The sequence below is a fragment of the Desulfatibacillum aliphaticivorans DSM 15576 genome, assembly GCF_000429905.1.
Taxonomy (GTDB): domain Bacteria; phylum Desulfobacterota; class Desulfobacteria; order Desulfobacterales; family Desulfatibacillaceae; genus Desulfatibacillum; species Desulfatibacillum aliphaticivorans.
Genome location: NZ_AUCT01000019.1, coordinates 1 through 57,671, shown reverse-complemented (window position 1 = coordinate 57,671; position 57,671 = coordinate 1). Strand labels below are relative to the sequence as shown.

Annotated in this window: 42 protein-coding genes, 1 tRNA gene and 1 pseudogene (1 of these 44 running past the window's edge); 16 read left to right on the top strand and 28 right to left on the bottom strand. The window is 55.1% G+C overall.

What is annotated here, in order from left to right:
* The 3 genes from G491_RS34090 to G491_RS31180 form a co-directional block, all read left to right on the top strand.
* Positions 1-1,342, top strand: partial view of a response regulator gene (locus G491_RS34090; RefSeq protein ID WP_084511553.1) — the end only. 1,403 nt of this gene lie to the left of the window's left edge; 1,342 of the gene's 2,745 nt are visible here — the last part of the coding sequence; its start codon lies beyond the left edge, outside the window; its stop codon occupies positions 1,340-1,342.
* A gap of 66 nt (positions 1,343-1,408) precedes the next feature.
* A complete protein-coding gene (locus G491_RS31185) occupies positions 1,409-4,258 on the top strand; it encodes a response regulator (protein ID WP_051327322.1) in 2,850 nt (949 codons plus the stop codon).
* 63 nt (positions 4,259-4,321) lie between these two features.
* The gene (locus G491_RS31180) at positions 4,322-7,636 is read left to right on the top strand and encodes a PAS domain S-box protein (RefSeq protein WP_051327321.1); all 3,315 of its coding nucleotides are present in this window, start codon (positions 4,322-4,324) and stop codon (positions 7,634-7,636) included.
* A gap of 12 nt (positions 7,637-7,648) precedes the next feature.
* On the opposite strand, the gene G491_RS0116570 is transcribed toward G491_RS31180, so the two are convergent.
* The 15 genes from G491_RS0116570 to G491_RS0116495 all read right to left on the bottom strand — a co-directional run bounded on the left by G491_RS0116570 (position 7,649) and on the right by G491_RS0116495 (position 26,299).
* Positions 7,649-8,242, bottom strand: a complete 594-nt coding sequence (locus G491_RS0116570; RefSeq protein ID WP_028315386.1) for a chemotaxis protein CheX — start codon at positions 8,240-8,242, stop codon at positions 7,649-7,651.
* A 15-nt stretch (positions 8,243-8,257) separates the two neighbouring features.
* The gene (locus tag G491_RS0116565; RefSeq protein WP_015948655.1) at positions 8,258-8,626 is read right to left on the bottom strand and encodes a response regulator; all 369 of its coding nucleotides are present in this window, start codon (positions 8,624-8,626) and stop codon (positions 8,258-8,260) included.
* Positions 8,623-9,495, bottom strand: coding sequence for an HDOD domain-containing protein (locus tag G491_RS31175; RefSeq protein ID WP_051327320.1), 873 nt, complete (start codon positions 9,493-9,495; stop codon positions 8,623-8,625). Before G491_RS31175 ends, G491_RS0116565 begins: the two co-directional genes overlap by 4 nt.
* A 13-nt stretch (positions 9,496-9,508) precedes the next feature.
* Positions 9,509-9,877, bottom strand: coding sequence for a response regulator (locus tag G491_RS0116555; RefSeq protein WP_015948657.1), 369 nt, complete (start codon positions 9,875-9,877; stop codon positions 9,509-9,511).
* A 17-nt stretch (positions 9,878-9,894) separates the two neighbouring features.
* Positions 9,895-10,383 carry a chemotaxis protein CheD gene (locus G491_RS0116550; protein ID WP_028315385.1) on the bottom strand — a complete coding sequence of 163 codons (489 nt, stop codon included), beginning with the start codon at positions 10,381-10,383 and terminating at the stop codon, positions 9,895-9,897.
* Complete coding sequence (locus G491_RS0116545) at positions 10,380-11,444, bottom strand: protein-glutamate methylesterase/protein-glutamine glutaminase (RefSeq protein WP_211239155.1); 1,065 nt, start codon at positions 11,442-11,444, stop codon at positions 10,380-10,382. Before G491_RS0116545 ends, G491_RS0116550 begins: the two co-directional genes overlap by 4 nt.
* Complete coding sequence (locus G491_RS0116540) at positions 11,441-12,325, bottom strand: CheR family methyltransferase (RefSeq protein WP_084511552.1); 885 nt, start codon at positions 12,323-12,325, stop codon at positions 11,441-11,443. Before G491_RS0116540 ends, G491_RS0116545 begins: the two co-directional genes overlap by 4 nt.
* A gap of 67 nt (positions 12,326-12,392) precedes the next feature.
* The gene (locus tag G491_RS34085) at positions 12,393-14,804 is read right to left on the bottom strand and encodes a methyl-accepting chemotaxis protein (RefSeq protein WP_051327319.1); all 2,412 of its coding nucleotides are present in this window, start codon (positions 14,802-14,804) and stop codon (positions 12,393-12,395) included.
* Positions 14,805-14,894: 90 nt separating this feature from the next.
* Positions 14,895-17,039 carry a methyl-accepting chemotaxis protein gene (locus tag G491_RS31165; RefSeq protein ID WP_051327318.1) on the bottom strand — a complete coding sequence of 715 codons (2,145 nt, stop codon included), beginning with the start codon at positions 17,037-17,039 and terminating at the stop codon, positions 14,895-14,897.
* 83 nt (positions 17,040-17,122) lie between these two features.
* Positions 17,123-18,061: an ABC transporter substrate-binding protein gene (locus G491_RS0116525; protein WP_169829455.1), complete on the bottom strand. Its 939-nt coding sequence runs from the start codon at positions 18,059-18,061 to the stop codon at positions 17,123-17,125.
* Between the two features lie 80 nt (positions 18,062-18,141).
* Positions 18,142-18,651, bottom strand: a complete 510-nt coding sequence (locus G491_RS0116520; protein ID WP_035219181.1) for a chemotaxis protein CheW — start codon at positions 18,649-18,651, stop codon at positions 18,142-18,144.
* Positions 18,652-18,677: 26 nt separating this feature from the next.
* Positions 18,678-21,014: a chemotaxis protein CheA gene (locus tag G491_RS31160; RefSeq protein ID WP_051327317.1), complete on the bottom strand. Its 2,337-nt coding sequence runs from the start codon at positions 21,012-21,014 to the stop codon at positions 18,678-18,680.
* 301 nt (positions 21,015-21,315) lie between these two features.
* Positions 21,316-24,180, bottom strand: a complete 2,865-nt coding sequence (locus G491_RS0116505) for a M16 family metallopeptidase (RefSeq protein ID WP_169829454.1) — start codon at positions 24,178-24,180, stop codon at positions 21,316-21,318.
* A 42-nt stretch (positions 24,181-24,222) separates the two neighbouring features.
* A complete protein-coding gene (locus G491_RS0116500) occupies positions 24,223-25,797 on the bottom strand; it encodes an ASKHA domain-containing protein (protein WP_051327315.1) in 1,575 nt (524 codons plus the stop codon).
* A 25-nt stretch (positions 25,798-25,822) separates the two neighbouring features.
* Positions 25,823-26,299: a tRNA (cytidine(34)-2'-O)-methyltransferase gene (locus G491_RS0116495; protein WP_015948667.1), complete on the bottom strand. Its 477-nt coding sequence runs from the start codon at positions 26,297-26,299 to the stop codon at positions 25,823-25,825.
* Between the two features lie 724 nt (positions 26,300-27,023).
* Between G491_RS0116495 and G491_RS0116490 the strand changes: the two genes are divergently transcribed.
* Positions 27,024-27,854: a GNA1162 family protein gene (locus tag G491_RS0116490; protein WP_169829453.1), complete on the top strand. Its 831-nt coding sequence runs from the start codon at positions 27,024-27,026 to the stop codon at positions 27,852-27,854.
* Positions 27,855-27,858: 4 nt separating this feature from the next.
* On the opposite strand, the gene G491_RS34080 is transcribed toward G491_RS0116490, so the two are convergent.
* The 5 genes from G491_RS34080 to G491_RS0116465 all read right to left on the bottom strand — a co-directional run bounded on the left by G491_RS34080 (position 27,859) and on the right by G491_RS0116465 (position 34,137).
* The gene (locus tag G491_RS34080; RefSeq protein WP_051327314.1) at positions 27,859-29,907 is read right to left on the bottom strand and encodes an ATP-binding protein; all 2,049 of its coding nucleotides are present in this window, start codon (positions 29,905-29,907) and stop codon (positions 27,859-27,861) included.
* Between the two features lie 139 nt (positions 29,908-30,046).
* A complete protein-coding gene (locus tag G491_RS0116480; protein ID WP_028315377.1) occupies positions 30,047-31,480 on the bottom strand; it encodes an RtcB family protein in 1,434 nt (477 codons plus the stop codon).
* Positions 31,481-31,492: 12 nt separating this feature from the next.
* The gene (locus G491_RS0116475; protein WP_028315376.1) at positions 31,493-31,918 is read right to left on the bottom strand and encodes an archease; all 426 of its coding nucleotides are present in this window, start codon (positions 31,916-31,918) and stop codon (positions 31,493-31,495) included.
* Complete coding sequence (gene mltF, locus G491_RS0116470; RefSeq protein ID WP_015948672.1) at positions 31,915-33,303, bottom strand: membrane-bound lytic murein transglycosylase MltF; 1,389 nt, start codon at positions 33,301-33,303, stop codon at positions 31,915-31,917. The genes G491_RS0116475 and mltF overlap by 4 nt, the downstream gene beginning before the upstream one ends.
* Before the next feature lie 294 nt (positions 33,304-33,597).
* Positions 33,598-34,137: a shikimate kinase gene (locus G491_RS0116465; RefSeq protein ID WP_015948673.1), complete on the bottom strand. Its 540-nt coding sequence runs from the start codon at positions 34,135-34,137 to the stop codon at positions 33,598-33,600.
* 187 nt (positions 34,138-34,324) lie between these two features.
* Here G491_RS0116465 and G491_RS0116455 point away from each other — a divergent pair, with 187 nt between their 5' ends.
* From G491_RS0116455 to G491_RS0116440, 4 genes are all read left to right on the top strand, one after another.
* The gene (locus G491_RS0116455; RefSeq protein ID WP_028315373.1) at positions 34,325-34,879 is read left to right on the top strand and encodes a glycine cleavage system transcriptional repressor; all 555 of its coding nucleotides are present in this window, start codon (positions 34,325-34,327) and stop codon (positions 34,877-34,879) included.
* A 50-nt stretch (positions 34,880-34,929) separates the two neighbouring features.
* Positions 34,930-36,303, top strand: coding sequence for a PFL family protein (locus G491_RS0116450; protein WP_028315372.1), 1,374 nt, complete (start codon positions 34,930-34,932; stop codon positions 36,301-36,303).
* A gap of 239 nt (positions 36,304-36,542) precedes the next feature.
* On the top strand, positions 36,543-36,905 hold the full coding sequence (locus G491_RS0116445) for a type II toxin-antitoxin system RelE/ParE family toxin (protein WP_028315371.1): 363 nt from the start codon (positions 36,543-36,545) through the stop codon (positions 36,903-36,905).
* A complete protein-coding gene (locus tag G491_RS0116440; RefSeq protein WP_028315370.1) occupies positions 36,883-37,989 on the top strand; it encodes a HigA family addiction module antitoxin in 1,107 nt (368 codons plus the stop codon). The genes G491_RS0116445 and G491_RS0116440 overlap by 23 nt, the downstream gene beginning before the upstream one ends.
* Before the next feature lie 76 nt (positions 37,990-38,065).
* Here the strand turns inward: G491_RS0116440 and G491_RS0116435 are convergent, their stop codons facing one another.
* The 8 genes from G491_RS0116435 to G491_RS0116395 form a co-directional block, all read right to left on the bottom strand.
* A complete protein-coding gene (locus tag G491_RS0116435; protein WP_028315369.1) occupies positions 38,066-41,680 on the bottom strand; it encodes a bifunctional proline dehydrogenase/L-glutamate gamma-semialdehyde dehydrogenase in 3,615 nt (1,204 codons plus the stop codon).
* Positions 41,681-41,696: 16 nt separating this feature from the next.
* A complete protein-coding gene (locus G491_RS0116430) occupies positions 41,697-42,410 on the bottom strand; it encodes an ABC transporter ATP-binding protein (protein WP_015948679.1) in 714 nt (237 codons plus the stop codon).
* A gap of 9 nt (positions 42,411-42,419) precedes the next feature.
* Complete coding sequence (locus G491_RS0116425) at positions 42,420-43,190, bottom strand: ABC transporter ATP-binding protein (protein ID WP_028315368.1); 771 nt, start codon at positions 43,188-43,190, stop codon at positions 42,420-42,422.
* The gene (locus G491_RS0116420; RefSeq protein WP_035219178.1) at positions 43,187-44,251 is read right to left on the bottom strand and encodes a branched-chain amino acid ABC transporter permease; all 1,065 of its coding nucleotides are present in this window, start codon (positions 44,249-44,251) and stop codon (positions 43,187-43,189) included. The genes G491_RS0116425 and G491_RS0116420 overlap by 4 nt, the downstream gene beginning before the upstream one ends.
* Positions 44,248-45,153 carry a branched-chain amino acid ABC transporter permease gene (locus G491_RS0116415; protein ID WP_015948682.1) on the bottom strand — a complete coding sequence of 302 codons (906 nt, stop codon included), beginning with the start codon at positions 45,151-45,153 and terminating at the stop codon, positions 44,248-44,250. Before G491_RS0116415 ends, G491_RS0116420 begins: the two co-directional genes overlap by 4 nt.
* A 120-nt stretch (positions 45,154-45,273) precedes the next feature.
* Complete coding sequence (locus G491_RS0116410; protein WP_015948683.1) at positions 45,274-46,392, bottom strand: branched-chain amino acid ABC transporter substrate-binding protein; 1,119 nt, start codon at positions 46,390-46,392, stop codon at positions 45,274-45,276.
* A 178-nt stretch (positions 46,393-46,570) separates the two neighbouring features.
* Positions 46,571-47,455: a DMT family transporter gene (locus G491_RS0116405; protein ID WP_028315366.1), complete on the bottom strand. Its 885-nt coding sequence runs from the start codon at positions 47,453-47,455 to the stop codon at positions 46,571-46,573.
* Positions 47,456-47,866: 411 nt separating this feature from the next.
* A tRNA-Ala gene (locus G491_RS0116395) sits at positions 47,867-47,942 on the bottom strand.
* A 311-nt stretch (positions 47,943-48,253) separates the two neighbouring features.
* Between G491_RS0116395 and G491_RS0116390 the strand changes: the two genes are divergently transcribed.
* The 8 genes and pseudogenes from G491_RS0116390 to G491_RS36125 form a co-directional block, all read left to right on the top strand.
* Positions 48,254-49,078 (top strand): hypothetical protein, encoded by an 825-nt coding sequence (locus G491_RS0116390; protein ID WP_028315365.1) that lies wholly within the window; start codon positions 48,254-48,256, stop codon positions 49,076-49,078.
* 193 nt (positions 49,079-49,271) lie between these two features.
* On the top strand, positions 49,272-51,194 hold the full coding sequence (locus tag G491_RS0116380) for an aconitate hydratase (protein ID WP_028315364.1): 1,923 nt from the start codon (positions 49,272-49,274) through the stop codon (positions 51,192-51,194).
* Between the two features lie 76 nt (positions 51,195-51,270).
* Positions 51,271-53,145 carry a SurA N-terminal domain-containing protein gene (locus G491_RS0116375; protein ID WP_028315363.1) on the top strand — a complete coding sequence of 625 codons (1,875 nt, stop codon included), beginning with the start codon at positions 51,271-51,273 and terminating at the stop codon, positions 53,143-53,145.
* 83 nt (positions 53,146-53,228) lie between these two features.
* A complete protein-coding gene (locus G491_RS0116370) occupies positions 53,229-53,465 on the top strand; it encodes a hypothetical protein (protein ID WP_015948689.1) in 237 nt (78 codons plus the stop codon).
* A 185-nt stretch (positions 53,466-53,650) separates the two neighbouring features.
* Entirely contained in the window at positions 53,651-54,769 is a 1,119-nt protein-coding gene (gene amrS, locus G491_RS0116365; RefSeq protein WP_015948690.1) for an AmmeMemoRadiSam system radical SAM enzyme, read from the top strand.
* An 89-nt stretch (positions 54,770-54,858) separates the two neighbouring features.
* Positions 54,859-56,358 carry an AmmeMemoRadiSam system protein B gene (gene amrB, locus G491_RS0116360; RefSeq protein ID WP_157468346.1) on the top strand — a complete coding sequence of 500 codons (1,500 nt, stop codon included), beginning with the start codon at positions 54,859-54,861 and terminating at the stop codon, positions 56,356-56,358.
* Between the two features lie 318 nt (positions 56,359-56,676).
* Entirely contained in the window at positions 56,677-57,072 is a 396-nt protein-coding gene (locus G491_RS0116355; protein ID WP_028315361.1) for a hypothetical protein, read from the top strand.
* Positions 57,073-57,470: 398 nt separating this feature from the next.
* Positions 57,471-57,671 (top strand): annotated as a pseudogene (locus G491_RS36125) (IS4 family transposase); the annotation flags it as partial.

Genomic DNA, 57,671 nt, shown 5'->3' with positions numbered 1-57,671 from the left:
AAAGCTCCAGGACGCCTATCAGCAGCTTGAAAAAAAGAACGTGGAGCTGCAGAACGCCCATGAACTTCTGGAAGCCAGGGCCAGGGATTTGGAAGTGGGGAGCATGTACAAATCCCAGTTTCTCGCCAATGTATCCCACGAGCTTCGAACGCCCTTGAACAGCATTATCCTATTATCCGGGATTTTATGCGAAAACCGGGAAAAGAACCTCACCGACAGCGACCTGGAATGCGCCCAGGCCATCCAATCCTCGGGCAAAGCCCTGCTCCTGCTTATCAACGAGGTTCTTGATCTTTCCAAAATAGAAGCCGGCAAAATGGCGGTGAACTCCTCCTTTTTTGAGACCAAAACCTTTGTCCAGGCCATTGAGAGGGAATTTCTGCCCCTGGCCAAGAACAAAGGCCTGGATTTTTCCGTCAGGATGGACGCGGACATTCCCCTGAGAGTCCAATCCGACAGCCAAAGACTGGAGCAGGTGCTGCGCAATTTTATCTCCAATGCATTAAAGTTCACCAAACAAGGCTCCGTGGTTTTGCGGGTAAGCCGCCCCAGGAAGGAAGACGCCCTTCCCGGTTATTCCCCGAGCAAATGCGCGGCCTTTTCCGTGATGGATTCAGGAATAGGAATTCCCCAGGAAAAAATGGAGGAAATCTTCGAAGCCTTTACCCAGGCCGACGGAACCACCAGCAGGGAGTTCGGCGGAACCGGCCTTGGGCTGACCATCTCGCGGGAAATCGCCCGTCTCATAGGCGGCGCCGTGCGCGCCGAAAGCGAACCGGGTGCGGGCAGCACCTTCACCCTGGTCATCCCGGAAGTCTATGCAGCGCCCGCGGATCCGCCCATCGTCCGGCCGTGGGAGGGAGTGGGAGCTCCCGGGGAGCCGGAGCCGTCCCCGCCCGTCAAGCAGGAGCCTCTGCAACTGCATCCTGAAAACGAGCGCTTTTTTAACGGCAGGCACATTTTGCTTGCGGACAGAGACATGCGCCATGTTTTCACCTTGCGCAAAATACTGGGCGACGTGGGGGCCAAGGTCATTGTCGCCAGAAACGCCCACGAAATCCTGGAGCGCTTGCAGGAAAATGAAAACGTCAGCCTGATTATAGCGGAGGAAGCCTTGCTATCCTCCGACAGCTACGCCCCGATCAAATCCATCCGGGATGAGGAGGCGGGCAAAGGAATTCCCTTGGTTGTTCTAAGCAAAAAGCAGGACGGCCCGGATTGCCAATCCGCCTTGGAGGCGGGCGCCAACGCCTGTCTGGCCAAACCTGTGAACCTCAATTCCTTGGCGTCCAGGGCGGATCTTTGGCCCAAAGGAGACAATTTGCATATTGAGGCCCTATAATACTCTTGTATTTCTATGAGGAGTTCAGTAAATGTGGCGATGCTCTATAGAATACCAGGATAAATAATGACAGACCAGCCCATTAAAATACTTGCTGTTGACGATGAAAAAGCCATTCAAAACAGCGTTTCAGCCTATTTGCAAGACTACGATTTTGAGGTGGTTCTTGCCGATGACGGCATTATGGGGCTTGAAAAATTCCGTACGGAATCGCCGGACCTGGTGCTCCTGGACCTGCGTATGCCCAGGATGGACGGGTTGCAGGTTTTAAAAGAAATCAAAAAAGAGTCCCCGCTCACCCCGGTCATCGTCATTTCGGGCGCCGGGGGAGTGAGCGAAGCCGTTAACGCCCTCAGAAACGGCGCCTGGGACTATTTGATCAAGCCCATCAACGATCTGGATATTCTATATCACGCCATCATCAACGCCTTGGAGAAAGCCCGGCTCACCCGCGACAACAAGGAATTTGCGGAAAAAATCCGGGAAAGCGAAGAGCGCTACAGGGCGCTGATAGAAAACGCCGGCTCAGCCATCCTGTTTTTTGACGCAAACGACAATGTCATCCTGGCCAATGAAGTGGCAGCGTCCTTATTCGGAATGGAAAAGGACAAAGTCGAGGGCATGGGAATCAGGGACTTCATGCCTTCCGAAGACGCGGCCCGGTTCACCAAGCGGTTTCATGCGATCCTGGAAAAAGGCGTTGGGGGCATTTACGAAGACTGGGTGACTTTGCCGGGCGGTCAAAAACGCTGCTTCTCCAGCAACATCCATCCCATTTCCCGCTCTGACGGCCACATAATGGGATTCCAGTGCATTCTGCTGGACATTACCCGCCAAAAGGAAGTGGAGCAAGCGCTCAGACGCGCTAAAGAGGAGACCGAAGACGCAAACAGGCAGTTGGAAATGATTATTGAGGACTCCAACCGCCTTGCCGTGCAAGCGGATCTGGCCAACATGGCGAAAAGCGAGTTTCTGGCCAACATGAGCCACGAAATCCGCACCCCCATGAACGGCGTCGTGGGTATGATCAGCCTGCTTTTGGAGACGGAGCTCACCCGGGAGCAGAAGGAGTACGCCGAAACGGTTCGCAACAGCGCCCATTCCCTCCTGGAGATCATCAACGACATCCTGGACTTTTCAAAAATCGAAGCAGGCAAGCTGGACCTGGAAGCCATTGATTTCGACCTGCGCAACACCCTGGAGGAAGCCAGCGACATTGTGGCTTTAAGGGCCCAGGAAAAAGGCCTGGAGTTCGTCTGCATCATTGACCCGGACGTCCCTTTCCGCCTTAAGGGGGATCCGGTCCGGCTTCGTCAGATCGTATTGAATCTGGCCAATAACGCCGTCAAGTTTACAGCCCAGGGAAGCATCACCATCCGGGTGGAGTTGCTCAAGCAGGCGCCGGACTTGTTGGCCTTGAAATTTTCGGTGACGGACACGGGCATAGGAGTCGCCCCCAGCCGCCAACAATCATTGTTTGACGCCTTCACCCAGGCCGAGGCCTCCACCACGCGGAATTACGGCGGCACAGGGCTTGGCCTGGCCATCTCCAAAAAACTCGCTCAAATGATGAAAGGCCGAATAGGGCTGGAAAGCGAGGAGGGCAAGGGTTCCACATTCTGGTTCACCGCCCAGTTTGGAAAACAGGCCCAGGCCAAGGAGGAAATTTCCCCCTACCTCGCCGTGCACAACAAGCGGGTGCTGGTGGTTGCGGAAAACGCCGCAACCAGGCTTCAACTGGTCAACATGCTTAAATCGTGGTCCTGCAGGCCGGAGGAAGCCCAAGGCGGAGGCGAAGCTCTTGAGAAGCTGCGCCTGGCCGCGGCGTCCCAGGATCCCTTTGCCCTTGCTATTGCGGACAACAAGCTCAAAGACATGGACGGGGAAACATTGGGGCGGCTGGCGAAAAAAGATATCAAGCTCGCCGACGCCCACTGGCTGATCATGACCTTCATGGGCAAACGCTGGGACGAATTCAGGATGAAGAGCGCCGGCTTTGAAGGATGCCTCACCAAGCCCGTCAAACAATCCGCTTTGTACAATAGCCTGGTGAGCGCCTTGAACGCCGAAGGCGGATCCCATAAAATTTCCAAGCCGCCCCGTTTTGAAATGCCGCCGCTGACGTCCCTGCAAAGGCCGGATGTCTCCATCCTGGTTGCCGAGGATAACCCGGTCAATCAAAAAGTGGCCCTGAGCATCCTAAAAAAACTGGGGTTGCGCGCAGAGGCCGTGGCCAATGGAAGGGAAGCGGTGAAAGCCCTTTGCGAGAAAAAATACACCATGGTGCTCATGGATTGCCAAATGCCTGACATGGATGGGTATGAAGCCACCAGGCGCATTCGGAGCCGCCGATCCTGCGTGCTCGACCCGAAAACGCCCGTCATAGCCATGACAGCGCACGCCATGGAGGGGGATCGTAAAAAATGCATCGAGGCTGGAATGGACGACTATTTGTCCAAACCCGTCGAGCCCGGAGCCCTCATTGAAATGATTCACAAATGGCTGCCGGAGAAAACCGAGGCGGAAAAAATCAAACCGGAAAAAACTCCCCAGGCACAGATGCCCAAAAAGCATCCGGTGTTTGATAAAAAAGGCCTATTGGATCGTTTGCTTAACGACGAAGACCTGGCTCGTGAAATAGTTCAGGCGTACATTGAAGACACCCCCGGCAAAATGCTGGAGATCAAAGGCTTTGCAGAGAAAAAGGATTTTACCGGGATAAGCAAATGCGCCCACGCCATTAAAGGGGCCGCCTCCAATGTCGGCGCCATGGCCATGATGCACACAGCAAGGGAAACTGAGATGGCGAGCGTTAATGAGGACTTTATCGCCGTGGTTGCTTTAATTGAAAAACTTGACGCTGAGTTCACAATCTTGGTGGATGAGCTTGAAAGCATCGACTGGCAAACCTCCTGATAGGGAATTTTCCCGTTGGCGGAGGTATATGCCAGGAACGGCTTTTAACTATGTTGAGGCGGGATGGATTACTTTTCGTACTTTAACAATCCAAAATCAGATTATGAAGAGAACAGAAGGCGTCTCTTCTTTATCATACCCGCCCATGTCGGCGTTTTCGTTTGCATTACCGTCGGCCTGGTTAACCTATGGAACGGCAACGCCGGGCTGGGTTCTCTGGACTTTGCCATGGCTGCCGTCATAGCCATTGGGCTGTTATTGTTGAAGCGCATGCCCTCCGGGCGGATCGTATACCGGGTCGTGATTTTTTGCACCAGCGTTTTATTTACCTATTTCATCCATCTCGGCGGCCGGCATGGCTCCTTGCTCTTCTGGATTTTTCTGTTACCCCCGCTTACTCATTTTATATTAGGAAAAAAGGAGGGCCTGTGGTTCTCCTTGGGCGTTTATTGTCTCGCCGCAGCCATAATAATTCCGCCCGCGGAGTTTACCGGTGCATTTCCTTATCCTCTCGCGATAAAAACAAGATTCCTGATAGTCTTCCTGTTTTCGCTGGTTACGGCCAATCGATACGAGGCCATCAGGGAAGAAATCCAGAATGGGCTGAACCAGGAGCGCGAAAAGCTCAAGGAGGCCAACGACACCCTCCAGTACTTGAAAACCGCCATAGACCATTCCGTTGACGGCATTGCGGTCGCCGGATCGGACAAACGAATAAAATTCGCCAATCCCGCATGGGCGTCCATGCATGGGCTCACCCAAAAAGAGGTGGAAGGCGCCCATGCGCGGATATTTCACTCCGCCGCGCAATATGAAAATGAGGTGGCGCCATTCCTAAAGCGCGTGGCCTCCAAGGGAAGCAACTACGGAGAGATGGGGCACGTTCGGAAAGACGGAACCGAATTTCCCTGCTGGATGAGCATCTCGCTGATACGCGGGGAGGGTGAAGACCCTACGGGCGTGGTGGCTGTAGCCAAAGACATTTCGGAACGAAAAGCCGCGGAGGCCGCGTTGATCGCAAGCGAAGAACGCAACCGGGCTTTGTTGGAGGCCACCCCGGACGCGGTGACTGTGTACGACAAGGACGCCAAGGTTCTTTATGTCAACCCGGCCTTTGAGCAGCTGTTCGGCTGGACCGCGGAGGAAGTGCTGGGCAAGCCTTTGGATTTCGTCCCCAGCGAAGAAAGACCCAAAACCGACGAGTTGATAGCCCGCATGCGGAAAGGCGAGTCCGTCCTGGAAGAGATCAAACGGTACACCAAGGACGGCCGGCTTCTGTACATTCGGGCAAGCGCCTCCATGTTTTGGGATAAAGACAGGCATTTTCTCGGGACTGTGGTCATCTCGCGGGATATCACGGACCGAAAAAAGGCGGAAGAGGCGCTAAGAAAGGCCAAAAAGGACGCCGAGACCGCCAATATCGCCAAAAGCCAGTTTGTGGCCAACATGAGCCACGAAATCCGCACTCCCATGAACGGAGTCATTGGCATGACTGGGCTTTTGCTGGATACGGACCTGGATGAAAGGCAGCGTGAGTTCGCCGAAACCATCCAATCCAGCGCAGCCAACCTGCTGACTGTAATAAATGACATTCTGGATTTTTCAAAGATCGAAGCAGACAAACTGGAACTGGAGTCCATTGGCTTTGACCTTCGTTTTACTCTGGAAGACGTGAGCGACCTGCTGGCTATTAAAGCCCAGGCCAAAAACCTGGAATTCGTCTGCATGGTGGACCCGGATGTGCCCTCACTCCTGGTAGGCGATCCCGGCCGCCTGCGCCAGTTGATCATCAACATATGCAATAACGCCATCAAATTCACGCGGGAGGGCGAAGTCGTCGTCAGGGTGGTCGGAGAAGAAATCAAAGAGGATAAGGCATACCTGCGTTTTACGATAACCGACACGGGAATCGGCATTCCCGAGGATAAGCAGAACGACCTTTTCGCCCCCTTCACCCAGATGGATGCGTCCACCACCCGGGAATACGGCGGAACCGGCCTGGGACTTTCCATCTGCAAAAGGCTCGTGCAGTTGATGAACGGGGAAATAGGGGTTAGCAGCCGTCCCGGAGAAGGCGCCACATTCTGGTTTTCTCTTCCTTTTCAAAGGCAGAGGCAAAGCCGGGAGCCTCTTGCAACAGCGAGCATCCAGGGCCGTAAAATCCTGATAGTAGACGACAACGCCACCAACCGGAGATTATTGAGCGTCCTTCTGGAAACCTGGGGTTGCCGGCATGAAGAAGCCCCGGACGCCCAAAACGCCCTGCTTAAAATTAAGAAAGCGGCTCTGGAAGAAAAAGAGCCTTACTCGCTCATTATCACCGACATGCAAATGCCGCTGATGGATGGAGAGGAGTTGGGCCGGCTGATCAAAAACGATCCGGACCTGGCCAGCAGCTCCCTGCTCATGATGACCTCCATAGCCAACAGGGGAGACGCCGCCCGTTTGTCGGAAATCGGCTTCTCCGCCTACCTGACAAAGCCCATAAAACAGTCCGTCCTGTTCGACTGCCTGCAAACCGTTCTGGGCGCCGATACAATCCCCCGCCCCAAAGAGCCTAAGCCCATTATAACGCGCCACGCCATTGCGGAGGCGAAAAAACGCCGCTATCGCTTGCTGCTGGTGGAAGACAACCTGGTAAACCGAAAAGTCGCCCTAAGCATCCTTGATAACCTGGGTTTCAGGACGGATGCAGTATCCAACGGCTTGGAAGCGATCTCGGCGCTGGAGAACCAACCCTATGACCTGGTGCTGATGGATTGCCAGATGCCCGAATTGGACGGATATGAGGCTACTAAACGAATTCGCAGCGCTGAGTCCCGGGTTTTAAATCAAGGAATTCCCATCATAGCCATGACCGCCCACGCCATGGCCGGAGACCGGGAAAAGTGCATTGCATGCGGCATGGACGATTATATTTCCAAACCGGTGGAGCCGGCGGCATTGAATCAGCTTGTGGAAAAATGGCTGGATAGCTCCAACCCGCCTTCGAAGCCCGCGCCCACGCCGGCGGAAGAGGCGCCCGTTAAGGCGGGAACGGATGTTTTTGACTTGGAAGGCCTTTTTTCCCGCCTGTTGGAAGACGGTGCGCTGGTTAAAGAAGTGCTGGATGCATTTTTAAAAGAACTTCCCAATCAGATTAGAACCTTGCACATCGCCCTGGAAGAGCGGAACTTGACCTTGGCCGGGCTAAAAGCCCACACATTGGCAGGCTCCTCGGCCAGCGTGGGCGCCTGCGCCATCCAGGCCGCCGCCAAGGATCTTGAGACGGCGATTATGGATTCGGACCTGAATAAAAGCCTCATATTATGTGAGCAGTTGGAAAAGGAAGGGAGGTTATTTCACGAAGCGGTGAGGGAGGCAGGAATGTTGGGATAGGGAAAAAGCCCCCTACCCCCAATCGTCATCCGAAGAATCCAGGGAGCCGGAGGCCCCCCAGGCGTCATCCGATTCGCCGGAGTCGCCCCACTCGTCGCCGCCCGAAGATTTGCCGCCGCCCCCCTCCACTTCCAAAGGGGCGCCCAGCAAATCCAAATCCCCCAGGTCGGTAATGGCCAAAAGCCGCCCCCCGTCCATGGTGGCAAATCCGTGTATCTCCGCATCTCCAAAGTCCGGCCAGCCTTCGCCGGTTTTGGGAAGCCCCAGTTCAAAGGTTTGCCCCGCGGGAACCAGCAGGCTCATACACCGGCCGATCACCGTGTTTACGATTTCATTGAGAGAGTCCTGGAGCAACTCCTGACTGCAGGGTTCTTCCAGCATTCCGTATAAGGATTCCACGATGTGGACTCCCACTTTCCTGGTGTAAGCGATGGCCATAAAGCCCGCTGCAGGAGCTTTTACATCCACCCGCGACCAAATCATATCATCTGCAGTGGTGTCCGGCGACTCATCTTCAAGACGGGAGATCTGCACGAAGGCCATGCCTTCAAAGGTGTCGCTCATAGCTCTAAAAACGGCTTTGGTCACATTCTCTGACGAGGTCATTTTTCCTCCTGCCTCTTAAGAAAGAGCTTCTAAAATAGGAACCATAATGGAAGGGCTGATTGGCTTGGAAATGACGGCATAAGCTCCGCCTTGCATAAGCTCCTGTTCTTTTGCGGGGTTTTTGGCGCTTGTGATAACCAAAATTGGCATGGCCTTGAACTTGTCCTGGCCCCTGACTTTGAGCAAAAGCTCCTCCCCGCTGACCTCTGGCATGAACAAGTCCGTTACCAGCAGGTCCGCCGGCCCTTGCTCCAGAAGCGTGAGCGCTTCTGCGCCGTTTTTCGCTTCCATAAACTGCGCGCCGTCAAACCCTGCTATTTGCAGGCACCGTATAATGAACATACGGGCTGTGCCGGAATCATCGGCCACGATTACTTTTTTCATTGCATTTCCTCCTCACTTCCAAACATGGACTCCACCACCTGCTGGTATTCCTGGCCGGCGTCCAGAATCACCTTTTCCAACTCCGCCGCGGAAATATCTACGAAATTTCTATAGTCATGGTCCAAAAGATAAAGCATGGTGTCAGCGCCGGTGCCCGTTCCGCTCATCATGGCGATGAAATCGCCCAGGTGAACCGCATAAACCAGCGTGCGATATTCCTCTTTTGCTTTGGACGGGGCATGATGATGCCGGATGACCTCCCTTAAGGGCCCGGGCAGGCTCCAATGGATTGCGATAGCCTCTCCCACCTCCGGATGGTCCGTGCCGACGGCTTTTGCTTCTCCCGCCACAAAATCGGGCATTTCTCCTTTATCGGCGATGGCGACGATCTTTCTCGCCGAATCGCCCAACGGGGCCGACATGACGGCTTTGCCGATGTCGTGAAGCAGACCCGCCGTATAGGCGACTTCGGGGTCGGCCTTTCCGTCGGAAAACCTGGCGATCTCCCTGGATGCAATGGCCGTAAACAGGCAATGCCTCCACAAGGAGCCCCGCTGGCTTTCGTATCCGTCCAGCGGGTTGTTAAAAATGCCGCTGGCGCACAAGTGCAGGGCCAATCCGACCACCATGTTTCCTCCGGTGTAGGAAACCGCCCTGGCCACGGTGCTGATTTTGGCCCTGAGGCCGAAAGCAGGGCTGTTTACCACCCGCAGGACGTTGCCCGTGAGAATGGGGTCGCTCTCCACTACGGCTGCAATTTGCGCGACGGTATGGTCCGGGTCCGCCATAATGGACATCAGCCTCACCGCGCTTTGGGATAAAGGCTTGACCTTGGCGATGCTGTCTTTGATATCAGGCGGAATAGCCATGTTTTGTCTCCGTTTATACTTCCACCCATCTTTCGATGTACTTTCTCGTCTCATCCACCTTCAAAGGCTTGGACAAGAACAAGGTGGCGCCCATTTTCAACAAATTGGCCACGGCCTTGGGGCCGACAACGGCTGAAATGATGATGATAGGCAAATTCTGAAACTCCTCACGGGCCCGGACCAATTCGATCAGTTCCCGGCCGTCCATTTCGGGCATCATGACATCCGTGATCAACATGGAGATGTCCGGGTTGGTTTCCAGAGTTTCCCAGGCATGGCGACCATTGGGACTCATAATGACGGAATGGCCCATGCCTTCCACGATTTTGTACAACACTTTCCTAGTGATCAAGTCATCTTCAGCTATCAGGATTTTCGCCATGACACATTTCCTCCAGATTATAATTCCCAACCGTCCCTGCCAGGGGAGGTTATTTTCACTTTTCCGGTGTCGACATCCACGGAAACGCTGCGGCTGATTCGACCGCCAATGTCTTCCGCCCTGGGCCCCATGCCGAATTTCCACAACGCCTTTTTAATGGCCAAAGCGTTTCGCTTGCCTATATTGAACGTGTTGTTCGGATCCATGACGTTGGCGCCGCCGACCAGTTTAATGATCATCCCTTTGCCCACATTATCCGAGCCTAACTTCTTCATTTCCTCTAAAAGAGCCGGCACCGCCGTGTCTGCAAAATGGCCCGGCTTTTTTTGGCTCCTTGCAGGATCTATGGAGCTTTCGGGCAGGACCACGTGAACCATAGCAATGCATCTTGCTTTCGGGTCCATCATGATCAGGGCGACGCATGACCCCAGGGCCAGGGTTCTTAACTCCTGCCCCTGGGTCCTGGTTGCGCCCATGTCGCCAAGTCCTAGGAATATTTTTTTCATGCCGCCAACCTGTTCACCATATTGATTACAGTCTGAGCCATATCCCCCAAAGGAACCAGTTTCTTTGCGCCGCCGCGCGCATAGGCTTCTTTTGGCATGCCAAAAACCACGGAAGTCGCCTCGTCCTGGGCCACGCACGGAGCGCCGGCGTCCGCCATGGCCTTCATGCCTGTGCATCCATCCGAGCCCATGCCGGTCAGCATGACGCCCACGGCGTTTTTGCCCACTTCCTTGGCCACGGACTGCATCATCACCTCCACCGAGGGGCAATGGCCCATGACCGGCTCGCCCGGTTTAACCTCCACCTGGTATATGCCGCCCCTGCGAACGACACGCATCTGCTTGCCGCCGGGGGCGACCAGCACCCGCCCCGCCATAATCCGGTCTCCGTTCTCCGCTTCCTTGACCATCATGGAACACAGAGAGTTAAGCCTGTCTGCAAACATTTTTGTAAAACCCGCGGGCATGTGCTGAACAATAATCACCCCGGGCATGGTGACGGGAAAACGGGTGATGACCTCCTTAATGGCTTCGGTCCCGCCCGTGGAGGCGCCAATGGCCACAACCTTGTCCGTGGATTCCTCCAGGGCCGAGCTCTGAATGGGCCCCCGGGCGCCTCTTTCCAGCCTTTTTCCCTTCCAATGGGAAACATCCACAGTCGAAGCCAGCTTTACCTTTGTGGACAATTCCAAAAGCATGGAGCTCAGGCCCGCAGCGACGTTGGAGCGCGGCTTGGAAACAAAATCCAGAGCGCCCGCCTCCAAAGCATCGAAGGTGATCTTCTTGCCGCTTTCCGTCAAGGAACTGACCATCACTACCGGGATGGGGAATTGAGGCATGAGCCTACGCAGGAATTCCACCCCGTCCATGCGCGGCATTTCCACATCCAGCGTCAACACATCGGGCCGAAGCTGAACGATTTTGTCCCTGGCCTCATAGGGGTTGGAAGCGGTTCCAACCACCTCGATGCCCGGGTCTTTAGCAAGGCCCGTGGACAGGATCTCGCGGACCAGGGCTGAGTCATCCACTATTAGCAGTCTAATCGGTCTAGTAGGCATCATCCCTCTTTTCTGCGGTACACTGCCGGCATTACGTACTCCAGCCTCCGCAAATCCCTGCCTAGGGATTCCGAGTGTCCTATGAACAGATATCCCCCAGGCGTCAAGCAGTCGCAAAATCGGCTCACCAAGGCCTTGCGCGTTGGAGAATCAAAATAAATCATGACGTTTCGGCAAAAAATGACGTCAAACGGCTTCCTGAAAGGAAATTGAGTGTTCATCAGATTAAAGCGCCTGAAAACAATTTCCTTCTTTACCTTGTCGACCACCGACCATTGTCCATCAGGCCTGCGGCTGAAGTACTTGTTTCTTATGGCCGCCGGCAATTGAGCGACTCTTTCGTCGGAGTAAAGCCCTTTAGCGGCCACGGACAGGGCGTCCGCCGAAATGTCCGTGGCTAAAAGGCCTGCATTCCATCGGGAGTATTCCCCCTCGAAAAAATCCAACATACGAATGACCAGGGTGTAGGCTTCTTCGCCCGTGGAACAGCCGGCGCACCAAACCCTAAGATCCAACTCCTTTTTGTCCTTATGGCGTTTTTCCGCTTCCGGGAGGGCTGTTTTGCTAAAGAACTCAAAATGATCTTTTTCCCTCTCAAAATACGTGTAATTGGTGCTGATCCTGTTCACGAACTCTGACAGGAGCTTGCCGCTTCCGTCTTTTTGCAGCATGTCGTAATACGCTGAAAAAGTGGGAATGCTCCTGGAGCGGAGAATCTTTTGCAGTCTGCCGACAACCAGGGACCTTTTGGCTGGCGTGAGATTGATTCCAAACCGGTCGTAAACCATCTTCCGGATGGACTCAAACTCCTTGTCAGTCAAACGCATCATACTCGTCGGCGAACGGTCCTCCGGCATGCCGGCGTCATTTATGGTTTGCTCCATCACAACAAGCTCTCCAACCTATATTCAGACTGCACGTGTGTTTGGCATTTTCAGCAGCAGCAGCTACTTAATACTTGCCGAAGTCGCTGTCATCCAGGGCGATGACTTCTTCAGGCCTGACCACCGCGCCTTTAGAGCCTCCGCCGCCTCCCCAGCCTCCGCCGGCCGGCGCAGACGCCTTGTTCGGCTTGGGCGCCTCATGAGCCTCGGGGAGCGCCTGCCGGAAGGACTGGCGGCTGGAGGAGCTTTGCACGCCCTTGAGCTTAAACCGTGCAAGCAGCGACCGCATTTCAGTTGCCTGAGCCGAAAGCGCTTCGGAAGCCGCCGAAGTCTCTTCGGCGTTGGCCGTATTCTGCTGGGTGGCGTCGTCAATCTGGGAAAGGCCCACATTGATCTGGGAGATCCCCTGCGCCTGCTCGTTGGAGGCTGCGGCGATCTCGCCCACCAGGTCCGCCACCTTGGTTACGGTTTCATTGATGCCGGAAAGGGCTTCGGCCGTTTTTTGCGCAATATCGCTGCCTGCGGCGACCCTTTGGCCGGAGCCTTCTATCAGCTCCGCAGTCTCCTGGGCGGCCTTAGCGCTTCTGGCTGCCAGAGAGCGCACTTCCTGAGCCACCACGGCGAAGCCTTTGCCGTGCTTGCCGGCCCGGGCCGCTTCCACGGCTGCGTTCAAAGCCAGGAGGTTGGTCTGGAATGCGATGTCATCGATGGTTTTGATGATCTTGGCGATCTGATCCGAGGACGCGGTAATGGCGCTCATGGCGTCAACCATTTCGTCCATCTGCTGCCCGCCCTGTGTACCGGCCTGCCTGGCGGCTTCGGCCAGTTGATTAGCCTGGGCTGCATTGTCGGCGTTGGTTTTCGTTTGAGCCGCGATTTCAGTTAAAGACGCGCTGATTTCCTCGATGGAGGAAGCCTGCTCCGTGGCGCCCTGGGCCAGGGACTGGCTGGCGCCCGACACCTGGGTGGCGCTTTCGTCCACCTGGTTGGCGGATCCGAACAAGTCGCCGATGACATCGTTCAGGTTTTCCGTCATGGATACCAGGGCAAGGCCCAAAGCATCCTCCTGGGACTCCAGCTTCAATTCCGCCCTCAAGTCGCCGGCGGCGATGGACTGGGCAAGCCCCTCCTTCTTTTTCAGCCTGCGAACCATGGTCACCATGGCGCTTTCCAGGGCTCCGATCTCGTCCCCCCGGGTGACCTCCTTCTGCGTGTCCAGCCTGCCGTTGGATACGTGTATGGCCAGCTCTTTCGCGGCGATAATCGGATTGATGATGGACTTGGTCATGAAAAAGCCGATTAGCACCATGGAGATTGCCAAGCTGACGGCGATTACCGCGACCAGGAACCAAATCAGCATGGTGATATGCTTGTTGGTTTCTTCGATTTTCGCCGCGACAGCCGCTTCAATGGAGTCGATGAAAAAGCCCGTGCCCACGATCCATCCCGTCTCAGGATGCAGTTTGACAAAGGAGAGCTTAGGCTCTTTTTTGGTGGATCCGTCCTCCGAGGTTTTGGGCCAAATGTATTCCACAAAGCCCTCTCCGTCCTTCAAGCAGACGTCCACGCCGGCCTGCATGAAGTTCTGATTGGTCCCCTTGGTGCAGTTGTAGGCCGGATCGTCCATGATCTTGCCTTCCAGTTGGGGGGACAAGGGATGCATGATCATGCGGGGCAAGGGGCGGGTGGTATCGTTGATCCAGAAGTAGCCGGCGCCGTTTTCGTACCGAAGTTTCCTGACCTCCCCGATGATTGTATCCTTAGCCTCTTCCAAGGCGTCATCCACGTAAATGCCCGTACCCAAGACCCAGTTCCATTGGGGAATCAGCTTGACGTACGACAGTTTGGGGCGTTCCTCGGTGAGGCCGGTTTTAAGAGGCTTGGGCCATTTGTAATCCACAAAACCCTCGCCGCTCTTCCTGGCGACTTCCACGGCGGCGGCGAACAGGTTTTTTCCCACACCCATGGCGCAGTTGTATTGTGGATTGTCCAGAATCGTTCCGTTCAACTGGGGGGACGTGGGATGCATGATCATTCTAGGAATAGGCAAGGTGGTGTCATTGATCCAGATATAGCCTGTGCCATCATCATACCGATAGGCTCTTACCAGGGCTTCCACACGGGACTTGGCCTCCATCTCGCTCATTTCGCCAGCCTCGATAAGGGCCAGTTGCTCATCCACAACGCTCTGGACCATTTCGATAATGTTTTGAAGGCGATGGCCATAAATTTTTTCCAGGTGGGCCGGATCCTGAGCGTTTTTGTAGCTGGAGTCCACGCTGGCATAGGCGATGTCCACATAATCCTTCAAGCGGTTTTGCGCCTTGGCCATCTCTTCGATGCGGGTTGTTTCGGCAGCTGCCTTGGCGGTCGATTTCAGTTCATAGATGATGAATGAACACAGCACGACGCCAGTAGCAAGCATTACCAACGTGAACATCAGCAATATTTTAGCTCTAATACCCATTTTTTTTACCATTGCATCTCTCCTCCACTCTACTCAGCAACATTCCAGTACTCTGGCGCTGCATACCTGAGGCGCCGCTTATTTAACCAAGTCTTTGCCCGGTTAGTATTTGCCGAATTCGCCGTCATCCAAGGCTATTAGCTGGTTAGGCTCAACGGTCCGGCTCCCGGAGTCATCCTGCCCCCAACCATCCTGAATCCGGGGCTTGTTCCCGATTGCCGGCCTGACCGTCCTCGCTCCTTCGCCTGTATATGCGGCCTTGCACGTTCCGCCGCCCTTGATTTTAAAACGGGCGAGCTGCGCCTGAACCTGAGTGGACTGGGCTGACAGGGCCTGGGCCGCGGCAGAGGTTTCCTCTGCGTTGGCGGTGTTTTGCTGGGTGGCGTCATCGATTTGTGAAAGGCCGATGTTAATCTGCGAAATCCCCTGAGCCTGCTCATTGGACGCGGCGGCGATTTCGCCCACCAGATCCGCCACCTTGGTGATGGTGTCATTGATGCCCGTCAAGGCTTCCGCTGTTTTTTCGGCGATGTCATTGCCGTCGGACACCTTGTGGGAGGAGCCTTCGATGAGGTCGGCGGTTTCCTGAGCCGCTTTGGCGCTCCTGGCGGCCAGGGACCGCACTTCCTGCGCCACGACGGCGAAGCCTTTTCCGTGCACGCCGGCTCTGGCGGCTTCCACGGCGGCGTTCAGGGCCAACAGGTTGGTCTGGAAGGCGATGTCATCAATGGTTTTAATGATCTTGGCGATCTGCTGGGAGGACTCGTTGATGGCGCTCATGGCGTCCATCATTTCGCCCATGCGGGAAGCGCCTTCATCTCCAGCCCTGCGGGCCTCCTCCGCCAGTTGATTGGCCTGAACAGCGTTGTCGGCGTTGGTCTTGGTCTGGGTGCTGATTTCGGACATGGAAGCGGAAATCTCCTCCAGGGATGACGCCTGCTCCGTCGCCCCCTGGGCCAGGGACTGGCTGCTGTCGGATATCTGGCGGGCGCCCTCATCCACCTGCTGGCCCGAGACTGTAAGTTCTCCCACCACGCTGTTAAGGCTCTCCACCATGTCGAACAAAGCCTTGCCCAGGACGTCTTTTTCGGAGGCCACCACAATATCCTGGCACAGGTCTCCGGCCGCAATGCCCTTGGCGGCCTGGGCGCGTTCCCGCATTCCCAGGACCACGGCGTTCAACGCCTCGCCCATCTGTCCCAGTTCATCGTTTCCGGTTTCTAGTTGCGCCGAAAGGTCTCCCATTTGCAGTTTTTTGGCCAGCCCCACCACCTGATGGACAGGCTTGATAACCATTCCGCCTATCAGGAACCAGGCCCCGACGCTGACAAAAGCCACCACAAAAAAACCGATGATGCCCAGCAGATTGCGGATCTTGTATGCAGAGGCCATGAATTCCTCCACATTGGAAGTGAGCGCCAGGCGCCAGCCGGCCCGGGGAATGATGCTCATGGCCGCAAACTTATCCACCCCTTTGAAGTTGTAGTAAAAACTTTTTGATTGCGAAGCCATCAAATCTTCGCCGAAAGGAAGATCATGCACATTAAGCGAAAGAATAAGGTTTGGGTCCGGGTGGACCAGCGTGGTGCCATCGGAGCCGACCAGGAATCCGTAGCCGGTTTTTCCGTACTTGATGGTATTTACGAATTTTTGGGCGATGGTATCCAGCGTCAGTGTGCACAGCAACACGCCCTGAACGTTCGTCACTTCATGGGCCGCGTTTTCCGGATACACGGGAGAAAACACATTAAAGACGGTCTTGCCGCTTTTCCCGCTGCGGTACACGCGGGAAACGCCCTGTTCGCCGTTCAGGGCCTTTTTAAAGTCCGCACTGCCGCCGAAAGACCTGGTCTTTTCACCGGCGGCCGCTCCGGACGCGATCATCGTCCCCGTTTTGTCCAACAGGATGATGGCCTCGTAATCCTTGTAGCCATCCAGCAATGCAGCCAGCAGTTCGCTCGCGGTTTTTCTCGCCGCCTTGCCCATGAAGGAATCCTGGGTGGAGGTGATGAGGGTCTTGTTGGCGCTCCAGCTTCCAATTTCCACGGCCCTGGCGTCCAGCCAGTCGGAAATCCTGTCCGCATTGGAGTTGATCTGGATTGCAAAACGGTTTTCCGAAACAGCAATGAGGGCCTCGGACACATACGAGTTGGTCACCAGAGTGGATAGCACCATTCCCAATATGATCAGCGCCGCTATGGGCAAAATGATTTTGTTGCGTAAATTCCACCTGATTTTGAATTTCATGCTCTTTCTCCTCTGTCCAAAATCCTGCGCCCCCTTTTTCCTCAGCGGGCTTTGTGCTCTGGCGACCCTGTCGTCCAAATCGCTTATTCCACCACGGTTGCCATTTCCAGAATGTTAAACGGAATTTCCACGCCCAGCTTTTCCGCTGTTTTGGCATTCACGTAAAACCTCGGGTCAGGATCGACCTGCACAGGCACATCCTTGATGGCTTTTCCCTGAACTATAACCTGATTCACCACTTCGGCCAGGATCATGCCCAGCTTGTTGTCATCGGCCACAAAGCCTCCCAGGGCGCCGGCTTTTACGGGCTTGTCGCTATAAGACAGAACCGGGGTGGATCCCGCCGCAGCCACAATGTTTGCCGCATTGTCAATGTGCAGGGCCTGACTTCCAATGATTATGGCTGACACCTTTCCTTCATATTCCTTGATGGCCGCCATGGCGTCGTCCGTGGTTGCGCACACTTTTTCGTTGTAGACGACGCCGAAAAGCGAACAAGCCTCCTGGGTTCCCTTGCGATCCACGGCCGAGGAGGGATTCCCTTGCGCCAAAAGCAGCAACACGGATTCCATATTCGGAAGTATGGCCTTAAACACTTCAAACTGGGTTTTGGTGGGAAGGTAATAGGTGACTCCGGTGATGTTGCCTTCCGGAGCGTTCATGTCCTTCATGGTTCCCAATGTTTCCGGATTGTTGCAGCCGCCGATGAATGTGGGAATCGAAGGGGGGTTCGCCCCGAGCCACTTTGCTCCGTTGGAGCGCAGGATGATCATGCCCTGCTTTTCCGTCTGCCATTGTTTGACCACTTCCGCCAAATCGTCCAGGGAGGCGAGCTCCTTTCTGTACTCCACGTTGAAGCCTTTGCCTTCAGAGCCCGCCTCGAAGCCAGAGGCCACCCTGTTCGCCATGCCGGACTTTCCCACCCAGGCCAGCCCCAGTTCGGCGGCAATTCCCAGACCGGCGAGCATAGAAACCAACACGATGCATAAAACAGCGATCAACAGCCTTTTTGCTCCATTCATTGCTTCCTCCTTCATTGCGTGCATGAAAATTGCGACCAAAGAATTCCATTGAAAATGCATTTATCGGGATTGCCGCCTTGCTAAACCGCGGAGGCCACCTGGGCCATTTCCTCCTCGTAGAGCAGTTTTTGCACGTCCAGCAGGATTTTGACCTCCTCGTCGACCTTGCCTAGCCCCGAGATGTAACGGCTGCCCGGCCTGTTGCTGACTTTGGGCGGAGGCTGAACCTGGGATTCGGGGATATCCAGCACATCGCTGACCTTATCCACAATCAGGCCGATCTGCTGATCCATCATATTCACCACCAGCACGCAGGTGCGGTCGTCGTACTCCACGGTTTCCATGCCAAAACGGGTTCTTACATCCATAATGGGGATAACCTGTCCCCTCAGATTGATAACCCCCTTGACAAAGTCCGGCATGTCCGGCACTTCGGTGATCTTCTGGAGGCCGACCACCTCAAGGACATGCATGATTTCTATGCCGTACTCCTCTTCACCTACGCGAAAGGTGAAATAACGGTCTTTTTGAGTGTCTTCCCCGTCTTCGTCGTACAGGTCCTCATCCACCATTTCGTTTTCTTTGCTCATGATTGCTTCTCCCTAAAAAATTTTGATTAAGCGGCTTCCAGTCCCTGGGCTTTTCTGATCAGTCCCGCCACGTCCAGAATCAGGCTGACTTCACCGTCGCCCAGGATGGTGCAGCCGGAAACGCCCCTCACACTGCCGATATAATTTGACAGGCCCTTGATAACCGCCTGCTGATCTCCCAGGATTTCATCCACGAACAAACAGGCCATCTCGCCCCTGTTTTCCACAATCACCAAAAGGCCGTCTTCCAGTTTATAGTTATCGGGCCGGGTGTTATGGAGTTCGTGAACCCGGTATATGGGAAGCAGTTGACCGCGCACCATGACCAGTTCCTGGCCGTCCATGGTTTTAGTGATCATCTCTTTTGTCACCTGGATATTTTCACGGACAGCCAAAAGGGGAACGGTGTATTTGGCTTTGCCCACGCGCACCAGCAGGCCTTCAATAATGGCCATGGTCAAAGGCAGGCGCAGCACAATGGTGCATCCATGGCCCGGGTTATTGCGCACATCGATGTGCCCCTTGATGCGTTCGATATTCTTCTTGACCACGTCCATGCCCACTCCGCGGCCGGAGATATCGGTCACCTGCTTGGCCGTGGAGAAGCCAGGATGAAAAATCATATTATAAACGTCCGAATCGCTCAGATCGGAGCCGTCGCCGCTTACAAGCCCGCGTTCTATGGCCTTGGACAGGATGTTTTCGCGGCTTAATCCCCTGCCGTCGTCCCGGATAAGCACCCAGACTTCGCCGCCCTCGTGACCGGCCTGAAGCAGAATTTCCCCGGTTTCGTCCTTGCCCGCGGCCTTTCTTTCGTCCGGCGGCTCCAGACCGTGGTCGATGGAATTGCGAACCAGGTGCACCAGGGGATCGGCTATGATTTCCCCGACGGTCTTGTCAATTTCCGTGTCTTCGCCGACCAGGGTGAGATTGATCTTCTTGCCGGCCTTGGCTGAAAGGTCGTGGACCAGGCGGATCATCTTTCGAAACACGCCGGCGATGGGAATCATGCGCACGGAAAGGGAAATATCCTGCAGGTCGCGAACTATCTTGCTCAGGTGCATGGCGGATTTTTCAAAATTCTCAAAATCGTGGCCCACCAAATCCGGGTTGCGAGTGACCATGGTTTCTGCAATCACCAGTTCGCCCACCAGATTGATCAAATGGTCCAGCTTCGCCAAATCCACGCGGATGTCCTGACGAACAATAGTTCTTGGGGCGGCCTTGGTTGCGGGCATTTCCTTGGGCTTGGCCGGAACGGCCTTGGGGCTCGCTGCGTCCTGGGGAGCCTCGGGCGCCTTTTCATCCCCCAGCTTGATTTCCAAACTGGGCTGGGGAGACTCCTCCGCCGGAGCAGGGACGGAGGCTGGCTCAGCAGCCTCGGGCTGGGGTTCTGCGGCGGGCTCCGGCTCGGCTTCCGATTCAGAGGCTTCGGGCAGAATTTCATCCAGGAGTTGCACGTACAACTCCAGGTTATCGATAGCGCCCTTGCCGCCGCTTGAAACGTCGGCCACGGCGTCCCGTAAAATATCCACTAATTTTAATAATATTCCGGTGTTGTCGGAGGTGGGGGCGATAATGCCTTCCTTGACGCCGCTGAGGACGTTTTCCATCCTATGGCTCATGCGTTCGGGATCGGAAAGCCCCATGAATCCGCAATTACCCTTAAAACTGTGCATGGCGCGAAAGGCTTCATGGACGGGTTCACCCGTGGTGTCGTCCTCCATGGTCAGGAGCATCGCCTCACATTGCTCCAGCAACTCGTCCGCCTCGGTGACAAACCGGTCCAGCATCTCCTGGGTTATGGGGATTTCAAATTCGTCAAAGGAAAAATCAGCCGCCGCAGGCTCGGGCGCCGGTTCAGCCGCAGGCTCGGGAGGCGGAGGCGGGGGAGGCGGCTCAAGGGGCTTGACAGGCTCGGGCTTTTTCGCTTTCGGAGCAGGAGAGGCGTCGCCGCCGCTCTGGCTGATGGCAATGCCCAACTCCTCCACCAAGCCGCTCACGGAATCTTCAAACCCTTTATCCGTCAAATTCGCATCCACGCTCGCCAGAATTTCCCGGATAAGATCCATGGCCTTGAACAGAGTGTCCATGTGCGCCCGGGTCATTTGGGTTTTGCCGGAACGAAACATATCCAGCAAGGTTTCCGCCTCATGGGTCAGCGAGGTGATGTTGTGCAACTCCAACATGCCCGCGCTGCCTTTCATGGAATGAAAAAGACGGAAGATGGAATTTATGGATTCAGTGTTTACTTGGTCAGGAACCTGTGAGGAAGCCTGAAGCTCTATGAGCTTGGGTTCCGCATCGTCCAGCAACTCCAGGCTGTCTAAAACAAATTCCCCAAGCAATGTAGCGTCTGCCATTTCGTTAACTCCTTGAATGCCCCTATTCAGAAAACCGAAAAAGCGGCCTTATATGCTTAATACGGCCTGTCCGCGCTATACGGGGGAGGAAAATTGCAATAATGGCGCCACCACTGATGAAAGTAAAAAAAGCCTTAAAATCAAGGATCTTATATAAATCAGAAAGGCGGTTTTACTTCTTCTTCGTTGAACTGAAACAAGGAAAGTCAAAAAAATGGCGAGCGTTGCAAGGGAATAATTGACGGAAAAAATGATGTGCATGAAGACGCGGCCCGAATAAGAGCGGGCCGCGTCTCTCTAATTAATTGATCTCCTGGGGAACAATCACTGCAACAGCCGCTTTTTCATTGATCAGATACTTTTTGGCGTATCCTGCAACGTCCTGCGTAGTGATTGAGGAGTAGTCCTGCAGAATGGATCTGCACCACTCCAACTGCTGAGGATGAATGGAGGAGCCTGAGAGGACCGTGTTCAACCAATAAGGATTTGTTCGCAGCATGTCCTTAATGCTTGTGACGGACGGCGCCAAGGCCCGTTCCACTTCATCCTTGTCCGGGCCCTTTGCAGCCAGATCCTCCGCGATTTTCTTCACCACATCCACCACTTCATCCGTCTTGGAAGGGTCAATGGTGATGGAGGCGGCCAGGTATCCGTACCCCGGAAAGGCTCTCCTGGGATGGTTCCATGCCTGGGGCGAGTAGGTAAGGCCCAATTTTTCGCGGACGTCCTTTCTCAAGCGGTCGGAGAACACTTCCGCCATGATGCTCAAACGGCGGGTGCGGGAGATGTCCCAGACGTCCTCCGTGGGAAAGGCCACAAGCACCATTCCTTTAACGATTTTTGTATCCACATTGAACAACCTGGACTCCCCGGCCGGAAAGCTGACCTTGTCGTCCCTGATTTCTTTTAAAGGCGTTCTTTCAGGCAACGAGCCCAAATAGAGGGCGGCCAGGCTTTTCACTTCATCCACATCCAGGTCTCCCACGATGGAAAGCTCTATAGGCGCAGACCTTAACGCCGGGGCCGTCCAGTTCTCCGCGTCCTCCAGGGTCAATGCCATGAACTGATCGCGGGGGGGCATTCCAAACCTGGAGTCCATGCCGGCGAAAAACGGCATGACATGAAGCTGCAGGGCCCCTTCCACGGTGTGAGACAGGTCATCGTACATCTGCTCAAACTGCTTCATGGAGCGGTCGTAAGCGTCCTGCCGGAACGCGGGATCCCGAAGATAATGGCTGTATAACCGGAAAAACAGGGGCAATTCCTTGGGAATGGTCGCTCCGTCCATGAAAAAGGCCTCTTCCTTGGCTTTGAGGCCAACGGAAGTGCTGGCGCCGGCCAGGGCCCGTTTCAATTCATCGTGGGTCAGGCCGCCCAGGCCGCTCTTGTTAAAAACGGAAGGCGCCAGGTACGCCAAACCGGGCTTGTCGACGGGCTCCTGGGCGCGTCCCGAGCCAAGGCGCATGGAAGCCAGAATCTGGCTGTCTTTGAAGTCGGTTTTCTTGATATTGACCGAGACTCCGTTTTCAAAAACCAGACGGACCACGCCCAGGTCGTCGATCGTCTCCTCCTGAACCACTTTGCCAGGCTTCTGAGGCTCCGGCAAATAGGGGAAGGCCTTGGTCTCCCGTTTTTCGGGCTGGTGGACCGGGGTTCCGGCGCTGGCTTCAAAAACGGTTTCAATATATTCTTCCGGCGTCGCCCCTTTTGGATCGATGGCCGCGTTTCCCGTAACCAGAACAAGTCGGTGGCTGGAAGGCCACGCCTTCCTGAGCGCTTTATGCAACGCCCGGCGGGAGGCCTCGCTTACAACAGGCCCGAACAGCTCCTTTTCCTGGGCGGGGCTCATCATCACTTCGTCGCTCATGACGTTCCTGACCACAAGCCTGGCCAGGGAATCGCTGTTTCTGGTCCCCGCCGCAGCGACTGCAGTATCCAGATTGGCCAAAAATTCCTTTTGCACCCGATCCACTTCTTCCTGGGTAAAGCCGTAGCGCAGGGCCTGACGAAGCTCCTGTTCCATGGCAGCCAGGGAGCCCTCCCAGTTTTCGGGTGAGCAGTCAGCGGAAATGCTGGAGTAATTGTAGCGATTCAAAAACAGGCCGGAGCCGATGGACGCATCGGTGAAGGGAGCGTCGGGCTGCTCTTTGAGATAATCCAGCCTGTACTTGACGATCCGGTTGGCCATGGCCTCCAAAACCCGCTTCTTTTGAACGGCGAAGGAATCGGGTTTGGGCTTTACGGTCGAAATGGTTTCTATGCTTACGGAGGTGTTTCCGGCCTCGGATTCATGATGGTAAAAGGTTTTCGTCCCTTTGTGGACCACCTTTTCCAGTTCCTCCTCCTGCGGCGCTTCGGTCCTGGCCTTGAAAGGCCCAAAGGCTTTTTCAATCAAGGGAACGGCCGTCTGGGGGTCGAAGTCCCCCACCATGACCAAAAAGATGTTATCCGGCCTGTACCACGCGTCGTAAAACTCCTTGAGAAGAGTTTGGTCCGCGGCTTTTATCACCTCTTCGGTTCCAATGGGCATGCGATAGGATATCTTGGCGTGATCCATGAAAAACTTGAGGGATTCCTCAAAGGTCCTGCTCGCGACGGAATCGCGGGTTTGCTTTTCGGCCAGGATGATCCCCCGCTCCCGGTCGATTTCCTCGGGCAATAAAGACAGGCCGTAGGAGTAGTCCGCCATGACGGTGAGCCCCTTTTCCAGGCTTTCCTTGGTTCCGTCGGGCAGAAGAAGCTGGTACACGGTTTCGTTGAAGCCGGTGTGGGCGTTTACGTCGTTGCCAAAGCGCATCCCAATGGCTTGAAAGTACTGGACCAGCTCGCCAGGGGGAAAATGTTCCGAGCCGTTAAAGGCCATGTGCTCCAGATAATGGGCTAAACCACGCTGGTTTTCCTCTTCGTTCAAAGACCCGGCTTTGACGCCCAACTTGATGGAAACCCTGTTTTTGGGTTCTTCGTTATGCATGAGGACGTATCCAAAGCCGTTGGGCAGGCGGCCGAAGGCCAGGGACGGGTCGGGGGGCAGGTCGCTTTTCTCATGGGGCCAGACCGGTTGTTGGGCCTTGGCGGCCCAGAGGGCGGAGGGAAGCAGCAGGGCGAAAATCATTACGACGGCCGCCGCCAGATAATAACGAGAGTTTTTCCTAAGCAATGACATCATGCATCCTTTCATGGCTCCGGATCGTTGCGGATTTCCATGGCTTTATTGCGGTATCTTCACCGAGGGAAATAAAGCCGGATTGGTATGGGGGATGAACTTGGCCGCCGAAAAGCGGTTCATGAACTCCTGATTTACATTCAGCTCCATATAGGTGATTTTTTCGCGAATCTCCCTGACAACTCCCACGGCTTCCCGTTGAAGCAAAACCTGGGTGGCGCCTTCCAGGGACGTATTGCCCAAGGCCTTGTAGGTGGAAAGGGGCAGATCGGGGATCATGCCTATTGTAATGGCTGACACAGGATCAATGTAGGAGCCGAAGGTTCCTGCAATATTGAATTCGGCCAGGTCGGTGAACGCCAGCCCTACCGTATTGGTGATGGTGCGCAAAATGGTGTACATGGCGGCCTTGGAGCGCACCAGGCTGTCCAGGTCGGCCTGGGAGAACAATAAGGCCCGGCCATTGGCGGAGTCTTCTTTACTGACAATAATCAATGCCGGAATTTCGTCCTGTTCGGTCAGGCGTCCTTCGCAGGCAGAGGGAACCAGCTTGCCCCGGAGGTCGATCATGCCGGCCAAAAAAAGCTGGGCGGCCAGGTCGATGACGCCGGAGCCGCAAATGCCAACAGGCTTGATGCCCCCAATGGTTTGAAAAACGAACTCGCGGGTTTTGGGGTCTATGCGGACTTTTTCAATGGCGCCGGGGCCTGCCAGCATGCCCATGGCGGTCACCCCGCCTTCCAGGGCGGGTCCGGCCGCGCCTGCGCAAGCCATAAGCCAGTCCTTATTGCCCACCACCACTTCCGCGTTGGTGCCCACGTCCACCAACATGGAGACGTCTTCCTTGCAGTACATGTCCGAGGACAGAATTCCCGCCAAAAGGTCTCCGCCGAAATAGCTGCCTACGTTGGGAAACACATAGACTCTGGCGGATTTGGCAAAGTCCAGGCCAATATCCCGGCACTTGAGAAAACCGGGGCTGTTGACCATGGGGGTGTACGGCTCCCGGATGATCCAATAGGGATCGGCCCCCAGCAGCAAATGGGTCATGGCTGTGTTTCCGGCGGCGGCGACGCAATAAACGTCCTTGGGGGAAAGGCCGCAAGCGGCGGCCAGACGGGCGCCTTCCTGGCTGATGCCTTGCCCAATGTGGCTTTGCAACTCCTCCAGTCCGCCTTCCTGCTCGGCGTAATGAATTCTTGCCAGCACGTCAGGCCCTATCCGCCCCTGGGGATTGTCAAAGGAGGACTCCTTTAACACCTGTCCGGTCCGCATGTCCACCAAGCGCAAAACCACGCGGGTGGTTCCCAGGTCCACGGCGAGCCCTGGCAAGGGGCCGGCCTTTTTGGGCGCAACCCCCACAAGCACCGCTTCCCCGCCCTGGCCGAAAAGCGTGCAATCCATGGCGCCTTCTCCGGTCCGGAGAATTTTCGGGAGGGCCTTCAACACCTCCATGTCCACCGATATTTTCATGCCGCCCATGGGTTTTTCCAACTGGCTGCATAAACGTTCTACGAAAGCGGTATTATTTTCCAGGCTTGGCGCCGGTATTTCAACTGTCTGCACCCAGGCGCTTTTCGTGTGTGCGCCCGGCTGTGTGTTGGAATTTGCTGTACTCAAAACGCATTGGCTCCTGTTCGTCTTCTTATTTCCAAGCATGCCCCGGCGGAAGCCCCCGCATGCTTTCATAAAGGACTATGCCGGCCGTGGTCGACAGGTTCAGACTGCGAATCTCATTGGTTATGGGCACATGATACACATTCCCCGGGTATTGGTCCAGAACGCCCTGGGGCAGCCCCCGGGTTTCCGCGCCCAAAACCAAAAACAAACGGGTCATGTGAGAGGGCATGTCCCAAAACGGACGCGCCCCAAGTTTGGAGAACAAAAGGGTCTCGTCAGGAGCATTCTGCATCTTGGCGGAGAACTCGTCAAACGACCCCCAGGTGTGCAGCCGAACCTTTTCCCAATAATCCAGGCCGGCCCTTTTTACATGGCTGCTGTCCAGGGAAAAGCCCAAAGGCTTGATCAGATGCAAATCAGCTCCCGCGCCCAGGCACGTGCGGCCAATATTGCCCGTGTTCCAATGAATTTCCGGTTCAACCAGTACTATGTGTCTTTCCATAACCCAAACCCAAAGGGGGATTTGACCCCAAGTTAGAATAGTATAATCATTGCCCAGGCCTTTGTCCCGTATTGGGATAGCCTTTTTTTCCCAAGGATTCAAGACAGGGCGGCTTTCTCAGAAAAAGACATAAAAATTCCTGGTGATTCCAAAGGTCTGGACATGGAGGAAAAAATCCGTTCGGATCGGCCAAGGCAAAAAATGCTTGACAGTTATTCTAGTTAGGAATTTTTGTATCTTCGTACAATTTTTAAACCCTATAAATATTATATATTACAAATATTTATATTTATTTTTATCATTATTTTTTGACTAGCCGTATTACTTTCTCTTGACAAGGGACCATGAGGTTCTTATTATTTTCTCACCTTAGGGAAAAGACCCCCCCTTTTCTTAAAGGAGCCCCTGGCAGAGCGCCCTGCTCTAGCCAGGGGATTTTTTTTTGCCCTTCCTTGGTCCCAACCATTGCCAAACGACGGATTTTCACATAATAACCTCATATCGCCCCTTGGCTCTTGACTGACCTTTCTAGTTCTGATTTCATAATAAATTATGAGGGGGGATTCACAGCCTGTTCAAGTGAGTTAGACAATTGGAATTATTTTTTTCGGGAGACGGCAAAGCTCCGCAATATATCCGCGCGCGCCGCGGTAAATCGCTTGTATTCGCATTGGTTTCGGCGCTTTTAGCCCTTATGTTTGCTTTCCAGGGGTGTTCGTCTCATTTGGACGAGTCTCCCGGAAATTTTCAAACCCGCGCCTCCCGGACCTGCCCTCCCCATTCCGTAGCTCTGCTTCCATTTGAAAACCTGACCGAATGCCCTGAAATCGCCCAACTGGTGCGCGAGAGTTTGTACAGTCATCTGTCGCCCAAGCATTATGAGGACGTCGAACTTGGGGAAGTGGACGCCAGGCTGGAATCCATAGGCCTTTCCAGCTTTGAGGACGTGCAAAGCGTAGAGGTTCGCAAGTTGGGCGAGCTTTTGCACGCCGACGCCGTGGTTTACGGGTCCGTCACCAAATGCAGCAGGGTTTATATCGGCGTCTTTTCTTCGGTCTGCGTAGCGACCTCTTTGGAGGTGTATGACACCCGCACGGGAGAAAAGGTCTGGACGGACTTTGAGGAGGCCTGCTTTCATGACGGGGGAGTTCCCCTGGACGTCTTGTCCATCCCTCTTACGGCCATGCGCTCAGGCATGAACATGCGGGAAGTGGTTCGAGTGCGGGTGGTGGACGACCTTTGCCGCACTTTGGTCGCCCGGGTTCCCGCCGCCCAGGAGACGGAATTCCATGTAGAAGAGTCTGCGGGGTCGGACAGTTTTGAGCTGCAGGTGGGGGCTTTTCATGAGGAAGACGGCGCCGTGGAAACAGCGGCCTCCATGCACAAAAAGGGATTCGCCGCGTTCGTGCGCAAGGACGAGGAGCAGGGGAGCGTCTGGTACCGGGTTTTGGTGGGGCCTTTCAGCGATAGAAATGAGGCGGAGTCCACCCTGGCCAGGGTTAGGGAGAGCGGGACGCAAGACGCCTTTATCCGCCGGTTTCACATCCCGGAGTAGGAGTTCAGGTTACGCCGTCCAGGGTTTTACGCACAATGCGGGCCAAATCCAGACCCTTGGCCGGTTTGCTCAGCCAGGCGCTTGCCCCTATTTCTTCAATCGCTTCATCGGAGACTGCGTCGTTATACCCGCTGCACAAGATGCACTTGAGGTCCGGCCGGATTTTGCGGATAAGCCGGATTAACCGATCCCCCTTCATTCCCGGCATGGTCAAATCCGTAATAACCAGATCAAATCGCAAGGGATCTTCCTCCACCATGGCCAGAGCCTTTGCCGGGTCCAAAGCCTCCGTCACCGAATACCCCAGCCGCTCCAGACGGATTTTATTGGTTCTTGCAATGGATTCTTCATCGTCCACAAACAAAATACTTTCCGTGCCGCCGGCAATGACATCCCCATTGGCGGCCTCTTCCTGCTCCACTGCTTCCGCTGCGGGAAAGAAGCATAATGCCCGGGTCCCCCGGCCTTCTTCACTCTCAATCCTGATTCCGCCTCCATGCCCCAAAAGGATTCCCTGCACCACGGAAAGCCCCATGCCCAGGTTGCGGCCGAACCCCCTGGTGGTGAAATAGGGCTCAAAAATCCGTTCCATGGCCTGCGGTGCAATGCCATGGCCGTTGTCCTGCACTTCTATACACACGTATTTTCCGGGAGGAAGGTCCTGACCAAAAACCCGGAGGGGCGTAAAAAGCTCTTTGGTGTATATGCGAACGTCAACCAGTCCTCCCGCGCTCCCCAGCGCCTGGACCGAATTGGTGATTAATTGCACAACAACCTGCTGAATCTCTTGGGGATCTCCAAGAATCCATCCGTCCTCCGGGGAGTAACGGGGACGAAACTCCACCCCCTTTCCGATTGTCCCCCTGATGAGCTTCAGGGCCTGCGTGGTAATCGGGCCCACGTTCAGCCGGGTTTTTCCCGATGGGGTTTTCCGGCTGAAACGCATAATCTGCTGCACCACTTTTTTGCCCCGGGCGCATGCAGCAATCACGTCCTGCAAAAACATCCGGCTTTCCCTGTTTTCCGGGGCGTCTTCCAAAGCAAGCTCCGTATTGCCGAGTATGATGCTCAATAAATTATTGAACTCATGGGCGATGCCTCCTGAAAGCGTTCCAATGGAGCGCATCCTGTGGGCGTGGAGCAATTGCTTTTCCATCCTTTGGATTTCTTCAAGATCCCGGGCCAAAGCCAGGTTGGCTTCTTCCAACTCCTTGGTTCTCATTTTGACCGTCTGCTCCAGACGGGCCGTTTGCCGCCGTGAAAGACTGATTGCCATAATAATGGCCGTCAGGCCCGCCAGACCGAAAATCCAGGTGAGTGCGCGGGGCAGTTGGGGAGGCTTTTTTGCCTCCATGGGCATGGAGGTCATGACCCACGTCTGGTCAAGCACCCGGACGATTTGCCTATAGATCCTTCCCGACAATTGCTCGGGCCCGGAAAAAACATGATCGTTCAGGTCGGCCAGTTGCATGATGATTCCCGCGTGCCGCTCCTCGCAGACGGCTTCCTTAATCAGCGCCGGCAGATCGTACACCCCTATGGCGAGGCCCAAAAACTTGTCGCCGTCGAAAATCGGCGTCCGGACGACCACGCCCATTCCTCCCTGACGCAAAGAAAAGGGGCCTTGGAGGGAGGGTTTTTTGGCTTCTATCGCCTTTCTGGTGAACGGCCCCCTTTTGGGATCCGTAATGAGGACCATTGGCTTGGTTATGGTGATTTCGTTGCCTTTGGGCGGATAAACGTAAGTTACCTGGGTTTGGGAGTCTGCGTACTGCAGGGCTCGGACCGGAGGATTTTTCTCCAACAACGATTGGGCGAAACGGGCGAATTCCTCCGGCTTTGTCCGGGGATGGATAATAAAAAGCGCTTCCAGAGCGCTTACGGCGTTAAACCGGGATTGGATGCTGTTTTCCAGACGGATTCGGGCTGTCTCCGACATGATAAGAAAGTCTTCCTGATGCTTTCTTTCCACGTCCTTCAAAAGCCACGCATCTATGAAGAAAAGCGCTGTCACGCCCACGCACGCTATGGCCAATAAAAGGAAATTCTTCACACGGACCCGCCTTGTCAGAGGCTGACATAATCAGTTCAGGGCTAACGCCGTCCACCTGCAATCTACGCGGCCCTGCTCGCCCAACTTAAGGTCGCATGGATAACAGCCTAAATTTTAGCAAAATACGTACCAGACAGATCTACCCCTTAACCACGACCACCGGACGGAGCCTGGCCACCTTTCGGGAAATCCCGGCGCCGTGCACCACTTCCACCACCTCACTCACGTTTTTATAGGCCTCGGGAACCTCTTCCGCCAGAGTCGTGCGGCCGGTCCATTTCACACGAATGCCCTTATCCAGCAACTCCCGATGGATGGAACGGCCCTTGACCGCTTTTTTCGCCTGGGTGCGGCTCATGACCCGGCCGGCGCCGTGACAGGTGGAGCCGAAGGTCTCCTCCATGGCCTTTTCCGTACCGGCCAGCACATAAGAGCAGGTTCCCATGTCGCCCGGAACCAAAACCGGCTGCCCCACCTTCCTGTAGGCGCTGCAAACGTCAGGATGCCCCGGGGCAAAAGCTCGGGTGGCCCCTTTTCTGTGCACGCACAAAGCGCGGGACACGCCGTCCACCACGTGGGTTTCCTTTTTGGCGATGTTGTGGCACACGTCATAAATCAGACGCATGCCCAGGTCCCGCGGGCACATGCCCAGGGTTTTCAGCAAGACCTCCTCCGCCTGATGCATGAGTATCTGCCGGTTGGCCCAGGCGTAATTGGCTGCGCAAGCCATGGCGGAGTAATACTCCTTGCCCAATTTGGAGTTGATCCACGAGCAGACCAGTTGGCGGTCGGGAAGCTCTATGCCCAAATCCTTGGACTTCTTCGTCATGCGCGCCAGATAATCGTCGCAAACCTGGTATCCCAGCCCCCGGGATCCGGAATGAAGAAAAACGGTGACCTGTCCTTCAGACAGGCCATAGACGTCAGCAATGGCAAGGTCAAAGACTTCGTCCACCACCCCGACTTCCAAAAAATGGTTGCCCGAGCCCAGGGTGCCCAACTGCTTGAGGCCCCGCTGCAAAGCCCGTTCGCTGACCGCTTCCGAATCCGCGGCGCCCATGCAGCCGTTTTCCTCGGTATGCTCCAGGTCCGAATCCGCGCCCATACCCTGGGAGACCGCCCAGCGGCTGCCTTGTTCAAGCACCCTTTTGGCTTCCTTTTGGTTCAGTTTGACGAATCCCGTGGAGCCCACCCCGCAGGGTATGCCCTGGTACAGGGCGTCGGCGATTTTATCTAAATAGGGCTGCAGGCTGTCCATATCCAACGAGGTGGCCGCCAGCCGGACCCCGCAGTTGATGTCGTAGCCCACGCCGCCGGGGGAGATGACCCCGTCCTGCCAGTCAAAGGCCGCCACGCCGCCGATGGAAAAGCCGTATCCCCAGTGGATGTCGGGCATGGCCATGGAGGCTTTGACGATCCCGGGCAGGGTCGCCACGTTGGCCACCTGTTTGAGGCTTTGATCGGCCTCCATGCCGGGCATGAGGGCTTTGCTGGTGTATATGCGGCCGGGAACCCGCATGTTCCCTTCCTGGGCTATTTCGTAGCAATAGGGGCTTTTTTCAATAAGACGCATGGCCATACTCCTTTACACGTCGCAAATAACCTGGCACTCCCATCCGCCATCCGTTTGTTCAACCCTGGCCTGATGGTAGGTCACAGCCTTGATTTCCTCCAGGATTTCATGCTTTTCAGGGTCGTACGCCTCCGTATACACTGTTGCGCACAAAAACGACTCTTCCGCTGTTTCCACCTCAGCGTGGGAGAACGCCTCCCCTTCGCCTGCAAATAAAAACAGAATTTCCCGGAGCCAGTTGACCATAAGATCCGTCCGGTCCTCCCCTTCAACCTTTATTCGATGCTTCAAACGGGGCTCTACGGGGGAGTCGCCCAGCATCAGGTCGGTCAGGGCAAGGGCCGCGTTTGCAAACAATTCTTCCGGGCTTTCCGCGCAAAGGGTGAATCCGTAGTCCGCGGTATGATCGATCAGCGTGTATTCGGTTTTCTTTTTCATGATCTCAAGACAACGGCCTTGCGCCGGAGAATATCGTAATAGGCCATGACGTTGTTTACGTAGTGGATGGGTTCGTACCCCCGGCAGTATCCGTGCTTTGCCTTGGAATAGTATTTCTTCTGCCTTAAAAGCGGCAGCGTTTTTTCCAAGGTGGGCCAGACCATGGGGTTCATGTCCAAATCCCGGGCGAGAGCCATGGCGTCCCTCACGTGTCCGTACCCCACGTTATAGGAAGCCAGGGCCAGGCGTGTGCGTTCCGGCTCCGGAACGTCCGGAAACATTCCAATGAGCTTGTTGAGATAGTCAGCCCCGGCCTCGATGCTCTGCCGGGGATCCAGGCGGTTTTCAATGCCCATCTCCAAGGCGGTCGTCCGGGTGATCTGCATAAGCCCCTTTACCCCGGTGCGGCTCACCGCTTCCGGGTCGTAGTGGGACTCCTGGTACATCATGGCGGCGATCAGGCGCCAGTCCAGGTTCTTTTCCCGGGCCACGTCCTTGATCATATCCTGGTATCGGGGCAGACGGGATTTGATGCGGTTGTGAAAGCGTCTCAAATCCAGGTATTCGCGATAAGTTCCGTTGCCGAAATACCGCGTATTGACGGCGTGCATGGCGCCGTTATCCTCCGCCTGCTCCAAAAAGCGGTTTATGGCTTCCCGCAGGGAAGCCTGGCCCGGCGCAACAGCCCAGGCCACAGGCATGGAATCGCCAATGGGGAACAGGGTCTGGATAGCAGGGTGATAGCGCCGGTACAAATCGGCGGTGCGGTCGCTCGTCACGGTCAGTTCAATCTGCTTATTCTCCACCATGCTAAGGAGGTTGTCCACGGTCTTCCTGCGGGTTTCTATCTTGAAATGAATCCCGCCGTCCCGCAAGCGGCGAAGGCAATATTCCTCCGCGCTCCCCTTTCGCACGTAAACCGTTTTTCCCTTTATATCGTCCACGGAAAGAATCAAACGATTATCCTTATGGGCCACAAGATACATCTGCGACTGGGCGTACGGCTCGGAAAAATCCACCAGCTTTTTGCGGACCGGAGTGACGCGGATGCCTGCGGCCGCAAAATCCCCCTGGCCGCTCCTGAGAAGGGAAAACAGCTTCTCCTCTTTAACGGATCGAACCTCCAATTCGACCCCCAGGTGATCGGCGAAAGCCGATGCCAGGTCGTATTCAAATCCTGTATGCTGAGTTCTATAAATATAATGCGTGTGAAGCGAATCCCTGGTTAAAAGGGTGATCTTGCCCCTTTCCATGACTTGATCCAGGGAGTCGTCTTCAAATGTAGGCCCGATACATCCTTGAAAACTGATTATCTGGGCCGCAACAGCTACAGCGACTATTCCCCTTACGGCCCGGGCGACACGATTTTTCAGTCCCAAATCCACGTAGCAAGTTCCTCAACAGAATGGGGGAGGAGCGCAGTTAACTTCAAATCAATGCAGCAGCGCGTCCGCCCTTTTTCTCTTCCGGACCAGTTATAGCCTTTTTTCTGTAAAAGGCTGATTTCACAGGAGGGAAGCAGTGTAAATAAGACGCAATTTTGCCAGCGCGCAACATACTATAGTACTAAACCCCGGCATAATTCACAATGGGCATTTTCACCAGATTGACAGACGTGCGATAAAAATGCGTTAAATTCGAAAAAAGGGTGGGTTCTTCAAACCGCGAAAAACCGCGCGTCAGCACTCGGTCTCAGGCTTGAGAATGCCGGGGTTCTCATCCAGAGCTTGGATGATTCGCCCCACGATCTGATCCGGGGTCAGGCTTTGGCATTCCACGGCGATTCGGCCGTATTTCAAATAAAGGGGCCTGCGGGCCGCATAAAGGTCGGCTACTGTCTGGCCGGGGTCCATGACCACGCCCCGGTTTCCGATGTCCGCCAGGCGCTGCTCCAGGCTCTCCAGGTCGATTCGCAAATGCACAATCACTCCGTTTTCAGCCAGATGAGCCATGGCCTTGTCGCTGTACACCGCGCTTCCCCCTGTGGCGATGACGTGGCAATGATGCTCCAGGCCGCAAATGTAGCGTTCCTCCACCTCCCGGAAGAAGGCCAGGCCTTTTGCGTCGATGATCTCCTGGAGGGTGACGCCCTCACCGGCCTGGATGATGATGTCGGTGTCCACAAAGGAAAAGCCTAAAGATTTTGCCAACAGCACGCCGATGGTGCTTTTACCCACGGCGGGCATTCCGATGAGGACAACGTTGCGTTTGGGTTCCATTATTTTTCCCCTTCCTTGTCCAAGAGCTGGAAGAAGTTGAAATTGCTGGTTGAAATCTGCCTTAAACCATTATACTGGTTTTTGCCTGTCCGGGAAAGTGCGGGTCGGCCGCGCATAAAAAAATAATCCCGGAACCAATACCGGACTCCGGCCCTGCAAAGGCGGGGCGGGAATAGGAGGCCCTTTTATGGAAAAAGTTATTATTACGGTCCTGGGACAGGACCGGCCGGGCATTATCGCCGCTGTCTCCCAATCGCTTTTTGAGCAGGACTGCAATATTGAAAACATCTCCCAGATGGTTCTCCAGTCCGAATTCGCCGGACTCTTTGTGATTACCGCTCCGGAAGGCGCCACGATAGAAGGCGTCAGGGAATCTCTGAATAAGGTCCTGGCCGCCATGAACCTGGAGGTGCAGGCCAAAGCGCTGACAAAGCCCCAGACCCCGGCGTCGACGCCGGCAGTGGAGCCCTTTCTCATCACCACCATGGGGCCGGACGCCAAGGGCCTGGTGGCGCGCATTACCGCGGTATTGGCCAAGCACGGCGCCAATGTCACCAATTTTAAAGCCGTCTTCCACGGCGGGCAAAACCCGGACCGGAACATCATGGTATACGAAGTGGACGTCCCCGCCGATGGAAACCGCGAGGCTTTGTACGCCGGACTGCGGTCTAAAGCCAAGGAAATGGGGCTGGAAATCATCATCCAGCATCGGGACATCTTTGACGCCGTAAACAAGATCTAATTCTGCCAATCAAGAATACTGCCTGCCATTTCAGGCGGAAGGAAATAATCATGTATAACGACCAGGAGCTTTTCTCCACATTGCACATGCTCAGGAACGAAAACCTGGATGTGCGCACCGTGACACTGGGGGTCAATCTCATCGACTGCGTGAGCCACGACCTGGAGGTCTTTAAATCCAACATCCGCAAAAAGATAACTGGTCTGGCCAAGAATTTGGTGGAAACCTGCAATCAGGTGGGGGAGAAATACGGCGTCCAGGTGGTTAACAAACGCATCTCCGTCAGCCCCATCGCCGTTGCGGCCGCGCCGTTCTCGCCGGGTCAGATGGTGGAGGTGGCCAAAACCCTGGACTCCATCGCCCAGGACGTGAACGTGGATTTTATCGGCGGGTTTTCCGCCCTGGTGGAAAAAGGCATTGCCAACGGAGACGACTCCCTGATCCGCGCCATTCCCCAGGCCCTGGCCGAAACCCAGCGCATGTGCAGCTCGGTGAACGTGGCCTCCACCCGGGCCGGCATCAACATGGACGCCGTCTTACGAATGGCCAAGGCCATCAAGGAAGCCGCCGCCCTCACCGCCGACGCCGACGGCCTGGCCTGCGCCAAGCTCTGCGTGTTTTGCAACATCCCCCAGGACGTGCCTTTTATGGCGGGCGCTTATTTGGGAATTGGCGAGGCTGATGCTGTTGTAAGCGTAGGCGTCAGCGGGCCGGGTGTGGTCAAGGCGGCCATCGACCGGGCCGTCCAGGCCGAGCCGGACATGGGCCTGGGCCGCATTGCGGAAGTCATCAAGCTGACGGCCTGCAAGGTCACCAGGGTGGGGGAATTGATCGGGCGGGAAGTGGCCAAAACCCTGGGCCTTCCTTTCGGCGTGGTGGACTTGTCCCTGGCGCCGACCCCGACCGTGGGCGACTCCGTCGGCGAAATCTTCGAAAGCCTGGGGCTTCTTAAAATGGGGCTGCCCGGCAGCACCGCCGCTCTGGCCATGCTGAACGACGCCGTGAAAAAAGGCGGCGCATTCGCCAGCTCCCACGTGGGCGGGCTGAGCGGGGCTTTCATCCCGGTCAGCGAAGATTTGAACATCGCCCAGGCCGCCGCCGAAGGGCATTTGAACCTGGAAAAGCTGGAAGCCATGACCTCGGTCTGCTCCGTGGGCCTGGACATGGTGGCCATCCCCGGAAACGTTTCCGTGGAAACCCTGGCGGGCATCATCGCGGACGAAATGGCCATTGGCATGATCAACTCCAAGACCACGGCCACGCGGCTTATCCCGGTGCCCGGCAAAAAAGCCGGCGACCTGGCCGAATTCGGAGGCCTCTTGGGCCATGCGGAAATCATCGAAGTCAAGCAGGCCGCCGCCGACAACCTGTTCGTCCGCCGCGCCGGCCGCATCCCCGCACCGATCCACAGCTTGAAAAACTAAAAGTTTTCCTGTCTTTTTAAGTTCCATCAGGAATGAAAGCGACACTTCATTCCTGATGGGATTTGAATTTCTCCCAAACCATCGATTGCCCCACTTGATCTGACCACAATTTAGTGATAAATTGTCTTATAAACAGCTGTTGCCTATAAAGATTTTATTAGTTTTCCGTCTTTTTCGCCCTTCTATTTTTTAGATTTTTATTAACCTATCCGGTTAACTTTTCTTGACAAAAGGCGTCCATGAACATACAATTCAAAAATAAGAAGATCGCCAAAGTTTTTTCGGAATCTTCTCAACTTGTAAAAACTCATGGGAATGATAGAGCGAAAAAAATTCGTATCCGCTTTAAGGAATTAAGGGCGGCCACAAGTTTGATGGATTTCTGGCCCCCGAAAAGTCCTCCAGGCAGGTGCCATGAGTTGACTGAGGGAAAGCGGTCTGGCCAGTTAAGCGTTGACCTGGATCACCCATATCGTTTGATTTTCAAACCTGCCCACGATCCCGTTCCTGTTAAGGAGGACGGTGGACTTGACTGGTCTAGGGTCACCGCAATTATGATTATCGGTGTGGAGGACACCCATGGCAAAGGCGCAAATAAATGAATATTTGCCTGATTATCTAACCAGCCCTGGAGAGGTGCTGGAAGATTATCTGGATGCATACGGTATGACTCAGGCTGAGTTGGCCTTACGAACGGGTCTATCAAAAAAAACTATCAACGAAATAATCAAAGGCAAATCCCCCATAACCCCGGAAACGGCCTTGAAATTCGAGCGTCCTTTGGGGCGCCCCGCTCATTTTTGGAATAACTTGGAGCGTCAGTATCAGGAAGATAAGGTTCGGTTGGCTGAAAAGGAACGACTAGAATCGCATCTGGATTGGTTAAATAGATTTCCTGTCAAGGACATGATTCGTTTGGGCTGGATATTGGAATCAAAAGATAAACTAAAATTGCTGGAGGCTCTACTTAACTTTTTTGGGATAGCCTCACCCGAACAGTGGAAAGATGTCTGGCTCCAGCACCAGGTAGCCTATCGCCAAACAAACAGGTTTGAAGCGCATGCTGAAGCCATTTCCGCATGGCTTCGCCAGGGGGAAACCCAGGCCAGGGAAATTGATTGCCAACCATTTGATTCTAAAAAATTTAGAGCTGCTTTAAATAATATTCGCGGCCTAACCCGCCAAGCCCCGGAAGTTTTTATTCCGGCCCTTGTGGGGCTTTGTGCATCATCTGGTGTGGCTGTTGTCTTCGTGCCTGAGCTCCCCAAAACCGGCGTCTTTGGAGCAACACGATGGATTAGCGGGAAGGGAGTTATTCAGCTAAGCCTTTATTATAAAAGCAATGATCTTTTTTGGTTCACTTTCTTTCATGAAGCTGGTCATATACTTAAACATGGGCACAAAGATATTTTTATCGAATATGATGGGCTGATTGATGAACAGGAAAAGGAAGCTGATGCTTATGCCCGGGATAAGTTAATTCCCCCGCAGCAACTCCGTAAATTTTTGGAGCGTTGGGATTACCGCACCCACGCTCCCATAGAAAAATTTGCAGATCAGATTGGAATTGCACGAGGCATTGTGGTCGGTAGACTCCAACATGATAAATTGATGCCCCCCACCCATGGCAACAAGCTAAAAGTTTTTTTTCGCTGGAGCGACACAACCCCCAAGACAATTATATAACAACTTGATTTAAAATATAAAAAGGGAGTCTGGATTCGTCCAAGCTCCCTTTTTAATTTTTTGAATATGAGGTTGATTAGTCCACCGCGCGGGCGCCAAGGTTGCCGTAGCGGTGGTAGTTGACGCTGATGGATTGCTCCTGGATGTATTGGAGCAATTCGATCCGGCCCTCCATGCTAACGGGCGTGCGGGAGATGTAAAATCCCGTTTTGGCGGCTTCTTCAAACACCTCCATGGGAACCCGGTCCGGCCCGGCGTAGCGGATGCGCTGCACCTTGGGCATGAACGCGCACAAATCCTTGTCCGTCTGCTTGGCCATGGCCACGTCCTTGCAGAATTTTTGTCCGCGCCGCGTGGCGAGAAAGGCCGTCAGTTCATTATCCAGTCCCGGCGGCAGGCTGAGCATGGGCACGCACCGGGTTGCAATGGCGGCGGAGACGCGAGCCAGGGTTTCGAACAGGCTGTCCTGGGGCGTTACGCGAATGACCACCCGGCCTTTGGGCAGGTAACGGAACAGATTGTCCTGGCCGCGCAGGGTGAAGTAGTCGTGCTCCCGGCCGAACTCTTTATCATATTGATATACATAGCTTTTGATGGCCCGGACCGTCTTCCATAGATCCTGGGAGACTTCCTTGGGAAAACGGTTCCATTTCAGGTCGATTTCCCAATCCTGGGCGATCCGCAACAACGCAGTTTCCTTATTCACCGGTCCGGCCTCGGGCCAGGAAACGTCTTCAAAGTCCATGAACTGATACACGTAATTGGGGCTGCCCGCCTTGATGCCTGCGCCCAGCGCGGATTTGCGCATGCCGCCGAAAGGCTGACGCAGGACAATGGCGCCGGTGGTGCCCTTGTTGATGTACAGGTTGCCGGCCTTGATTCCGTCCTTCCATTTAAGCTGCTCGCGATGGTCCAGGCTTTCCAGGCCGGAGGTCAGGCCGTAGCCGGTCTGGTTGACCAGCTCCATGGCGTGGTTCAGGTCTTTGGCTTCCATGACGCCGATGAGCGGGCCGAAAAACTCGGTCATGTGGGTGTACGATCCGGGCTTGACGCCCCATTTGATGCCAGGCGTCCACAGATACGGGTTATTCCCCACCTGTTCAGGCTGCAGCACCCAGGATTCCCCCGGCTCCAGGGTGGTCAGGGCCTTTTTCAGGTCTCCCTTGGGAGGATGGATGAGCGGCCCCATCTTGTTCCGGAACTTCCAGCACGAGCCGACCTTAAAGCTCTTGGCCGCATCCGCCAGTTGCTTGCGGAATAACTCGTCCTCGTAGACCTCTTTTTCCAAAATCACCAGGGAGGTGGCGCTGCACTTCTGGCCGCAATTGGAAAAGGCGGAGTGCAGGATGTTCTTGATGGCCTGATCCCGGTCGGACATGGCCGTGACGATGGTGGCGTTCTTGCCGCCGGTCTCAGCCGCCAGGAACATGTCCGGGCGCTGTTTGAGCATTTCCATGCCCGTATCCGTGCCGCCGGTGAGGATGACGAAATCCACGTCCGGGTTGTTGACCAAGCGGGGGCCGACCTCTCCGCCGGAGCAGGGCAGGAATTGCAGGGCGTTTTTGGAAACCCCCGCCCGGTAAAAGCACTGGACCAGCTCCCAGGCCGTAACGACCGCCGCGGAAGCCGGCTTGAAAATCACCGTGTTTCCGGCGGCCAGGGCGGAGGCCATCCCGCCGCAGGGAATGGCGATGGGGAAGTTCCAAGGAGTCACAACAAGGCCTACGCCCTTGGGCGTGGCTTTGATATTGGGCAGGTTTTCGAACAATTTGGCGGAATGGGGATAAAACTCCACAAAGTCCACGGCCTCGGAGACTTCCGGGTCCGCTTCGGTGAAGACCTTGCCGGTGTTGGCCGCCGCCGCGCCGATGAGATCGCCCCGGGCCTTCCTGAGTTCATGGGCGACCTTATCCAGGATGGCGTGGCGTTCGTCCAGGCTTTTGGAGCGCCAGCCGTCCGGGTCGGCCTTGGCCGTTTCCACGGCTTTGTCCGCGTCTTCAGCCGTGGCCATGGCGTAATTGGCCACCACAATGCGCTGACCGGTTTTTTCATCGTACCGGGCTGAGTCGATGGCTTCTCTTGGATCCCGGTCGAAGATTTCCTCTCCGGCCACCACAATGGGGACTTGCGCAGGTTCGGCGCCTTCATCCATCATCCATTTATCCCGGATGGACTTGGCCCAATCCACGTTGGCGAGCAGGGACCAGTCCGTGTCCGCCTCATTGGTGAACATAAGGGAATGATAGGCGCCCACGTCCTCGGGGAATTTCTCCGTCGCCCTGTCCATGGAGCGTTTGGGTCCAAAGGGCGCGGTATCAATCCGGTCGCAGGATTCCAAAAAGCTGTCTTTCAGAAAATCCCAGGCTTCGGAATCGGTTTTAAGGGCCGGGGAATAGCGGAGAAAATTTTCCGGCGACGTGTTTTCGTCCAGTCTGCGGATGAGATAGGCGATGGCGTTGATGAACTGATCATTGGTCGCCACAGGCGCGTATAACAGCACCTCGCCCGACATTTCGCAGATGGCCCGGCGCACGTGGTCGGCCATGCCTTCCAGCATTTCGAACCAATACTGGCCGGCGACGCCCAGGGCCTTGCCCGTTTCGTGAGCGTAGGCCAGTTCGAACAGGTTGTGGGAGGCCACGCCCAAGCGCACGGCCTTGATGTTTTCCGGCTGCATGGCGTACCGGACCATGCGTTTGTAGTTGGCGTCCACGTCCAGCTTATTGTCGTAAGGCGCCAGGGGCCAGTTGAAATGGTGGGATTCGATCATCTCCATTTCCATGTTGGCGCCTTTTACAATGCGCAGGTTGACGGGCGCTCCGCCGCCGGCCACGCGTTTTTTGGCCCATTCGGTCAGCTGCTGCTGAATGGGGTGGGAGTCAGGAATATAGGCCTGCAGCACGATGCCTGCGGAATAGTCCTTGAACTCCGGCTTGTCCAGGGTGCGGATAAACGCCTGATAGGTAATGTGGAGGTCGCGGTATTCCTCCATGTCCAGGTGCACGACCTTGGGGACCTTGGTTCCGTCGCGGCGGGTGAAGGTATTTTGCTTGGCCACGGCGTAGAGCTTGGACAGGCGGTCCACCATCACGTCCACGGTGTGCTCAAAGGCCAAAGAGGAAATCTGGGAATATAGAGTGGAAATCTTGACGGAAATGTATTCCACGTCCGGGTCGGCCATGTCCTGGATATAAGTGACCAGCCTGTGGTGGGCCTCCTCCTCGCCCAGGACCGCTTCGCCAAGGTGGTTGATATTCATGCGCACGCCCTGGTTCTTGCGCTTTTCCAGGTGCTTGTGCAAAGGCTCGACCTCGCCCGGGATAATAGCCCGGGACGAGGACTGGCGCATTTGCTTAACCATTCTGGGCACGGCCACGTCCGGGAAGTGGCGTCCCAGGCCCATGAACATTTGAATAAGCAGTTTTTCCACCCGGGAGAAAAACCCGGGCACGCCGAAATCCGTAAGGAGATGGTTGACTTGGTCGGCCACCCGGTCGTTGTCATGCGATCGAAAACACTGATCGATCATTTTGGTGAGAACCACTTTGTCAGACGGGTGGGTCAGAAGCTTGAGCATTTGCTCCTGAATGGCTTTTTCTTCTCGAGTCAGGAGTTTATTCGCACGGTCCTGCCATTGTGCAGCCAGTTCCGCGGCAGCCTGCCTAATCTTCCTGTCATCCATATCAGCCATTTTTACTCCTTTCGGATCACTCGGCTCCTCCCAGATAGGCTTGGAGCACATCGGGGTTTTTCAACAACGCTTGGGCCGAATCGGCCATGACTATTTTCCCCACCTCCATCACGTACCCCCGATGGGCCAGCTTAAGGGCCATGCGGGCGTTCTGCTCCACCAGCATGACCGTAACGCCGGCCTGATTGATTTGACGAACCGTCTTAAAAATCTGGTTCACCAGCACTGGCGCAAGACCCAGGCTGGGCTCGTCCAAAAGCAAGAGCTTAGGGTTGGACATGAGAGCCCTGCCGATGGCCAGCATCTGCTGCTCGCCGCCGGACAGGGTCCCGGCCAACTGGGTCCTGCGCTCCGCCAGACGAGGAAAAAGCTCATAGATCCATTCCAGGCTTTTTGCAACCCTCTCTTTATTTTTGGACGTAAAGGCTCCTAAATTCAGGTTTTCCTGGACGGTCAATACGCCGAAAACCCGGCGGCCTTCGGGCGATTGGGTGATTTTGCGGGTCACCACCTTGTGGGCCGGAAGTTTGTGCAGGGCCTCGCCGCTGAATACAATCTCCCCTTTGGTCACGTTGACCAGGCCGGAGATGGCGTTCAGGGTGGTGGTTTTTCCCGCGCCGTTGGCGCCCAACAGGGTGACGATCTCCCCTTCTTCGACCTCGACGTCGATGCCGTGCAGGGCCTCCACATTGCCGTATTTGACGTGCAGGTTTTTAATATCTAAAAGCATGGGCGCTCCCTAAAAATCATCTTCATCGCTGCCCAGGTAGGCTTCGATAACCTTGGGGTCTTTTTTCACCACGTCCGGAGTTCCTTCGGCGATTTTCTTGCCGTATTCTATAACCACAAGATACTCGCAGGCTTTCATGACCAGGCTCATGTCGTGCTCGATCAAAAGCACGGTGATGCCGCGCTGTTGAATCTGGAAAATCAATTCCACCAAAGCCGCGGTTTCCTGCTCGTTCATGCCGCCGGCGGGCTCGTCCAGAATGAGCAGTTGCGGGTCCGTAGCCAAAGCCCGGGCGATTTCCAAAAGCCGCTGGTTGCCGTAGGAAAGATTCTTGGCCAGATTCTCCGCCTGAGCCTCCAGGCCGGTGAACCGAAGTTCGGCCAGGGCCTTGCCCAGAGTCTTTTTTTCCTCCCGGCGGGCTTTGGGAAGCCGGAACATGGCGGATATGGGGCCGGAAGTCATGCGGCAATGGCATCCGGCCAGCACGTTTTCCAGCACGGACATCTCCTGGAACAGCCGGATTGTCTGGAAAGTCCTGGCGACGCCAAGCTCCACGATCTTGTGCGTGATTCTGCCCGTGATGTTCTCGCCGTTAAAGACGACCGCGCCCCGGTCCGGTTTGTAATTTCCGGTGATCAGGTTGAACACGGTGGTCTTGCCTGCCCCATTAGGGCCTATAAGCCCGAAAATCGAGCCCTTGGGCACCTCAAAAGAGACCTCATCCACAGCGGTCAAACCGCCGAATGTTTTCACCACTCCGTCCAGTTTCAGGAGGCTCATAGCGTCACCTCCCTTTCATCCACTTTGTGTATGGGATATTTGGGCGGTTTGGGCGGCATAATGCCCTGGGGCCTTAAAACCATCATGATCACCAGCACAATGCCGAATACAAGCATTCTCCATTTTTGAAAATCCTGGAAGATTTCCGGAAGCCCCACAACAAGCAAAGCGCCTAAAATCACGCCGGGAATGTACCCCGATCCGCCTAGGATGACGATCATGAACAGGGTTACGGACTCGGCGAAAGTGAAGCTGGTGGGCGAAATAAAGGTAATCTTGCCTGCAAACAAAGTTCCGGCCATGCCCGCCCAAAACGCGCCGATCACAAAGGCGCTCAGCTTGTAGCCCGAGGTGTTCACGCCGCTGCCTTCGGCTGCGATCTCGTCCGAGCACAAGTAACGCAGCGCCCGGCCGTAGCGGGACCGCTCCAGCAGAAAAAACAGTAGGATGGTCGCCGCCAGGAACGCGGTGATCAAGAAAAAGTAGTGGGTGGTGTTTACAATGCCGTTAATCTCAAATCCGAAAATGGACGGCGCCGCCACCCCGAATATTCCGTTTGGGCCGCCGGTTGAGGCATTGGCGATTTTCTCGCACAAGGCCCAATCCTGGATGCCCAAGAGCATAAAACCCTTGTTGAGGAATTTGGCTGCGCTGGAAACCGCGTCATTGATAATGGCAATGCGCACGATTTCCACCATGCCAATGGTCACGATCAACAAATAGTCGCCCCGCAGGTGGATGATGGGCCGGGCTACGATCAGGGCGAAAACCCCCGCCAAAATCCCTGCAATGGGCATGGTCCACATTGTGGGAACGCCGAACTGGGTGGACAGGATGGCCGTGGTGTAAGCGCCAATGGCGTAAAACGCCGCATGCCCCATATGAAACATACCCCCGTAACCCAGGATGACGTTCAGAGACAGGGCCAGAATGGCATACAGCCCAACGGTGTTCAGAACGTCGGTCTGGTAGTTGTCGAGAAACAGGGGCGAGACAATCCATACCACGGCCACCACGGCGTATATGATCTGTCTTTTGGAAAAGCGCGGTGCGTCGTTCATATCTTCTCAGCCACCCTTTCCCCCAACAGGCCCGTGGGACGGACAATCAGGATTAAAATGAGCACCACAAAGGTGATGGCGTCTTTCCAGGCCATGGAGATGTAGGCCGAGCCCAGGGATTCGATGACTCCCAGCAAAAGCCCGCCCACCATGGCGCCAGGGATGTTGCCTATGCCTCCCAGAATGGCTGCGGTAAAGGCCTTGAGCCCATATAGCCAGCCCATGGTCCACTTGATCTGCCCGTAATAGAGCCCCACCATGACTCCGGCCGCGCCGCCCAGGGCGGGGCCGATAAAGAAAATCAGCATGATCACCAGGTTCACGTTGATGCCCATAAGCCGGGCCGCGTCCTGGTCAATGGCCGCCGCGCGGATGGCCGCGCCGATGGTGGTCTTTTGGATGAAAAAGTACAGGGCCGCCATGAGCACCACGGAGGTTACCAATAAAAGAAGGCGTTTGACCGGAAAGGGCAGTCCGAAAATGTGCAGCACGCTGGTGGGCAGAATTCCGTGGGGGTAAACTTGGGGATTGGGGCCGAAAACCAGCATGATGGCGTTGGAAAAGACAATGGACATGCCAAGCGCCGAAACCACTGCCGACAGGCGCGGGGATGTGCGCAAAGGCTTATAGGCCGCCTGATCCAACAATATACCGATGATGCCCACCAGGCACACGATCATAAGCACCAGGGCGCCAACGCCCATGGCAAAGCCCAATTTGTCGGTCAGGGAAAAAGCCGTAAGAAGAGAGAGGCCCAGAAAAGCCCCGATGGTGAATAAATCGCCGTGGGCGAAATTGATGAGTTTTAATACCCCGTAAACCAGGGTGTAGCCCAAAGCGATAAGGGCGTATATGCCTCCGATGGCCAGCCCGTTGGTCAATTGCTGGAAAAATTGTTCCATGAGTCAGTTCCCCTTGCAGGAATTTTCACGAAGGCCCCAAAAAGGGAAACGGGCGGCAAAGGCCTTAAGCCCCTGCCGCCCCCTCCGCATACGGTGCGAACGATACGCAATCCGTGTTAATTACTGAAGGATGAACCCACCCTCTGCATCTACTTTGTAAACCCGATATACGTCGCCGACGCGGTCGCCCTTTTCGTTAAAGGAGATTGTTCCCGTCAGTCCGGGGAAGTCTTTCATACCCGTATGCAGGTAATCGGCGATCTTGTTGGGATCGGTGGAATTGGTCTGCTTAATGGCTTCCACCATAACCCGGAAGCCGTCGCCGGAGAGAACCGCCCAGATGGAGCCGGGAGCTGCGCCGTATTTCTTGGTGTAAGCGGCCAGGAAGTCTTTGGCCTCCTTGGAGGGCAGATCCTGGGGAACCGGAGGAGAAATAAAGTAGAAGCCTTCGGCGGCGTCTTTGCCGGCGATCTTCACCAGGTCGGGGTTGTTGGTGGCGTCGCCGCCCACAAAGGGAACGTCAAAGCCCATCTCTTTTTTCTGGCGAAGCATGAGGCCCGCTTCCGGATAGTAGCCGGTGAAGAAAACCACTTCCGCATTCTTGGTTTTCAGGGTGGTCAGAATGGTGGTGTAGTCCTGCTCGCCGGGGGTCAGAGCGTCAAAGAAAACCAGTTCCACGGGCTCTTTGTCCAGAAGAGCCTTGGTTTCTTCGGCCAGGCCCTTGGCGTAAGTGGTGTTGTCATGGAGAATGGCGATCTTTTTGTAGCCCATGCCCATGAGGGTCTTGGCGGCCACCCGGCCCTGCTCGTCATCGCGGGGGCTGGTGCGGAAAAAGTATTTCAGGCCTTTTTCGGTCAGGCGGACAGCCGTGGATCCATTGGCGATTTGGGGGATCTTGGCGGCGTTGTAAATGCCCTGGGAAGCCTCGGTCACGGAGGAGCCGTAGGTGCCCACAACGGCGACAATGCCTTTGGTCGCCAGACGCTGGGCCGCCAGGGCTGCGGTCTGCTCGTTGCCGCCGTCATCAGCCACAACCACCTCGACCTCTTTGCCCAACAGGCCGCCATCGGCGTTCACCTGATCGGCCAACAGTTCACAAATCTGCTTCATGTCCTGGCCTTCCGCGGCCCAGGAACCGGTAATAGGAGCCGTCAGGCCGATTTTGACGGTGTCGGCCGCCAAGGCCGTCCCGGCTGCGATGATGCTCAGCGCCGCGATCAGAAACAGAATTTTTTTCATTGCTATCTCCTTTCCAAAATAGAGGGGTGTTTTTTGGGGTTTGGGCGTACGCCCTTAAAAACCTAACGATACCCTCACAGAACGCAATGCGTCAACCTGATTTTGAACGCCCTGAGAAATAGGTGAAAACCATTATAAATCGGCCAATTGCACAATAGTGCAATAGTAGAATCGGAAATTAATCGGCGCCTTTACCGGTCTGCTGAAGAGCATTGCCTGCTATTATGAATCCCAGGCCGACGATGGTGGAGAGCAAAATCTCCTCCCCCACGAGAAAATGGATGAAAACCAGGGACAAAAAAGGCGAGAAAAATATCAAGGTGGACACCTTGGCCGCGCTGGAAGTCAGGCGCAAGGCTTTCAGCCAGAAAACAAAGGTGATTCCCATTTCAAACACGCCCACGTAGGCCGCACCCGCCAAGCCCTGCCAGGCTCCGGGCCAGGGGGATGAAAACAGGAGGCATGCGATCAAAATAAAGGGAAAGCCGGCTGAAAAGTTCAAAAACAGGCTGATGACCGGGTCGGTCTCGTCCTTGGCGTTAAAAATCCAAAACAAAGCCCAGATGATGGTGCTGCCTAAGGCCAGGGCCACGCCCGGCCCGCTGGAAAAGGAAAGGGCGAAAGGGGCGCCGTGGGTGGATATAAGCACCACGCCGGCGTAGCTGACGCCGATTGCGACGGCCTCCCGAAGCCCAAGGCGCTGGCCCAGCAAGGGCCAGGAAAATACGGTGAGGGTGATGGCCCAGGTGTAGTTGAGGGGCTGAGCCTCCTGGGCGGGCAGCAGGTCGTAGGCCGCGAACAAAATTACATAATAAAGGAAGGGGTTCAATATTCCAAGGGCCAAACCGCGCCTGAGGGCGGGGCGAGGCAGGGTCGTGAGCAACGGCAGCTTCTTCTGAACCAGCAAAACGGAAAACAGACAGATGATCGAAAAAATATCCGCCCACAACAAAAGCTGGATCGGGCTTAAATGCCGGAGGGATATCTTAAACGCCGACGCCACCGTGGACCAGATCAAAACCGCCCCAAAAGCGTATGCATATGCCTGCTGCTGCCGTGTCATGCTTCTCCTTATTCCGAGGCATCATAGCCTCGAAAACCGTGCAAAGAGTCATACCTATGCAGCACTATTCCGGCAACATGTTTTTTGTGGATTTGATTAAGGGGGGGCATCTGCTATTGGACGAGCCAGTACAAAGATGCCTTGTACAAGGTCTCAAATAAATCATACATCTATAGAAATCTTGTAAAGAAGATGACAAATTTTATATTAAAAGGCACTTAATTATTTTCAATATTGACTATTTACATTTCGATCAAGGTAACGGTGGATACTTATTACCATTACATGCCCGGCTCCAATAACGAGGAAATAGACGATCTGGACGGCAAATCCGCGCCTGTCCGCAACCAGTCAGGAATCCGCCATAAAAAAAGGGTCAGGCCAAATGACCTAACCCTTTGATTTTATTGGTGGTGGAGCTGAGGGGACTTGAACCCCTGACCCCATGACTGCCAGTCATGTGCTCTCCCAGCTGAGCTACAGCCCCGTGCAACGGAACAAGCAAGTATCAGGAAGCGCGCCCATGTGTCAAGCCTTATTTCCATTCTTTGTTCAATCTTTATGAAAAAAATTCTCAATAAATGGATATCCCCCTATTCTCGGCCGCTCCTCTTTTCAATCTTCCGGGCGACGCCGCCGGCCGGGAGAACTCCCGTGCGGCGGGTTTTCAAAAATTGTTAATGGTTACCAATACTGTTTATTGCAGGTTTTCATATACTTAACAATCTCTTCCCGCTTGCATTTTCGGTACGTTCCCGATATTATTTCAGGCGCATTTTTCTTACAGGAGACTCCCCCATGGCAAACGGCGACTCATCAGAAGCAAAACAAATTGCGGTGGACAAAAAAGAAGCCAAAAAGGTGGCGGCTGTTCAAAAACGCTGGCAGGAACTCATGGCCAGGGAAGAAGAGAAGAATAAGCGCCGTAAAGAAAGCAGGGGGCTTCGCCTGCTGCGCAGGATTATAAAGTTTTTAAACGAGTTTTTTCAGAGAATCGCCGATTTCATCATGACGCCGTTCCATGCGATCCACGACTCCATGGTTCAGGCTAAAAAGGCCCGTTTGGCCAGGAAAAAGGCCCGCATGGAAAGGCGGCGGCCGATCCTGGAGGCCAAGGCCCTGGCCCGGGTGGAAAAAAAGCGCCGGAAAGAGGCGGCCAAAGAGGCCCGGCGCCTGGCCAAGGAAGCCCGGCGCGGCCTGCCCTTGGGTCAGCGTTTTGTCAAAATATTCAACGAAAAAACCGACGCCTTTGTGGAATGGCTGGCCGCTCCCGGCAGGATTTTGCAGGAAAGGCGGAAGATGCAGCACATAAAAGCCATGGCCAAGCAAAAGGCCAAGCTGGATAAAACCGCCTTGTCCAGAGAGAAAATTGCCCAGAGAAAGCATGCCAGGTTGGTTATGAAGGCTCAGCGTGCGGCGGAGAGAAAAGCCCGGAGCCGGGAACGCTGGCGCTGGGTTCGCGAAAAGCGGGCCCAATTCAAAGAATTCTGGGACTATACCGTCGTGCTCAGGCGTTTCATGTATCTGATTGGCATTGCGGTGTTCGCCTATTACAAGAGGGATTATTTGATAGCGAAAATTCAAAGCATTGTTGGTTACGATCTTCAAAATCTTCTCCACTAAGGCGCCCGCCCGGCGCCATGGGCTCCCAAGATTTCCAACGGCTTTTTCAAAAGGGCCTGGAAAGGCCTCCCCGCCATTCCTTTTCTCCGCCATTCGGCGCTTAGTTCCGGTTGACGAAAACAGGCCGGGATGTTAAACAGAGAGGTTCGTAGCCGCCTAATTTTATTGCTTTGTATGAGCGGGAGAGCTTGTCATGAACCTATTTGAAAAAATTCTGTCCCATCACGGGATAGATCCCATACCCGAGCCCGGAACCCCCATCCGGTTGCCCATTGACCAGACCCTTACCCAGGACGCCACCGGCACCATGGCCTGCCTCCAGTTCGAGGCTCTGGGAATCGACAAGGTCAAGGCGGACCTTTCGGTCAGTTACGTGGATCACAACACGCTGCAGTCGGGATTTTATAATTTTGACGATCACCGTTTTCTCAGGACCATAGCCGCCAAGTACGGCATGGTCTTTTCCGAGCCTGGCAACGGCATTTGCCATCAATTGAACTTGGAGCGCTTCGGCGTTCCCGGCCGCACGCTGTTGGGGTCCGACAGCCACACGCCCACGGGCGGCGGCATCGGCATGGTCGCCATTGGCGCCGGCGGCCTGGACGTGGCCATGGCCATGGCTGGGGAGCCATTTACGCTGCCCATGCCCGAAGTTGTGTCCGTGCATCTTACCGGCCAGTTGCCCGCTTGGGTGGCAGCCAAAGACGTGATCCTGGAGGTTTTGCGCCGGGAGACGGTCAAGGGCGGCGTGGGCAAGGTGTATGAATACACCGGACCGGGCGCGGCCACGTTGTCCGTCACGGAAAGGGCGACCATCACCAATATGGGCGCGGAGCTTGGCGCGACAACCTCCCTGTTTTCCAGCGACGACAACACCCTGGCCTTTTTAAGGGCCCAGGGCCGGGAGGACGTTTGGACCCGCTTGGAGCCCGATGCGGACGCCAAGTACTCCAGGGTGATAGAGATTGATCTTTCCAAACTCGTTCCCCTGGCCGCATGTCCCCATATGCCCGACCTTGTGAAAGAGGTTCGGGAATTGGAGGGAACCCAGGTGGATCAGGTGGTCATCGGCTCCTGCACCAACTCCTCTTATAAGGATCTGGCCACGGTGGCGGCCATGGTGAGAGGGAAAAGGATTCCGCCGGAAGTCAGCCTGGTGATTGCCCCCGGCTCCAGGCAGGTTTTGACCATGCTGGCCGACAGCGGAGAGTTTACGGACCTGATCAAGGCTGGCGCCCGGATTATGGAATGCGCATGCGGCCCCTGCATCGGCATGGGGCAGGCGCCTCCCAGCGGAGGCGTTACGGTCCGGACCATGAACCGCAACTTCAAAGGCCGGTGCGGCACCAAGGACGCCGGCGCCTATCTGGTGAGCCCGGAGACGGCGGCGGCCACGGCCTTGGCCGGCAAGTTCGCCGACCCCAGGGATTTGGGCGACGCCCCGCGAATCAGCCTGCCGGAAATCTACCCCACCCAGGAGGCTGGAATCGTTTATCCGCCGGAAGACGGAAGCGACGTGGAAATTCTCCGGGGACCCAACATCAAGCCGCTGCCTTTGGGCAAGGCCGTGGGCCGGAAGGTTTCGGGCGAGGTGCTGCTTAAGCTGCCCGATAACATCACCACGGACGACATCATGCCCGCCGGCACGCATATTTTGAGCTTCCGCAGCAACATTCCGGAAATTTCCAAGTATGTGTTTTCCTTGGTGGACGAAGGTTTTTCGGCCCGGGCCAAGGAAAAGCAGGGCGGATTTATCGTGGCCGGAGAAAACTATGGGCAGGGCTCCAGCCGGGAGCATGCCGCGCTTGCGCCCATGCACCTTGGAATTCGGGGCGTGATCGCCGCGTCCTTCGCACGCATTCATAGGGCGAACCTGATTAATTTCGGCATATTGCCCCTTATTTTTGCAGATCCCAAGGCCTTGGATGACGTGAGCCAGGGAGATGTTTTAACCCTGGAAAACGCTTTGGAAAATATTCTCGAAAAAGATAGCTTTGACCTGAAAAACGCCGCGACCGGCAAGACCATTCCCGTAAGAATCGACCTCAATCCATTTGAGCGGCAGGTTCTTTCCGCCGGGGGGAAACTCAATTGGTACAGAGCTCAGCAAAATTAGCAAACCCAACCCCCGGGCCCCGAATCCACGGCGTCCGGGTTTATCGCCTCAGACCTAAGAGGGAAGGAATCCGCCAATGCTTAGCATGATGCGTGAGCACGCAACGTCTTGGATTATCAAAATTCTATTGGGAATCATCGTTTTGGTGTTTGTATTTTCGTTTGGATACAGTTCTTTTCAGAACCGGGGGAATCGTTTGGCGGTGGTTAACGGAGAGACGATTTCCCGCAACACATTTGAGCGGATGTACAAAAACGTCTATGATTACAACCGCGAAAAGTTCGGCGACTCATTTGACTACGATCTTCTGCGGCAAAACGTCTTTGACGACCTGGTGGATAATGTGCTGCTTCTCCAGCATGCCAGGGACTTGGGCATGCAGGTCACGGAAGATGAGCTGGTGCAGGACATTGCGCAAACTCAGGTCTTCCAGACCAGCAGCGGCCAGTTTGACCCGAAGCGGTATGAATATATTCTTTCCAGATCAGGCGTTACCAGCAAGGACTATGAAGCCGAAAAAGCGCGGAACATGCTTTCCACCAAAATCCGCTCCTATTTGATGGCCATGGCTCAGGTTTCCGACGAAGAAGCCAGGCAGTGGTACAATTGGGACGCCAAGCAAGTCAGCATGAAATACGTGCTGTTCGAGCCTTCCACGTTTACGGACGTGGTGGCGACCGAAGACCAGATCCAGGCGTATTATGACGCTCACAGCGCGGATTACGAAACCCTTCCCATGGCCAAGGTTTCCTACCTGTATTTTAATCCCAAGGATTTTCTGAAAGAGGTAAGCATCCCTCAGGAAGAGATAGAACTCTTTTACGACGATAACCTGGACAGCTATTACGAAGACCAACAGGTGCATGCGCGTCACATCCTTATTTCTTTAGCCAAGGACGCTCCGGAGGAAAAAGTGGCGGAAGCCCTGAAAAAGGCCCAGGAAATAGAAGCCAAGGCCAAGGCCGGCGAGGATTTCGCGGAATTGGCCAAGGAGTTCTCAGACGGCCCCACCGCGAAAAACGGGGGCGACCTGGGCTCCTTCCCCCGCGGCAGGATGGTCAAGCCTTTTGAGGACGCGGCCTTCGCCTTGAACGCCGGGGAAATCAGCGATCCTGTGCGTACGGATTTCGGCTTCCATATCATTAAGGTGGAGGAGATTAAGGAAGCCAGAACCAAGGAGCTGAGCGAGGTGGAGGACTCCATTCGCAGCAAGCTGGCTGCAGACGTGGCTTTGGACGAGGCTTACAATGCGGCGGAGGCGGCCTTCGACAATTTGTTGTCTGATATGGATATGGCCAAGGCAGCGGCGGACGCGGGCGTGGAACTGAAGACCACGGACTATTTCACCGAGCAAGGCCCTGCAGGTGTAGCCAATCCGCAGGAAATGGCGGATGAAGTTTTTGACATGTATAAGGACTCTTTTTCCGACGTGCTGCAATTTGACGACGGCTTCTACATCATTTGGATGCTGGACAAGAAGCCGGCGATCATTCCTGAGCTGGAAGAGGTGAAAGCCAAGGTGGCGGCCGACGTCAAAAAAGAGGTTATGGCTCAGGCGGCCATCGACAAAGCCGCTGAATTTCTGGAAGAGGTCAAGGGCGGCAAGAGCATGGAAGATGCGGCTGCAGCCTATAACGTAACGGTCAAGAACACCGGCTTTTTCAAGCGGGGCGGTTATATTCCCGACCTAGGCGATGAGCCCGCCGTTGCATCGGCTGCATTCCTGGCCGACGCCGCCAACCCCTACCCGGACGCTCCCGTGGAAGGCGTCAAAGGCGTGTTCGTCACTTGCGTGCTGGAGGAGAAATATCCCGAAGCGGACGGTTTCGCCGATCAGAAAGAGAGCATCAAGCAGCGGCTCCTTTGGGGCAAGAGGTCAAGGGTTCTGGAAGACACGCTGGACGTTCTAAGAGAACGCGGTGAGGTCAAACAGGTCATCCCTGTTATTTGATTTTTGATGGAAATCAGCGCAGCCATGGAGTACAATACTCCATGGCTGCGTTTGTATAACTTTAAGCAAGAAGGATTTTTATCATGACTGCCCAGGGTTCCTCGACTCCCACAAAAATCTATTCCAAAAAATGCCCGTATTGCTCCACAATACTTTCTTTGGCCGATACGACCTGCCACGCCTGCCGCCGCAAGGTGGGCGATCCGGACAAGCACGGCATCGCAATCGTGCCCGGCAAATGGAAATCTTATGTATATCTTGCCATTGCATTGGGCATTTTAGGCGGCTGGTTTTACGTCTGGAAGGTCTATTTACCCTGAGTTTTGCATCCAAAGCCGCCAAAGAGACCCGGCGGGCGGATAAGGGCCTTGCCGCAGACCGGCGTCCGCTTTGACTTGCCGCTGTTTAATGCCTATTTTAAGAATGGTAAAACAGCTGTTTGTCACGCCGACACGGCGCATGTTGCTATTAAATTTCGGCCTATGCGTGCAAAGGAGGGGCGCCCATGGCTTCCACAAGGCGCACATTTCTTAAAGCCGCTGCGGCTGCGGCGGGGCAGGGCATCCTGTTCCCCTTAAGCCGCGCCCTGTCCCAGGAGTTGACCTTCGACTCCCGGACCATGAAAGAGGCCTATTTTTACAAGACCTTGGGCGGGGGCTCGGTACAGTGCCTGACATGCCCTCACACCTGCCTCATCACTCCCGACTATCGCGGAAAATGCGGAACCAAAGTCAATCTGGGCGGCAAGCTCTACAGCATATCCTACGCCAACCCGTGTTCGTTGAACGTGGACCCGGTGGAAAAAAAGCCCATGCACCATTTTCTGCCGGGCAGCAAGGCTTTTTCCCTGGCTGTGGCCGGCTGCAATTTCACCTGTCTTAATTGCCAGAACTGGGAAATCTCCCAAACCACGCCGGACAAGACCAGGAACTATTACAAGCCGCCGGAAACCATTGTCGCTCATGCAAAACAGTACGGATGCAAAAGCATCGCCTATACGTATACGGAAGCCACCACCTATTACGAATACATGCTGGACACGGCCAAGGCGGCCAGGGAGCAGGGAGTCAAGAACATCCTGGTTTCCAACGCATACATCCGCCCTGAGCCCGCACGCCGCCTGAGCAAGTATATTGACGGCGCGGCCCTGAACCTCAAGTCATTGTCCGACAAAATATACATGGAATTGAACGGCGGACACCTGGCCCCGGTCCAGGAAGCGATCAAGATTTACAAGGACAATGGAGTCTGGGTGGAAGTCATTCATTTGGTGGTGCCTACTTACACGGATAACCTTGACGTCATCAGGCGGGTCGCCGGTTGGGTTGCGGAGAACCTTGGGCCGGAAGCGCCGTTTCAACTGTCCCGGTTTCATCCCAATTACAGGCTGGTTCACCTTGCGGCTACTCCGGTGGCCTTTATGAAGCAGGCGGGTGAAGCAGCCGAAAAAGAAGGGCTGAAGCACGTGTATCTGGGAAACATTCCCGGAGTGAACAACCCGGTGCAATGTCCGTCATGCCGCAAAACCGTGGTTAAAAGACGGGGCTATTACCTGGAGTACGATGGCGTGGAAAACGGGTGCTGCCCTTTTTGCGGCGCCCCCATTCAGGGCGTTTGGGACTGAAAGGAAGTGACGAATACTCCCAACAAACCAAAAGCAGGCTTGTCCCCGGCGTATGGCGACCGCCGGAGCGCCTGACCAAGGGATTGTATATGGTTTTTAAAACAGACAGCATAATGGATTGGGGCCGCATCCCTGCATGCGTTGCGGTTTTTCTGGCGGCGCTTTTGGCCTTGTCATTCGCATCCAATGGCCTTGCCATGGAGCAGATGGAAAACGTAAGAGAACCGGCGGTGGCGGGATCGTTTTACACCGCCAATCCCAGCGCCCTGAAAAGGCAGATTAAAGAGTTTTTGCGGGAGGCGAAGCAAACCCCGGTTAAAGGCCGGGTTCGCGCTCTGGTGGCGCCTCACGCCGGGTACGTGTACTCGGGCGTCGTGGCCGCCGCCTCCTATGAAAAAATGCCCAGGGACGTCCGCAAGGTCATAATCATTGGCGCCAGCCATCGCGCAAGATACCGCGGGGCGTCCATTCCCAACGTGTCCGCATACAGGACTCCCCTCGGCCTGGTTCCTTTGGCGCCCGAAGCCAGGCGCCTGGCGGAATCGCCCGGGTTCGTCCGCCTGGACCAGGCCCACGCCCAGGAGCATTCCATCGAAGTGCAACTGCCTTTTTTACAGGTCGTTCTCGGCGATTTTGAGTTCATCCCCATCTTGCTGGGCGGCGGGGTCAATCCCGACAAATTGGCCGAAGCCCTTGAGCCTTTGGTTCAAAGGGGATTTTTTCTTATTGCCAGCACGGACCTTTCCCATTACTATCCCTATGAAACAGCGCAAAACCTGGATAACATCTGCTGCCAGGCCATCCCCAATCTGGATTACGAGGCCATGAAAAATTGCAAGGCCTGCGGCTGGGTTCCCACGGTCGCGGTTATGAAGGTCGCCGATAGTCTGGGCTGGACCGGAACCTTGCTGGACTACCGGAACTCCGGGGACACCGCCGGATCCAAGGACAAAGTGGTTGGCTACGCAGCCATTGCATTTACGGAAGCCGTCAAAGAATTCAAAGGAGAACGCAAAATGCCTTCCTATACTTCCGACCAGGATAAATCCGATTTATTGAAACTCGCCCGCAGCGTCATGGCTTCCAGGCTGACCGACGCCGAGGTCCAAAGGCCCGAGCATCCGTCCAAGCTGCTCCTGGAAAACCGGGGGTGCTTTGTGACGATCCACAAAGACGGGCAGTTGCGGGGCTGCATCGGCACCATCGAGCCCGTGCAATCCCTGGTGGACGGCGTGGAATCCAACGCCTATAACGCCGCGTTCCGGGACCCCCGCTTTCCTCCCCTGTCAGCCAGGGAGCTAGACGACATTGACGTGGAGGTGAGCGTCCTCACCGTGCCCGAGGAAATCGAGTTTACGGACGGCAAGGATCTTTTGTCCAAGTTGAAGCCCGGCGTGCATGGGGTGATTTTAAGCCGCGGAGGGCGGCGCTCCACCTTTTTGCCCCAGGTGTGGGATCAGCTGTCCAATCCCCAGAATTTTCTGATTCAGCTTTGCAGAAAAGGAGGAATGTCCCCCAATTGCTGGCAGGACCCGGAAACCAAGGTAGAGGTCTACGAGGCCGAGTATTTTTCCGAGCATGATGAGTAAGGTTTTCAACTTTGGGGGGAAGTTACTCTCGCATATTGAGACGATGATAATTGACGGTGAAGAGCAAATAATTCGCCGGAGCCGCCTCCAACATACTCCCTCCCCCTTGACGGGGGAGGGTTGGGGTGGGGGTGATGTTGCACGTCATTCCAAATAGCCCCCCCATCCTGTCCTTCCCCCGCCAGGGGGGAAGGGACGAAGACTCTTGGGCTCTGGTATATAGAATGGCCTGAAACCCGTACGTAGTTGCTTGATTTTAAAACACAACTTTTGATTCCGAAAGTTGAATAATATTTTTAAAACGCAGGGTGGATAATAGTGCAATCTTTTCAAACGCCTGAACCGACCAGGGTGTTGGCCTCCACAGCCATTCTCCTGGTTTTGATCGATTTTTTCGCCTGGAAGGTCAATACCTATATAGGGGTGGTGGTGCTGCCCTTCGCCTTTTTCGCGGTCCTGCTGGCCGTGTTTCGGGCTTCTGCACCCTGGTACATCAAGAAAAAGGCCTTGTCCTACATTCAGAATCACAGCGGCAGGGTGCATATAGACGATCTGGTCCGGTATCTCACGCCCATCGGCAAGCATGAGTTGGAAACGGAAAAAAACCGGGAGGTGATTGTGGAATACCTCCGCCATCTTGACGAAACCCATGTGATTCAGGTCCTCCACGACGGCGCGGTCATCAAGGCCGGCTGGGGGGGGCGTACCCGCTAACCGCCGGATAGCCCCAAAAATTGTTACACATAGGGTGGTTGAGTCCGGCTTCCCACGCAAAGTTCATCGTTAGTGGAATAATCAGGGATGTTATATAGCGAAGGAACAAGTATGAAGAAGGGGACGTCCCCAAGATCTTATAGTTTCGAAGTAACGGACGTCCCCTATAATACTAGAATAGAAGTAACAAACGTCCCCTATAACTTAAATTTTTGACAACCCAAAACAAGTCAAAAAAAAGGCTTCAACCGGAAAGTTAACTCAAGTTTCGCACAAGAAATATGGGAGGGGGACAGATATAACCATTTGAAATAATATAAAAAATACTTGAAAAGCGGCCTTAATTGTGTAATATTAGACATCGCCAAACACCTAATAACACACAAGAAAGAGCCGCTATGAATACAAGTAAAACATTTTCCCTCTCAATGCAAAAACAAATTCAAAACACCAGCATTTCCATGGATTCTGAAATCAATTCAGCATTCAGGGAACTGAAATTCCGGTCGCTCCTGAGACGCAGCGGCATTGTCAAAAAACGGGGATATGACACGGTCGGGCTAATGTTTTTGTTTGTGCTGCTGCCTTTTCTGAAAAGG

Coding starts and splice junctions, on each gene's coding strand:
- G491_RS31185 (WP_051327322.1), top strand. CDS start 1,409: ATGACAGACCAGCCCATTAAAATACTTGCTGTTGACGATGAAAAAGCC.
- G491_RS31180 (WP_051327321.1), top strand. CDS start 4,322: ATGGATTACTTTTCGTACTTTAACAATCCAAAATCAGATTATGAAGAG.
- G491_RS0116570 (WP_028315386.1), bottom strand. CDS start 8,242: ATGACCTCGTCAGAGAATGTGACCAAAGCCGTTTTTAGAGCTATGAGC.
- G491_RS0116565 (WP_015948655.1), bottom strand. CDS start 8,626: ATGAAAAAAGTAATCGTGGCCGATGATTCCGGCACAGCCCGTATGTTC.
- G491_RS31175 (WP_051327320.1), bottom strand. CDS start 9,495: ATGGCTATTCCGCCTGATATCAAAGACAGCATCGCCAAGGTCAAGCCT.
- G491_RS0116555 (WP_015948657.1), bottom strand. CDS start 9,877: ATGGCGAAAATCCTGATAGCTGAAGATGACTTGATCACTAGGAAAGTG.
- G491_RS0116550 (WP_028315385.1), bottom strand. CDS start 10,383: ATGAAAAAAATATTCCTAGGACTTGGCGACATGGGCGCAACCAGGACC.
- G491_RS0116545 (WP_211239155.1), bottom strand. CDS start 11,444: ATGATGCCTACTAGACCGATTAGACTGCTAATAGTGGATGACTCAGCC.
- G491_RS0116540 (WP_084511552.1), bottom strand. CDS start 12,325: ATGGAGCAAACCATAAATGACGCCGGCATGCCGGAGGACCGTTCGCCG.
- G491_RS34085 (WP_051327319.1), bottom strand. CDS start 14,804: ATGGTAAAAAAAATGGGTATTAGAGCTAAAATATTGCTGATGTTCACG.
- G491_RS31165 (WP_051327318.1), bottom strand. CDS start 17,039: ATGAAATTCAAAATCAGGTGGAATTTACGCAACAAAATCATTTTGCCC.
- G491_RS0116525 (WP_169829455.1), bottom strand. CDS start 18,061: ATGAATGGAGCAAAAAGGCTGTTGATCGCTGTTTTATGCATCGTGTTG.
- G491_RS0116520 (WP_035219181.1), bottom strand. CDS start 18,651: ATGAGCAAAGAAAACGAAATGGTGGATGAGGACCTGTACGACGAAGAC.
- G491_RS31160 (WP_051327317.1), bottom strand. CDS start 21,014: ATGGCAGACGCTACATTGCTTGGGGAATTTGTTTTAGACAGCCTGGAG.
- G491_RS0116505 (WP_169829454.1), bottom strand. CDS start 24,180: ATGATGTCATTGCTTAGGAAAAACTCTCGTTATTATCTGGCGGCGGCC.
- G491_RS0116495 (WP_015948667.1), bottom strand. CDS start 26,299: ATGGAAAGACACATAGTACTGGTTGAACCGGAAATTCATTGGAACACG.
- G491_RS0116480 (WP_028315377.1), bottom strand. CDS start 31,480: ATGCGTCTTATTGAAAAAAGCCCCTATTGCTACGAAATAGCCCAGGAA.
- G491_RS0116475 (WP_028315376.1), bottom strand. CDS start 31,918: ATGAAAAAGAAAACCGAATACACGCTGATCGATCATACCGCGGACTAC.
- G491_RS0116465 (WP_015948673.1), bottom strand. CDS start 34,137: ATGGAACCCAAACGCAACGTTGTCCTCATCGGAATGCCCGCCGTGGGT.
- G491_RS0116455 (WP_028315373.1), top strand. CDS start 34,325: ATGGAAAAAGTTATTATTACGGTCCTGGGACAGGACCGGCCGGGCATT.
- G491_RS0116450 (WP_028315372.1), top strand. CDS start 34,930: ATGTATAACGACCAGGAGCTTTTCTCCACATTGCACATGCTCAGGAAC.
- G491_RS0116445 (WP_028315371.1), top strand. CDS start 36,543: ATGAACATACAATTCAAAAATAAGAAGATCGCCAAAGTTTTTTCGGAA.
- G491_RS0116440 (WP_028315370.1), top strand. CDS start 36,883: ATGGCAAAGGCGCAAATAAATGAATATTTGCCTGATTATCTAACCAGC.
- G491_RS0116435 (WP_028315369.1), bottom strand. CDS start 41,680: ATGGCTGATATGGATGACAGGAAGATTAGGCAGGCTGCCGCGGAACTG.
- G491_RS0116430 (WP_015948679.1), bottom strand. CDS start 42,410: ATGCTTTTAGATATTAAAAACCTGCACGTCAAATACGGCAATGTGGAG.
- G491_RS0116425 (WP_028315368.1), bottom strand. CDS start 43,190: ATGAGCCTCCTGAAACTGGACGGAGTGGTGAAAACATTCGGCGGTTTG.
- G491_RS0116420 (WP_035219178.1), bottom strand. CDS start 44,251: ATGAACGACGCACCGCGCTTTTCCAAAAGACAGATCATATACGCCGTG.
- G491_RS0116415 (WP_015948682.1), bottom strand. CDS start 45,153: ATGGAACAATTTTTCCAGCAATTGACCAACGGGCTGGCCATCGGAGGC.
- G491_RS0116410 (WP_015948683.1), bottom strand. CDS start 46,392: ATGAAAAAAATTCTGTTTCTGATCGCGGCGCTGAGCATCATCGCAGCC.
- G491_RS0116405 (WP_028315366.1), bottom strand. CDS start 47,455: ATGACACGGCAGCAGCAGGCATATGCATACGCTTTTGGGGCGGTTTTG.
- G491_RS0116390 (WP_028315365.1), top strand. CDS start 48,254: ATGGCAAACGGCGACTCATCAGAAGCAAAACAAATTGCGGTGGACAAA.
- G491_RS0116380 (WP_028315364.1), top strand. CDS start 49,272: ATGAACCTATTTGAAAAAATTCTGTCCCATCACGGGATAGATCCCATA.
- G491_RS0116375 (WP_028315363.1), top strand. CDS start 51,271: ATGCTTAGCATGATGCGTGAGCACGCAACGTCTTGGATTATCAAAATT.
- G491_RS0116370 (WP_015948689.1), top strand. CDS start 53,229: ATGACTGCCCAGGGTTCCTCGACTCCCACAAAAATCTATTCCAAAAAA.
- amrS (WP_015948690.1), top strand. CDS start 53,651: ATGGCTTCCACAAGGCGCACATTTCTTAAAGCCGCTGCGGCTGCGGCG.
- amrB (WP_157468346.1), top strand. CDS start 54,859: ATGGTTTTTAAAACAGACAGCATAATGGATTGGGGCCGCATCCCTGCA.